This window comes from Chitinimonas sp. BJB300 (assembly GCF_002735695.1).
Taxonomy (GTDB): Bacteria; Pseudomonadota; Gammaproteobacteria; order Burkholderiales; family Chitinimonadaceae; genus Chitinimonas.
The window spans coordinates 1-51511 of sequence record NZ_PDZH01000014.1 but is presented as its reverse complement, the minus strand read 5'-3'; the positions used below and the strand labels follow the sequence as shown (position 1 = coordinate 51511).

The window sequence follows — 51511 nt, the reverse complement described above, 5'->3', positions numbered from 1 at the left end:
CTTGAATGCCTGAGCATCAAGACGCAGAAGAACCCATTCGCACTTTGCCGCAAGTTACTGATCAACGCCTCCCGCGCGGCTTATGATCAGTTACAGCTGCTTCTCGCAGCTACTGCGTAACATCAGTAACAAAGTACTACACAGCCGGTTTTCGCCGGCTGCTTCATCTGGGAAAAACACATGCTTTGGGTTAAAGCCTTTCACATCATCTTTGTCATGAGCTGGATGGCCGGTCTGCTCTACCTGCCACGTTTGTTCGTTAACCATGCCATGGCGACAGAGCCCGCTACCCAGGCCCAATTGCAATTGATGCAACGCAAGCTGCTGCGATTCACCACCATCCTGGGCAAAATAGCCATCATCTTTGGCGTGTGGCTTTGGCTGCAATGGGGCTTTGGTGGCGGTTGGCTGCATGCCAAGCTAACGCTGGTGCTGGTGCTGATCGCTTTTCATGGTTATTGCGCCAAGCTGGTGTACGACTTCGCCGCAGGACGTAATACCCGCAGCCACGTCTGGTACCGCTGGTTCAATGAAATCCCCAGTCTGTTGATGATGGCGATTGTCATTTTGGTGGTAGTAAAGCCTTTTTGAGGTAGCTAGCATGGCAAAAGAAATTGAGCGCCGCTTCAAGTTGAAGAACGATAGCTGGCGCGGTTTGGTGGAAGGTGAATGGCTCAAGCAGGGCTATCTGTCGGTTGAGCGTGAACGTACGGTGCGTGTGCGTGTGAAGGGCAGCGAAGCTTGGTTGACGCTGAAGTCCAACATCAGCAATGTTTCCCGGCATGAATTCGAGTATCCGATCCCGCTAGCCGATGCCGAAACTATCCTGGCGGCCATGTGCCCGATGTTGGTGGAGAAAAAGCGTTATCGCATCCAGCACGGCAGCCATCTTTGGGAGGTTGATGAGTTTTTCGGCCAGAATGCCGGCTTGATGTTGGCAGAGGTGGAACTGGGCGATGAGGCAGAAGCCTATGCACGGCCAGACTGGTTGGGCGACGAGGTAACAGAAGACCCGCGATACACCAATGCCCACCTGAGCAAGCATGCATGGCCAACTTGGCCGGAAAACCAGCTGGCGTAGTCACCCTTTACGTTCCCTTTTGTGCTGCGCTTACCTGTGTAGTCAGGTAATACGCTGTGCGAATCGATTGGATTGAACACTTATGAGTAAAAACGAACAGCTTTTCCAACGCGCCCAGCGCCATATCCCAGGCGGTGTGAATTCGCCCGTGCGTGCATTTGGAGCTGTTGGCGGTACCCCCCGTTTCTTTCAGCGTGGTAGTGGCGCGTATGTGTGGGATGCCGACGATAAACGCTATATCGACTATGTCGGTTCCTGGGGGCCGCTGATTCTGGGTCATGCCCACCCGGCCGTGGTCGAGGCTGTTCAGCAGGCTGCTGCACAGGGCATGAGCTTTGGCGCCCCGACAGAGCGTGAAATCGATCTGGCAGATTTGCTGTGTGAAATGCTGCCGTCCATGCAGCAGGTACGGCTGGTATCCAGCGGTACCGAAGCCACAATGAGCGCCATACGCCTAGCGCGTGGTTTTACCGGGCGTGACAAGCTGATCAAGTTTGAAGGTTGCTACCACGGCCATTCTGATAGTCTGCTGGTCAAGGCGGGGTCGGGTTTGCTGACGTTTGGCAACCCATCCAGCGCTGGTGTACCCGCCTCGGTGGCCGAACATACGGTAGTGCTGACTTATAACGACGTGGCCCAATTGGAAGCAGTCTTTGCTGCGCAGGGAGAGCAGATAGCTGCCATTATTGTCGAGCCCTTCTGCGGCAACATGAATCTGGTACGCCCTTCTGTTGAGTTTGTAGCGGCAATGCGCCGCCTGACTGAGCAACACGGCGCGCTTCTGATCTACGACGAAGTGATGACGGGTTTTCGTGTGGGCCTTGGCTGCGCCCAGGGGCTGCATGGCGTCACCCCCGATCTGACCACATTGGGTAAGGTCGTCGGTGGTGGCATGCCGCTGGCAGCTTTTGGTGGCCGTAGCGATGTGATGGCGAAGATTGCACCGCTGGGTCCGGTTTACCAGGCTGGGACACTCAGCGGCAACCCAGTGGCCGTTGCAGCCGGCATCACCACGCTGGAGTTGATACGCCAGCCAGGCTTCTTTGAGGCGTTGACGATCAAGACACGTACTCTGACAGAGGGTTTGCAGGCTGCTGGTCGCGCTGCGGGACAGACTTTTTCAGCAGATGCCGTGGGGGGCATGTTTGGCGCTTATTTCACACCGGCACCCCCTAAGTGCTATGCGGAAGTGATGGGGAGTGACAAGCCACGCTTCAATGCCTTCTTTCATGGCTTACTAGATGAAGGTATTTATATTGCACCGGCCCTGTATGAGGCGGGATTTGTTTCCGCAGCGCATACCGATGCCGATATTACCGCTACGGTGGCAGCGGCTGCACGTGCGTTTGCTCGGCTCGATTGAATCTATTCGAAGCTACTTCAAGGTCTAAAAAAATAGCCGCCTAATTAGGGTGGCTATTTTTCTGAGTGCTGCTTTCAGAAGTCATCTTGGGGATTTTGTTCCGTGGTAATCGTTGTTGCATTACGTGCTTCCAATGCTGCAACACGGGTTTCGAGGGCGGTTAAGGTCTCGCGGGTCTTGGCGAGTACGGCTTGCTGCACTTCAAACTCTTCACGCGTGACCAGATCGAGCTTGGCGAAGCTGGCGCTGAGGATGGCGCGCAGATTCTTTTCGATATCGCGGGCTGGGCCGGTAGCCATCACCTCAGCGATTTTGCCGTTTACTTCGTCGAATAGGCGTTGTGCCAGCATTGAGTTCTCCTGGAAAGGTGGTTTCAAACGCAGTCTAACAAACTGGATTGACGCTAGTCTGGTGCACCAGTACTAGGCGAGGGTGCCTTGGTGCGCACCGAAACTGTGCGATCGATATGCATTTTCTTGTGGGTAGACTATTAAACTATTGATATTCCATAAAAATATTTCTTGGCATGTCCTGTGCTAATGATGGTTTATCAATGTTACAGGCCTGTCCACTTAAAGGAGCGAAGATGAAGTTCGTTACCGCCATTATCAAGCCATTCAAGCTTGACGAAGTGCGTGAAGCTTTGTCCGCCATAGGCGTGCAGGGCGTTACTGTCACAGAGGTCAAGGGATTTGGTCGTCAAAAAGGTCACACCGAGCTATACCGTGGTGCGGAATATGTCGTGGATTTTCTGCCCAAAGTGAAACTGGAGATTGCCGTTAGGGAAGACCTGCTCGAACAGGTTATTGAGGGGATCGAGAAAGCGGCCAATACCGGCAAGATTGGCGACGGCAAGATTTTTGTCTTCGAACTTGAGCAAGTCATTCGCATCCGCACTGGCGAAACCGGCGCGGAAGCGCTGTAAGCCCTAAGGGAGGACTGAGTCATGAAAAAGCTACTTACGGCATTGGCCTTGGCGGGTGCGATGAGTTTCAGCAGCGCTTGGGCAGAAGCTCCGGCTACTGCGGCTGCCAGTGTGGTTGCACCGGCAGAGCCGGCGGCAACGGTGGTGGATGAAGCAGCCGCAGCGCCTGCGCTTGCGGTGGCAGAGCCCGCAGCCGCTGGTACACCGACTACGACCCCTGCGCCGACGGTGAACAAAGGGGACAACGCCTGGCTATTTGTGGCATCCGCGCTGGTTATCTTGATGTCTATCCCAGGTTTGGCGCTGTTCTACGGTGGCTTGGTCCGTTCCAAGAATATGCTCAGTGTCTTGATGCAGGTGTTTGTCGTATTTTCGCTGGTCTCTGTGCTGTGGGTTGTCTACGGCTATAGCGTCGCTTTCACCGAGGGTAATGCCTTCTTCGGGTCGTTCAGCAAAGTCTTCCTCAGCGGCATTACACCGGATTCCCTGGCGGCGACCTTCAGTAAAGGCGTTGCGATTTCGGAATTGATCTATGTGGTGTTCCAGGGCGCGTTTGCGGCTATCACCTGCGGATTGATCGTCGGAGCCTTTGCCGAACGCGCCAAGTTTGCAGCGGTGCTGGCGTTTGTGGTGATCTGGTTCAGTTTCAGCTACCTGCCGATGGCGCACATGGTCTGGTATTGGACAGGCCCTGATGCATACATCAATCAAGCTGCGGCCGATGCTGCAAATGCTACCGCTGGCTGGTTGTTCCAAAAGGGTGCGTTGGACTTTGCCGGTGGTACGGTGGTGCATATCAACGCTGCCGTAGCGGGTCTTTTAGGCGCCTACTTTGTGGGCAAGCGGGTTGGTTATGGCAAGGAAGCGATGTCCCCGCACAATATGACGATGACCATGATCGGTGCATCGCTGCTGTGGGTAGGTTGGTTTGGTTTCAATGCGGGCTCGGCGCTTGAAGCCAATGGCGTTGCAGCCCTGGCCTTCGTCAATACCTGGGTGGCGACCGCGGTAGCAGCCTTCGCATGGCTTTGCGTCGAGTGGCTCTGGAAGGGCAAGCCTTCGATGCTAGGGGCGGCATCTGGCGCAGTGGCGGGTTTGGTTGCCATTACGCCTGCCTGTGGGTTTGTCGGTGTGGGTGGTGCGATGGCTATCGGCTTGTTGGCAGGTGTGGTCTGCCTATGGGGTGTGCATGGCCTCAAGCGGATGCTGGGTGCGGATGATGCTTTGGATGTGTTTGGTGTCCACGGCGTGGGCGGTATCCTTGGTGCTATCTTGACCGGGGTGTTTGCCGACCCGGCTCTCGGTGGTACGGGTGTCTGGGATAACGTGGCGAACAAAGTCGCCGAGGGTTATTCCATGGGCAGCCAAGTCTGGATTCAAACCCAGGGTGTGCTGACAACGCTGGTGTGGTCTGCAGTCGTGTCCGTGATCGCCTACAAGCTAGTTGATCTGGTTATCGGCCTGCGTGTACCCGAAGATGAAGAGCGCGAAGGGCTTGATCTGACTTCGCATGGCGAGAAAGCTTATAACTTGTAAACGGGACAAGCTTGGCTTGTAGCTACGGCACTCCTATTGTTTTGTCCAAGAAACGGTCTGTCTCACGGCAGGCCGTTTTTATTGTCAATGCGACGCGCATAATGCTTTTCCTTCAACCGCTGCATGGATACGAAGCGATGATTACGCTTTTCACCTGGGCTACCCCAAACGGTAAGAAAATCTCGGTAATGCTGGAGGAGTGTGGCCTAACGTACGAGGTTAAAACCATCAATATCGGCAAGGACGAGCAGTTCGCGCCCGACTTCCTCAAGATTTTGCCGAATAACAAGATCCCCGCTTTGGTGGATAGCGATGGCCCGGATGGGCAGCCCATCAGCGTGTTTGAGTCGGGCGCCATCCTGATCTATCTGGCAGAAAAGACCGGTAAGCTGCTGCCAAAGGCACCGCGTCAACGCCTTGAAGTGTTGCAATGGTTGATGTTCCAGATGGGGGGTGTTGGGCCGATGCTGGGGCAGGCGCACCACTTCAACTATTTCGCTCCTGAGCGAATTGCTTACGCGATGAACCGTTACAGCAAAGAAGCCAATCGCCTGTATGGCGTGTTGAATAAACAATTGGCTGAGCGTGACTATGTGGCGGGTGAATATTCGATTGCCGACATCGCGCTCTATCCCTGGACTTTATCGACCGACAAGCAAGGCGTGAGCTTGGCTGACTACCCTCATGTACAGGCATGGCAAGCACGTATGGCTGTAAAACCGGGCGTACAGCGGGGCTTGGCGGTGCCGGCGATCTAATATCAAGTGCTGAAACTGGTTCGTCCGGGAAATCCCTGCTATTGGAATAACTTGCCTGCCGTCAGGCCGGTGGGGTTTTGGCAGAAATGCGAATTTCTGTAGAATCCACTTTTTGAAACAGGGGATTTTCCGATGATCCAAATCGGCCTCGTCATGGGCAGCAATTCTGACTGGGAAGTCATGCAACATGCAGCCCGTCAGCTCAAAGCCTTTGGCATTCAATTCGAGGCGCGTGTCGTCTCGGCCCACCGCACGCCCGACTTGCTCTACGAATACGCCGAAACCGCCGAAGCGCGTGGCCTCAAGGCCATTATCGCTGGCGCGGGTGGTGCTGCGCACTTGCCGGGTATGCTGGCCGCCAAGACTACCGTGCCAGTACTCGGCGTGCCAGTGCCAAGCAAATACCTACGTGGTGAAGATTCACTCTTGTCGATTGTGCAGATGCCCAAGGGTATTCCTGTTGCGACGTTTGCCATTGGTGAGGCCGGAGCCGCCAACGCTGCTTTGTTTGCCGTGGCGATGTTGGCGAACGAGATGCCTGAACTGCGCGCCAAGCTGAATCGGTTCCGTGAACAACAAAAGAGTACTGTGCTGGCTATGAGCCTGCCAGAGATCGTATAAGCATGGCTAACCAACCTATCTTACCACCTGCGATGCTTGGCATACTTGGTGGGGGTCAGCTTGGCCGCATGTTTACCGTGGCTGCCAAGACCATGGGTTATCGTGTCACAGTGCTTGACCCGGACGCCAATGCGCCCGCTGCTGACTTTGCCGATGTGCATTTGTGTGCAGCGTATAACGACCAGGCGGCGCTGAAGACACTGGCGGAAAGTTGTGCTGCCGTTACGACCGAGTTCGAAAACGTCAATGCCGACTCGATGCGTTGGCTTGCACAGCATGTACCGGTCAGTCCATCAGGCGATTGTGTGGCCGTTGCGCAAGACCGCATCCTGGAAAAAAGCTGGATTCGCAAGGCCGGCTTGGCGACTGCGCCTTATTTGGCGCTTGAAACGGTTGAAGACCTGAACCACGACCTGACGCCGTATCTGCCCGGCATCCTGAAAACCGCGCGGCTTGGTTATGACGGTAAAGGGCAGGTAAGGGTAAGCACGGCAGCGGAAGCCCGTGCAGCCTATGCCGACCTCGGCGGCCAAGCGTGCGTGTTGGAAAAGATGCTGCCATTGGTATGCGAAGTGTCGGCCATTGTTGCTCGTACCAATACACACGAAGTGGCGGTTTTCCCTTTGGCTGAAAACCGTCACGCCAAAGGTATTCTGGATATCAGTATCGTCCCCGCCCAGGTTACCCCTGCGTTAGCCGCCAAGGCGCAGCAGATGGCAGTGCAGCTTGCCGAAGCACTCGACTACGTGGGTGTGCTGACGGTGGAATTTTTTGTGCTGGATGGCGACGAACTGGTGCTGAATGAAATTGCCCCGCGTCCCCATAATTCCGGTCATTACACCATCGATGCCTGCCTCACGAGTCAATACGAGCAGCAGGTGCGCGCCATGTGTGGCCTCTACCCAGGGAAGGTCGATCTGCTGTCCCCCGTAGTTATGGTGAATTTACTCGGTGATGTGTGGAAAGACGATGGTGGTGAGCCGAACTGGAGTGTCTTGATGCAAGCGCCGAATGCGCATCTGCATCTCTATGGCAAAAGAGAAGCACGCCCAGGCCGCAAGATGGGCCATTACTGCGTGCTGGCCGATTCTGCCGAAGCAGCGTTGGCGCAAGCCGAAGCGATCAAGGATACGTTCTGATCTGATGATAGGTCGGGTGCTAGGCCCGACCTTTGTAATTTGTCGGGCGTTATGCCCGACTTTGAGGAAAACACGGCATGGATGGCTTGACCACTACCAATCTGACTAGTCTGAAGAAGATCTACTCCGGCAAGGTGCGTGATCTTTATGAGATTGACGACAAGCGCATGTTGATGATTGCGACCGACCGGTTATCGGCCTTTGATGTCATCCTGAACGAGCCTATCCCCGCCAAGGGCAAGATTCTGACGGCAATTTCCAACTTCTGGTTCGACAAGCTCAAGGACGTGGTGCCCAGCCATTTCACTGGCGAACAGCCGGAAGATGTCGTGAGCGCCGAAGACCGGCCGCAGGTAGAGGGCCGCGCCGTGGTGTGCAAGCGCCTTAAGCCTGTGCCGGTTGAAGCGGTGGTGCGTGGCTATCTGGCTGGTGGCGGATGGAAGGATTACAAGGCCGGCGGTATTGTCAGCGGCGTTGCGTTGCCTGCGGGTTTGCGCGAAGCGGACAAACTGCCAGAACCGATTTTTACACCGTCGACCAAGGCAGCCGTTGGCGACCATGACGAGCCGATTTCGTTTGACCAGACCGCCGAGCTGATTGGTCCTGAGTTGGCTGCGAAGGTGCGTGATACCGCTATCAAGCTGTACAAGACTGCCAGCGAATACGCGGCAACCCGCGGTATCATCATTGCGGACACCAAGTTCGAATTCGGTTTGGATGAGGATGGCACGCTGTGCCTGATGGATGAAGCGCTGACACCCGATTCAAGTCGCTTCTGGCCTGCCGACCAGTACCGGCCGGGCAGTAATCCCCCCAGCTACGACAAGCAGTTTGTGCGTGATTGGCTGGAGAGCACCGGTTGGAACAAGACACCGCCTGCACCCGCACTTCCGCTGGAAGTGGCGCAGCGAACCGCAGCAAAGTACCGCGAAGCGTTGGAAAAACTAACTGGCTAGCATCTACGCTTTTAACTGATTTTGGGCAGCCGAGAGGCCTGCTGTTTCTGCCTATAATGCCGCTATCCAAATCGCAGCCATATAGACAGGAAACGGTAGGCCTTTATGTTTTCAGGGCTGATCAAAAAGCTCTTTGGCGATAGCAGTGCATCTACCCCTGTTGCCAAGGCGGGTCCCAAGCCGATTATCGGTGTTGCGTTGGGTGCGGCACCCGGGCAAGCAGGCTTTGTGGCGGGCGCTCATACCGAAACCATGTTGCAGCGGGAGATCATTGTTGATCACGACCTGCAGATCATGGGCTACAACTTCCGCCTGCGCGATAGTGTGCTCAAGCGTAAATCCAAGATGGCCAACTCGGTTTTGCGGTTATACGACGAGGTATTGCTGCGCAATTTCCTGGAAGAAGAAGCCACCAAAGCCTTTGGCACGAAGCGTATCGTACTGGAAGTCTCTGTTTGGGCGCTTGATAGCCCATTGCTGGCCAAACTGCCGCATGGTCGTTTTGTGTTGATGCTGCATTACAACGAAGAATTCTTCCACGAGGCAATCGACCATTTCGCCTTGATACAGCGTTTGAAAGAGCAGGGTTTCCAGATCGGTTTCGATAGTTTTCCACTGCTGCCGGAGCTATTGAACCTGATGCCGCTGGCTGATTTCCATAAGCTCTCGGTTGCGGAGCATGATCTTACCGGGCTATCACAGGCAATTACCGCGGTTAGTCAGGTTGCGCCAGAGTCGGCAGTGTTGGTGGGTGACATTCATTTCTTTGAAGAACTCCAGGTGTGCCGGCAGATGCAGGTGCAGTATCTGCAAGGCAGTTATCTGCGCTGCAAGGAATTGTCTGATGCTGATGCTGTTGATGCCAGTTACCTGCGCTTGATAGAAGTGTTGAATCTGGTGCGCGCCGATGCTGAGTCGACGGTCATCGCCAATGCCATGAAGTACGACCCCATGCTCAGCTTCAAGGTACTGCGCTATGTAAATTCGCCCGGCGCGGGTTTGGTCACCAAGGTCGATACGCTAGACCGCGCTATGATTGTGTTGGGCAACAAACAGCTGTACCGCTGGTTGTCCCTGCTGCTGTTTGGGCATGAGCGGCAGGAAGGCGACCAGGACATCTTGCTGGAAACCGCGCTGATTCGAGCGCGCATGATGGAAACCCTGGGCGCGAAGTACTTCAAGCGCCCAGACCTTGATCTGCTCTTCACCACCGGCATGTTTTCAATGCTAGAGCCGTTGCTGCGTCACCCAATGGCGCAGATTCTTGAAAAGCTCAGCCTACCTGCTGATGTCAACCAAGCGCTGCTTGAACGCACTGGCCGCTTTGGCCCGCTTTTGAATCTGGCCCTGATGTGTGAAGACGGAAACTTGGCGGAGGACCCCGTCCTCTTCGCCGCCGCCAAAGTTACCAAGGCAGAGGTGAACCTCGCCCAGCTGGAAGCCATGCTTTGGGTGGAAGAGGTGGTTTAGGGTGAGGCTGTTCCATGAGAAAGCCCGGTTGTAACCGGTTTTTTCATGGAACATTATCAGACCTTTATGCGAGTATTTTCTTCATTCTCTCGCAAGCCTTCACCAGCCCCTGGGTAATGCCCGGCTCCCACGCAGAATGGCCGGCATCCTGCACGATTTCCAACGTCGAGCCCGGCCATGCCTGATGGAGTTCCCATGCAGAAACCGGTGGGCACGCTACATCATAGCGGCCTTGGACGGTGATCATGGGCAGGTGGTTGATCTTGCCGATTTGCGCCAGCAGATCGTTCTCAGGCAGGAAGATATGGTTGACGAAGTAATGTGCTTCAATACGCCCGACACCCAATGCAACGACGTCAGCACCATAGTTGGCCTGGACAGCGGGATCGGGGAGGAGCGTGACGCATTCACCTTCATATACGCTCCAGATCTTGGCCGCTGGCATATGCACGGCGGGGTCTGGGTTATTCAGGTAGGTATGGAAGTTGCCGAGGAGATTGTCGCGTTCATTCTCCGGTAGGTAACCCGCGAAACGTTGCCACGCCTCGGGGAAGAACTGACGCATGCCGCGCATGAACCAATCGATTTCCCACTGGCGGCATAGGAAGATACCGCGCAGTACGAAGCCAAGGCAGCGATCCGGATGAGCCTCACCGTAGGCAAGCGCTAGGGTTGATCCCCATGAACCACCGAAAATCAGCCACTTTTCCACGCTAAGCATTTCGCGTAGGTATTCGATATCGGCAATCAAGTGCTGCGTAGTGTTGTCGCGTAGCTCCCCCACAGGCGCGGAACGGCCTGCGCCACGCTGGTCAAAAATAACGATGCGGTAAAAAGCAGGATCGAAGAATTGTCTGTGCTTGGGGCTTGCACCGGCACCCGGGCCGCCGTGCAGGAAAAGTACAGGCACCCCTTTGGGATTGCCCGACTCCTCCCAGTACAGGGTGTGGACGTCATCGATGTGCAGCATGCCGCTGCGATTCGGTTCAATGGCGGGATAGAGTTCGCTGCGTTCGGTCATGGACGGTGTCCTCATAGGCTGAGCCGATATGATACGGCTGGCTTGCGGGCTCAACCAACTGTGTGGATGGGGTAAGTTTTGAGACGGGAACCACGCTTACAGTTCACCTACGGGTAAAATAACGCCAGTTTTCTTTTGCGAGCCTGCCATGAGCGCCCCTGAAGCCAATCTCACCGTCGACCTGTCCGGCCTGAACTGTCCTTTGCCTATCTTGCGCGCCAAGAAAGCGCTGGCTGACCTACCCAGCGGCACCGTGTTGCAGTTGATTTGCACCGACCCCGGCACCCCCAGCGACTTCGAGGCATTTTGTCGCCAGACAGGGCATGCGCTGAGCCACCAAGAGCAACGCGAGGGCAAGTTCCTGTTCTGGCTGACTCGCCGCTAACTGTTTCCCTGCTTTCCCTGGACTATCCGATGACGCAACTCACCTTGATTCGCCCCGACGATTGGCACCTGCACCTGCGAGATGGTGATGCGCTGAAGGCGGTATTGCCCGACACAGCCCGTCGATTTGGCCGTGCGATTGTCATGCCCAACCTCAAGCCGCCAGTACGTACGGTGGAAGAGGCCGCCGCTTACCGCACACGCATTCTGGCGGCAGTCCCAGTCGGCATGACCTTTGAACCGTTGATGACGCTTTATCTTACCGATGTGACGCCGCCAGAGGAGATAGCCAAGGTCAAGGCCAGCGGTTTTGTGAAGGCGATCAAGCTTTATCCGGCAGGGGCCACCACCAATTCCGATGCGGGCCTTACCGACATCAACAAAGCCATGCCCACCTTGGCGGCTATGGCTGAGTTGGGTGTGCCTTTGCTGGTACATGGTGAGGTCACTGACCCCACAGTGGATGTGTTCGATCGTGAAACTGCGTTCATTGACCGTGTGATGAAACCCCTGCTGGAAAAGCTGCCCAACCTGAAGGTGGTTTTCGAACATATCACCACCAAGCAGGCCGCTAATTTTGTTTGGAGCGCGGGTGAGAATGTGGCGGCGACCATTACGGCACACCATTTGTTGATGAATCGCAATGCGCTGTTTCAGGGTGGTATCCGCCCCCACCATTACTGTTTGCCGGTGCTCAAGCGCGAAACTCACCGTGAGGCGCTAATGGACATGGTGGTTAGCGGCAGTCCGAAATTCTTCCTGGGCACCGACAGTGCCCCGCATGGCAAATCGACCAAGGAAGCGGCATGTGGCTGCGCCGGCATGTATACCGCCAACAACGGCATTGAACTGTACGCAGAGGCATTCGATGCAGTGGGGGCCTTGGATAAGCTGGAAGGCTTCGCAAGCCGTTTCGGCCCACTGTTCTATGGTTTGCCAGCCAATCCTGACACGATCACCCTGGTGAAGGAGGCAACACCCGTGCCGACCGAACTGCCTTATGTGGCGGGCGACACACTGGTGCCGTTACGTGCTGGCGAGACCGTGGCTTGGCGGCTGGCTTAGAACAGGTTCTTAAACCGTTGGCAGCAACTGGACAGCCTCCTACGGAGGCTGTTTGTCATGAAGCGTTACGCGGCAGATCGCTGTAAACAGGCAAGTGGCGACAGTTAGGGAAGCAAGTAAATTCGAGGGTGCGGGAGACAGTGCGGCATGTAGTACCGCGGGTGGGGGCTACGGCCACCTCGTGAGAGGCCGTATCCGGACCAGCCGCCTTATGGAGGGCTGGTACGGAATGCAATGGTGCTGGGAGTGGTAACCCAGTGCAGTACGTCAGCACTGATTGTCAGCCTATTGATTACAGGGCCTAACAGTTAACTGGCGTAGCCGGCACGGTTTTGGGTGTCTAGCCCGGCGCAACATCGATTTGTAGTATTCCAAAGCCTGGACACTGTATCTACCCCTATTTCCATATTTTGTGTGTGATGTTGGATTTACGTTGTGCGATCACGACAAAGGGCGCTTGTTGCCCACTACTGTGGATAAGTAGGAATACTGCTCACCATGCGAAATAGCGGCTGCCGTTATGTTTCAGCCATTCGCGTTTTTGCTTCCAGTCTGGGCAGGCATTCGAGACCAAGTCCCAAAACCGTGGTGAGTGGTTCAACTCAACCAGATGGCACAGCTCGTGGATGACTACGTAGTCGAGCACGCCGAGCGGTGCTTGCATCAATCGCCAGTTCAGCCGGATTACCCCATGCGCGGTACAACTGCCCCAACGGGTTCCGGCGCTGGATAGTTTGAATGCGCTGTATTGCAAGTCCAGCCGGTCAGCCCACAGTGCCAAGCGTTCCGCCAAAAAGCTGCGTGCTTCGCGGCGCATGAGTTTTTCCAGCGCTTGAGGAATTGCCTCGTCGACGGTGGCAGTCAGATGCAATGCATCAGCTTCCACGCTGGCGCGCTTGAAGCCCAATGCCAGACTTCGCGCCTCGCCCAGCCATTCAATTTGGCTGTCGCCTGCCAAAGGAGAAGTGGGTTGGCATTCAGCAATGGCATCGAGCCGGCTGATAATCCAACTTGCTTTGCGGTGCAGGATGCCGTCCAGTTCGGTGAGTGGAAAGCGGGTAGGAACCGTAACAACCAAGCCGTTCTGGTTTATCTTCAGGCCTACGCTGCGGCGGGCCGAACGTTTCAGCTGCACGCTGACAGCGCGGCCCTCTACGGTGAACAGTCGGCGATCTTCAGCCTGCGAGCGCATTGCTATGGGAGTCTGTTAATTTACGGGCAGCTGGCCAGCAGGGGCCTACCCCGCTGATGCGCTCCATTTCGGCTTCAATCCAGGTTTCCACTTCCCGACCTACCTGATCGGTACTCTTGTTGGCTGTGGAAATGGGCGGGCCAATCGAAACGGTGATTTCACCAGGGTATTTCAAAAAGCTGTTGCGGGGCCAGAACTCCCCAGAGTTGACCGCTACCGGAATCACCGGCACACCGGCCTTGCACGCGACGCGCGCACCGCCATACTTGTAATGTCCACGCTTACCGGCTGGTACGCGGGTGCCCTCGGGGAATATGACGATCCACGCGCCTTGCGCCAGCCTTTCTTTACCCTGCCGGATAAGTTGGCGGCTGGCTTCGTGTGGTTGCGAACGGTCCAGCGCAATCGGCCGCAGGCTCCACATGCCCCAGCCAAAAAACGGAATCCAAAGCAGTTCGCGTTTCACCACCCATACGGTAAGCGGTAGCATGGTTTGCAGCGCCATGGTTTCGAAGGCAGACTGGTGTTTGCTCATCACCACTGCGGCTTTGGGCGGTAGGTTTTCCTGGCCGATTACCCGCCCCTTCAGCCCACAGGTGAAGCCCAGCCACCACACGCCAAACCAGCACCAGTAGCTGATCACACGGTAACGCACTTTATAAGGCAGGGGCAGGGCCAGCATGCAGGCAATGGCGCAAAGCACAGTATTCAACGCCCATCCGGTCATATACAGCGCAGAGCGTAGCCACAGCATTTACGATTCCTCTTGGCCGATGAGGTCGAGCACAGCTTCCATCAGGTCGTAGAACACTTTGGTATCGGGTGGCAGACCACCTTGGGCCAGGGTCTTCTCACCTTTGCCGGTGCGCACCAATATGGATTGTGCGCCCACAGCTTCGGCTGCTTCCAAGTCACGCAGGCTATCGCCCACCACAACGGCTTTTTCCAGCCGTACATCGAAACGCTGGGCAATGTCGCGGTACATGCCCGGCTTGGGCTTACGGCAGGCGCATTCCATATCTGCCGTATGCGGGCAGAAGAAGATCGCATCGACCCTTCCCCCTACACCGGCCAACAAGCGGTGCAGTTTTTCGTGCATGGCGTTGAGCTCGGCCATACCAAAAAAGCCACGCCCGATGCCGGACTGGTTGGTGGCAATCACCACCCGCCAGCCCACATGGTTGAGCAGGGCAATGGCTTCCAGACTGCCATTGATGGGCACCCACTCGGCGGGTGACTTCACAAAATCGTCGCGGTCTTGGTTGATAACGCCGTCGCGGTCGAGGATGACGATTTTCATGGCAGTGTCGGTCGTTATGATGAAGCATGCGGCGTTGGGCGGAATGCCCTAGCCCGCATGCTGCACCGGGGGTCAGTCGGCTAGCAGCGAAATGTCCGCCACTTGGTTCATCAACTCACTCAGTGTTGCCAGCAAGGCCAAGCGGTTGCCACGTACGGCAGCATCTTCGGCCATCACCATTACGCTGTCGAAGAAAGCATCTACCGGGGCGCGCAAGCCTGCCAGCTGCTTGAGGGCACTGGTGTAGTCATGCGCGGCCAGCGCAGCCTTTACCGGCGCTTGCAGCGTGGTAAGCGCACCATTCAAATCACGTTCGGCAGCTTCCACCAGCAGCGTAACGCTGATAGCAGGTAGCGGTGTACCTTCGACGACGTTCTTCTTCAGGATGTTGCGAATGCGCTTATTGGCAGCGGCTAATGCTGCGGCTTCCGGCAGTGCCTTGAACTCGGCGACGGCCGACAAGCGAAGGTTCAGTTCATCAAAGCGGCTGGGGGTATCAAACAATACGGCTTCAATATCTGCGGCTGGAAAGTCAGCCGCCAGCAGGTGCTTCAAGCGTTCGAGCATGAAGCCGAACACGCCATCCACCGTATTTGCCGCCACAACGCCTGCCGGGAATGTCGCTGCCGTTTTTGCCAGCAGGTCCTTTAAATCCAGCGGCAGGCGGGCTTCCACCAACATTCGCAATACACCGAGGGCAGCACGGCGCAGGGCAAACGGGTCTTTGTCGCCGGTCGGGATAAGGCCAATGCCCCAGATGCCTACTAGTGTTTCCAGCTTGTCGGCCAGGGAAACGGCTTGAGCTATGGCGCTTTCCGGCAGGGTGTCGCCGGCGAATCGGGGGTGGTAATGGCCTTCGATGGCAGCGGCAACGGCCGCATCTTCGTCATCCAACCGGGCGTAGTAAGTACCCATGATGCCCTGTAATTCAGGGAACTCGCCGACCATATCGGTTAATAGATCGGCTTTGGCCAGGTGGGCGGCGCGTTTGGCTAGTTCAGTATCGGCGCCCAGCAAGCCTGCGATGGTGGCAGCAATGGTTTCCAGACGTTGTACGCGCTCGAGCTGGCTGCCGATCTTGTTGTGATAGACAACATTGGCAAGGCGGGTGACACGGCTGTACAGGCGGTGCTTCTGGTCTTGCTCGTAGAAGAACTTGGCGTCCGAAAGTCGTGCACGCAGCACGCGGCCATTGCCGTTGATGATGTGGCTGGGGTCGGCGGTTTCGAGGTTCGAAACAATCAGGTAGTGATGGGTCAGCTTGCCTTGCGCATCCAGCAGCGGAAAGTACTTCTGGTTTTGCTGCATGGTCAGGATCAAGCATTCCTGCGGTATCTTGAGGAAGGCTTCATCGAAGCTGCCTTCCAAGGCGATAGGCCATTCGACCAATGCCGTCACTTCGTCGATCAGCGCGTCGCCACCGGCATAGCTGCAAGCGCGCTTCGCCGCCATTTCATCGAGCTTTTGCTTGATGGTGGCGCGGCGCACATCAAAGCTCGCCATTACCTTGCCTTTGTCGCGCAGGGTGTCGGCGTAGGCATCGGCGTTGGCGATTTCGACTGGGCCTTGCGACAGGAAGCGATGCCCACCAGTGACTCGACCGGATTGGAACCCCAACACTTCGCCGGCGACCACATCGCTGCCGTGCAGCATCACCAAGCCGTGCACTGGGCGGATGAATTGGCTATCGCGGTTGCTCCAGCGCATCAGCTTGGGAGCAGGCAGTTTCTTCAGTGCTTCGGTGACGATGCCAGCCAGGTGCGCCGCCAGTGGCTCGCCTTTCTTTTCGGCGCGATAGATGAAGACATCCTGCTTGCCGTCGCTGGCTTTTTCCAGTTTATTGAGCTGATCGGCGCCCAGGCCAACCGAGCGGGCAAAGCCCAGCAATGCGGGGCTGGGATGGCCTTCCTTGTAACCCGCAGCGACAGTGGGGCCTTTCTTTTCCACCAGGCGGTCGGGCTGTATGGCGGTGACATTGGCCACGGTGACGGCCAGCCGGCGGGGGCTGGCGTAGTTGACCACGGCAGCATCGGCTGCGGCGAAACCCAGTTTCTTCAATTCGCTGCTGATGGTTTCGGCAAATGAGGCTGCCAAGCGTGGCAAGGCCTTGGGTGGCAGTTCTTCGGTGAACAGTTCAATCAATAACGTTTGGCTCATAAAACTTCTTTTTTCACTGCAAGGCTGCCGGCGGGCGCCTTATTGGGTTGATCTAGATTCGGGCTGAGCCGTTATACGTTGCGTGGCTTGGGCTGCGCTTATCCCTTGGAATCAGCAGCGTCCTTCTGTTTGGCGAGCCCGCAGACCTGGCGCAGGAAATCAGCCTTGTAGTTGTCGGTACCGGTTGGTTCGAATACCCACTGAAACCCCGGTACGTCGCGACGACTGGTTTCGTAATCTTCCTTGTCACGCCGTTCAACAGCGATGCCTGCCATTTCGCCCTTGGCGCACTGGATTGCAAAGCGGTCGTATTCCTTGCGGTAGTCGTCCTCGTCTTTGAAATCAGATTGCTGGTCTTCCTTGAAAGTACGCAACACCCACACATATACCAGCGGTTCGTTGTAGCCATCGGCATCGTCGGTTTCGATACTGTTGAAATCGACCTTGGTTTCAACGTCAGGTAGCTGGCCATACAAGCGCCAGTCGGCTTCTTTGTCTTCGGGTGCTGGTGTCGGCGGTTCAGCGTTTTTGGTATTCATGTAACTGCCGCCACATGCGGCAAGACCGAGGGTCAGGAGCAGTGCAGCGGCAGTTTTCATGGCAACCTAGTCCTTCTTCAACATGGGGAAACCCAGTGCGGCACGGGCATCGTAATAAGCCTGAGCCACGCCGCGCGACAGGGTACGGATACGGCCAATATAGGCTGCCCGCTCGGTTACCGAGATGGCGCCGCGTGCATCGAGCAGATTGAAGGTATGGCTGGCCTTCATAATCATTTCATAGCCTGCCAGCGGCACTTGTGCTGCCAGAAGACGCATGGCTTCGCTTTCATAGTCGTTGAATTGCTTGAACAGCAACTCGACATTCGAGTGTTCGAAAGCATACTTCGATTGTTCGACCTCGTTCTGGTAGAACACATTGCCATAAGTGACAGGCGTGTCGTCGGGCAAATGCGTCCAGATCAGGTCGTAGACGTTCTCTGTATTCTGCAGGTACATCGCCAGCCGTTCCAACCCGTAGGTGATCTCACCGAGCACAGGCTTGCAGTCCAACCCGCCTACCTGCTGGAAGTAGGTGAACTGGGTGACTTCCATGCCATTGAGCCAGACTTCCCAGCCCAGGCCCCACGCGCCTAATGTTGGGCTTTCCCAGTCGTCTTCCACAAAGCGGATGTCGTGTAAGGTGGGGTCCAGCCCCAGTGCTTTCAGCGAACCGAGGTAAAGATCCTGGATATTGTCTGGGCTGGGTTTGAGCGCCACCTGAAACTGGTGGTGCTGGAACAAGCGGTTGGGGTTCTCGCCATAACGGCCATCCTTGGGGCGGCGCGAAGGCTGCACATAGGCGGCGTTCCAGGGTTCGGGCCCCAGGGCACGCAGGAAGGTGGCGGTATGGAAGGTACCCGCACCGACTTCGCAGTCGTAAGGTTGCAAGAGCACGCAACCGTAGTCGCCCCAGTATTTCTGCAGAGTAAGAATGATTTGCTGGAAGGTCAGCATCGTGACAAGCGCTCGCTAAGTAGTCGCCGATCCGGCAAGCAGATTCGCTCAGCAGGAGACGGTGACGGGACGATGTAAAACGTCGATTCTACTTGAACTTATCACTAGGTTTGCACTGCTGCTGCCCGCGAGGGTAATCGGGTAGTTTGGATCGGGGCATCTGCGCTAGCCGATGATCTGTACAAGCCAACGTGGCGGGGCAGATGTGTTGCTTTAAATCCTCATGTATTGCAATGCTTACTGGGTTTGTTGAGCAGGCTATCGCCCCGCAAGTTCTGTGTATGTGGCTTGTTACCGTGGGCATTATCACAAAACTTATCTAGGCCCACCTTGGCGGCAGGTATCATCGCCGGCATTCTTCCAAGCCTGCCCGAGCCGTGCTGCACCTCTATCAATCCAATCGCCTAGACACCTTGGCCAGCCTGTTGCAAGGCGTGTTGTCGGTGCCTCCTGCCAATGTCTATGCGCGCGAGACGATTATCGTCCAGGCCCGTGGCATGGGGCGTTGGCTGAGTTTGAAGATTGCCGAGCAGTTTGGTGTCTGCGCCAATGTGGACTTTCCATTGCCGGCCGGGTTTTTGTGGCAGTTGATTGAAACCGTTCTTGGTCCGCAACCGCGCAGCGGCCCGTTTGGCAGCGACGCGCTTTCTTGGCGTTTGCACGTGATGCTGGCTGAGCCCCCCACTGGGCTGGCGGGCTATCTGTCGGTGCATAGTCCCAAATCTTTAGTGGGTGGGGGCGCTGAAGGTCCGCAGCACGAATACCTTTCCGAGCGGCGGCGTTGGCGGTTGGCTACCCGTATTGCCGATGTATTCGACCAATATCTGGTTTATCGCCCCGATTGGCTGCAAAGCTGGGAGGCCGGCCATGCTCTGGGCCTGGGGCAGGACGAAGCATGGCAGATGGCACTTTGGCGTAAGCTGGCGCTCGACCGGAGCAGCGCCCACCGTGCTGATTTGATGCAATCGTTGATCGACCGCTTGCACGACCCAGCCCCCTTGGATTTGCCCGAGCGAATTGTGTTGTTTGGCAGCAGCAGCCTGCCGCCATTGTTGCTACAGATCTTGCAGGCACTAGCCGAACGCATTGATGTAGCCTTGTTTGCCCTCAACCCCAGCAATGCGCCTTGGGGCGATATCACCAGTCGTGCCGATGCCCAAGGTGTGGGCGAACGGTTGCTGGCCGCTTGGGGTGCACAGGGGCGGGTGTTTTTCGACGAACTCGCGGCGGTTGATGCACTGACCAACCTGTTTGACGAGACGCCACCCCCCGCCAGCCTGCTAAAACAGTTGCAATACGATGTACTTACCCTGCAGGCACGTCCCGCGTTGCTGTTGGGCAGCGACGATCAGAGCCTTGCTGTCCACGCCTGCCACAGCCCGCTGCGCCAGGTCGAGACACTCAAGGATGCGCTGTTGGCGCGCTTGCAGGCTGACCACAGCTTGCAGCCGGCCGATATTGTGGTGCTGTGTCCCGATATCGACAGCTATTCGCCTTACATCGACGCAGTATTTGGCCAGGGCGAGCCATCACTACCCTATGCGGTAGCCGATAAAGGTGGCTTGGCTGCCTCACCCTTGCTGGAAGGCTGGCTGGAGCTATTGCGCCTGCCCGATACCGATTGGGAGGCCGACCGATTGGCTGCCTTGTTGGAAATGCCGGCGTTGGCGGCCAGTTTTGGCCTGGAGGCAGAAGATTTACCGCTGTTGCACGACTGGATAGCCGCAGCAGGCATTCGGCGTGGCCGCCAGGGTGATGCCTTTAGCTGGCAGGCGGGTATTGGCCGACTGCTGCTGGGGGTGGCCATGCCTAGCGATGTGGCACCTGATGGTGCTGTACCGCAGTTACCCCTGTTTGCCGGTTTGGTGCCGGTGGCGGACCTGGATTTGCGGTTTGCAACCCAGGTGGCGGGGCTGAGTCGCTTTGTTCGCACCCTGTCGCGCTGGCAAGATGCTTTGAGCCGGCCACGCTCCTTGGTGGAATGGTCGCAATTACTAGCTGGTTGGCTCGGGCGTTGGTTTGTGGAAAGCGAAGCGGACCTGCCTGCGCTCGATACGCTGCGTGCCGCCTTGGTGGAATTGGGCGAGTTGGCTCAGCGTAGCGGGGTAGATGTCCCGGTCGGTAGGGTTGCGGTACTTGAATGGTTGAATACTGCGCTGCAAGCGGGTTCCAGCGCAGGTGGCTTCCTGACTGGTGGGGTGACTTTTGCCCAGCTGATGCCGATGCGCAATCTACCTTTCCGCGTCGTGGCCGTGCTGGGGCTGGATGATGGCCGCTTCCCGCGCGACAGCCAGCCCGATGGTTTCGACCTGATTGCCCGACACCCACGCCGGGGAGACCGGGCCCGTGCGCTGGATGAACGCTGGCTGTTTCTGGAGACCGTGCTGGCCGCCGGCGAGAGTCTGTTGCTGTTCTATACCGGCCGTGATGTACGTAGTGATGTCGCCCTGCCGCCTTCTACGGTGATTGCAGACTTGCTCGATGCGATTGATAGCGGTTGGTGTGACGCTACAGGCCAGCCTGCGGCGCGGCGGGTTGTCTATACCCATACCCTGCAACCTTTTTCCCCCCAGCAGTTTGCGGTGGATGCCGTACTGCCGGCGTTTGACCCACGTTGGGCTAGTGTCGCGCGCTTGGCTGGGCAGGGTAGTGGCCAGCCACCCAACTTGGCGAGCGCCAGTTTGCCCGCCGAGCGAATTGAAGATGTCGCCTTGGCCGATTTGCTGGCCTTTGCCTGTGATGCCAGTGGCTGGTTCCTGCGCCGGATTGGGGTGCGCTTTGCGCGGGGCGAGGCCGCGTTGGCAAGCCGAGAACCATTTGCGTTGGATGGCCCAGCCCAGCGCGCCCTGTTGCAGCTGGCGGGCGATGACGCCGATGTGGTTGTGAACCTCGCTTTGCTCGGCCATGGTGCAGCGCTGCTGCCTGAAGGACTGGCTGGCGAGATCTGGGCTGAGCGTGCTGCCCAGCAGTTTGGCCCGGCGTTGGCGTTATGGCGGCAGTTTGGCGAGCAGGAATACCCGGTCGAGCTAAAGATTGAGGGCCTGCGCTTGCATGGGCTCTTGCGTGGCCTAGACAGCACCGGCCTTGGTCTGCGCCACGCCGGCAAATTGCGCGAAGCCGACCGGATTGGCGCATGGTTGCAGCATCTTGTTTTGTGCATTTGCCAGCCTGCCGGCATCGCGCTGCAGAGCCGGCTGATTGGTCTTGTTGAACGTGCTGATTACGCCACGCCTATTGATGCACAGGGCTTGCTGGCCGACTGGTTGGCAGCTTATCGCATGACGTACCAACGCCCCTTGCCGCTATTGCCTCGCAGTGGTTTTGCCTATGCCGAGGGTTTGAATGCAAAGCGTGATGGTGGCCCAGAGCGTGCCATGAGTAATGCACGTAAGGCTTGGGAGGGTTCACCTCAGCAAACCGGCGAAGGCGACTTCGACAGTGTGCGGGCGCTATGGCGCGGGCAAGCCCCGTTTGATGACGATTTTGCCGCCATCGCCGAGCAATTGTTATCACCGTTATTGGCACACGAAACCCGGGGGAAGCTGGCATGAGCGCGGTTTTCCATGCCCTGAGCGCGCCGCTGGATGGTCTCAACCTCATCGAGGCCAGCGCCGGTACGGGCAAGACGTGGACGATAGCCGCGTTGTATGCACGGCTGGTGCTGGAGCAATCGCTTAGCCCAGAGCAGATTCTGGTGGTGACCTACACCAAAGCCGCCACGGCCGAGCTGCGGGGCCGGATTCGCGCCCGTTTGGCTCAGTTGGCCGATAGTTTCGAGCGTAACCAGCCGGTCGATGACTTTTGCGCGGCGCTGCTTGCCGCGACTGACGAGGCGGGTCGCCTTGAAGCGTCGCGTCGCCTACGTGCCGCGGTGTCGGGGTTTGATACTGCCGCAGTGTTCACCATCCACAGTTTTTGCCAACGTGCGTTGGGTGAACATGCACTGTTGGCGGGCTTGGAGCTGGAGCGTGAATTCCTGGCGGACGAAGCCGAGTTGCTACAGGCAGCCGCCGATGCCGCCTGGAAAGCGGAAATCGCCACCGCCAGCCCGGCATGGCTGAGCTGGTTGATTGCCAACAAACAGTCGCCGGAAGGTTGGTTGAAGCTATTGCGTGGCTATCTAAGCCACAGCGACCTGCGTATTGCCCTGCCAGTGGGTGTTGATGTCGATGCAAGCGAAGTACGGTTTCAACAAGCCGCCACCGCATTGCATACCACCTGGGCCAGGGATGGCGAGGCCGCCTTGCAATGGTTGGCTGCACGTTCGGAAGCGGGACAATTCAAAGGGTCGCATCGCAAGGACTGGCTTGCGGGCTCGATTGCCTTGTGGCGTCAGTGGCTGTCGGGCAATGGTTTGCCCGATGTGGTTGAAGACGAGAAATCACCGGGGCAGGCCGAGAGCAAAGTCCGCCGCCTTTATTTTCGTGAGCTCACCGAGGCGTTGAAGGTACCCGCCGAGGTTCCGGCCGTATTTCGTTTGTTCGAACCCTATATCGAGGCGGCGCTACCGTTGCAGCAAGCGTACGTCGCACGGCTGGCGGCCACCCATGCCCGGTTGATCGGCGAGCTTGCCGAGCGTTTAGCCGAGCGCAAGCTGGCGCTGGGGGTGATGAGCTTTCACGACCTGCTGGTGGAATTGGAACAGGCACTGGCTGGCCCAAACAGCGCCCAACTGACGATAGCGCTGCAAGACCGTTACCGCGCCGCGTTGATCGATGAATTCCAGGATACCGACCCGCTGCAGTTCCGGATTTTTGATCGCTTGTTCAATTCCGTACCAAGCCCGGCGCAGGCCAGCGTCTTCTTGGTGGGCGACCCCAAGCAGGCCATCTATGCCTTCCGTGGGGCCGAGCTGCATTCCTATCTGGCCGCCCGCGCCAAAGTCAGCCCGAATCGTCGTTATAGCTTGGCGACCAACCGGCGTAGCACACCGGCGTTGGTGGCGGCGGTGGGCAGCTTGTTTGCCCAGTCAGCAACGCCTTTTTTGCTTAAAGATTTGGATTACCCCCCTGTCGCAGCCGAAGACGATAAACCCGTGCTGATGGTGGGCGGCCAAATACAGCCTGCCATGGCGTGGGAATGGTTGGGCGATACAGCGCTGGGCAAGGGTGCGGCGCGCATTCAGGCGGCTGCCAAATGCGCTGACCGTATTGCGGCGTTGCTGGCCCCGGGCGTAGCCAGTTTGGGCGAGCAGCAGTTGAAGGGAGGGGACATTGCCGTATTGGCTGGCGCACACGCTGAATTGGAAGCCATGCAACTAGCCTTGAGCGAGCGTGGCGTGCCCAGTGTGCGCCTCAGCCAGCAGAGCGTTTTCGACACGGATGAAGCGCGGGATTTGCTTCAACTGCTTTCGGCCCTGATTGAGCCTTCCGAGCGTGCTGTACGCGCTGCGATGGCGACAGTCAGCATGGGTCTGGACGCAGCCGACCTGTATGCCCGTCTGCACGATGAAACCGCCTGGGAAGCGACGCTGGCCGAGTTTCGCCGCTGGCAGCAGTTGCTGCATAGCCGTGGTGCGATGGCCGCCCTGAATGCGTGGTTGATTGAAAGCGGCTGTGCCGAACGCATTGCCGCATGGCGTGATGGCGAGCGCCGGTTGACTAACCTGCTGCACCTGTTCGAGCTGATTGAACTGACCCGGCGCGAACGACCGGGCCTTGCGCCGTTGTTGACGTGGTACCGCAACGCATTGGCAGATTCGAGTGGTGAAAACGATGGTCGGTTGATGCGTTTGGAAAGTGACGCCAGCCGGGTAAGGTTGGTGACCATTCACGCATCTAAGGGCCTGGAGTACCCCGTCGTGTTCTGCCCCTTTTTGTGGGAAGGTGCGCTGTTCAAGCAGGGCGAAACTTTGGCGTTGTGCCATGAAGGTGATGGCAATGTGCTCGACTTCGGCTCGAGCCGTTTTGCCGAGCGACGCGCTGCGGCCAGGCAGGAAAAGCTGGCCGAAAAGCTGCGGCTTTTGTATGTGGCGTTAACCCGGCCAAAGAGTGCCTGTTTTATCGCGTGGGGCGAGGTGAGCGATCTATCCAGCTCGGCGCTTGGCTGGTTATTGGCCGGCGGGGTAGAGCGAGACCGCAATGCGGCTGAGTTGCAGGCAGAGGTGGATGCGCTGATTGCGCAGGTCGGAGACACCACGGTGATGGGTTGGACAACTGCGCTGCCTGAGGCCGATGCACTGCCTGTATCGCAAGCGCCGATGCCCATCGACACGCAATTGGCACGGTTGACGCGCCGGTTGAGCTGGCAGTGGCGTATGAGCAGTTTTTCCGCCCTTACCGCTGGTGTGCATGCCGAGCAGCCTGATTACGATGCCCACCCCCGTGAGCCCTGGTTGCTGGACTTGGATCAGGCCGGGCCATTCGATACTTTCCCAGCCGGGCCGCGCGCGGGTATTTGTCTGCATACCTTGTTCGAAACCTGGGATTTTTGCAGCCGCGACCGCAGCAAGCTTGAAGCCCTCGCCCGCAAGCATTTGCTGGCGCATGGTTTTGAAGCGGGTTGGGCGAGCATGGCGGCTGATCTGGTGGAGGCCACCCTGTCTGCGCCGGTGACGGAACAAGGCCGCAGCTTGTTCGGTTTACCACGCCAGCAATGTTTGATCGAACTGGAATTCACCTACCGACTGCAGCCATTTGCCTGGGCTCGACTGGCTGCGATATTGGCCGAGCCGGCGCATGGCATGCCACCCGTATTTGCCCAGGCTGCAGCCAGCCTTAGCGCAGAGGTGGGCGCGGGCTATTTGAAAGGCTTTATCGACCTCGTTTGCGAGTTGGATGGTCGCCATTATGTGCTGGACTGGAAATCGAATCGCCTCGGCGGCTATGGCCCAGCCAAGCTCGAAGCGGCGATGGCCGAGGAGCACTACTATTTGCAGGCGTTGATTTACTGCGTGGCGCTGCACCGTTATTTGCGCTGGCGCAAGCCGGGGTATGACTACGAACGTGACTTTGGTGGCGCGCTCTATTTGTTTCTACGGGGTATGCCGCAGGGGGGCGTGTGGCGTTATCGGCCTACCGTGGCGCTGATCCACGCCTTGGAAACCTTATTATGCGGTACGACGCAATGAATACCGCCACCTTGCCCCCTTTTGCTGCCGAGTTAGTTGCATGGCTGGCCGAGCATTTCCCGATGGCGGGCGAGGCTGCTTTGCTGGGTGCCGGTTTGGTTACCAGTCGCGCTGCTGAGGGCCATGTTTGCGTAGATTTGCAGGCTGAAGCGGGTCGATATTGGAATGGCGAAATATTGCCCGATTGGCCGACGTGGCGTACTGCATTGCAAAGCAGTGGTTTTGTCGCCGGCCCCGGCAGTTTTGCCCCGTTGATACTCGATGGCGGTAAGTTGTATCTGGCGAGGCTGTGGGCCGATGAGCAAGGGTTGGCCGACATGCTGCGCCAGCGTGCCGGCCCGACTGCGTTGAGCCCTGAAGTAATCCGCAAGGTGTTGACGCCTTTATTTGCCGGCGCAACGGCTGATGATGGCCAGCGTTTGGCGGCAGCCACGGCATTGTTGAACCGGATTTCCTTGATTTCAGGTGGCCCTGGCACAGGCAAGACCACCACGGTAGCCAAGGTGCTTGCCGCCTTGGTGCAATTGGAGCCAGATAGCCGCATCGTGCTGGCGGCCCCAACCGGGCGGGCAGCGGCGCGGATGGTTGAAGCGCTGGAAGGCGCGAAGCAGCAACTGGGCCTGGATTTGGTTACCCAGGCAGCGCTGCCAAACCACGCGCAGACTTTGCATCGTCTGCTGGGTTATCGGCCCGATTCGGCTACACCCCGGCATGGGCTGGACAACCCCCTGGCGCTTGATGCCCTGGTGGTGGATGAAGCCTCGATGATCGACTTGGCGCTGTTCCGTCGCTTGCTGCAGGCGCTGCCTGCGCATGCGCGGTTGATCATGCTGGGCGACCGCGACCAGCTGGCATCAGTAGAGGCTGGCAGCGCGTTTGCCGAACTGGTGCGGCTGGCGGGCCATACGCCGGAAGGAGCGGCACGTTTGGCGGCAGCCAGTGGTGCAAAGCGAACGGCGGGCTTGGTATCGACGCCGCTGAGCGATGGCATCGCTTTGCTGACCCATAGCCACCGTTTCGGGGCGGACAGCGGCATTGGCGCGTTGGCGCGCTGCGCCAACGCGGGTGACGTACAAACTGCCTTGGCAGTCCTACGCGCTGGCTATACCGATGTGGCTTGGCAAGCGGGCCGTGTAGCCGAGTGGTTGCCCGTTATGCTGGCCAAGCTGGAACCCAGCCTTGCTGACTACCGCCATGCTGTTGGCGAAGGGGATGTTGGCCGCGCATTTGCTGCATTTAATCGGTTACGGCTGCTGTGCGCCGTACGCGAAGGGCCCGCAGGCGTGGCGGCTGTCAACCGGCTGATTGAAACCCGCTTGCTGCAACAGGATATACGGCGCAAACCGTGGTATGCCGGCCGGCCGGTGATTGTGCGCGCCAACGAAACCACACTGGGTTTGGCCAATGGTGACGTCGGCATCACCCTGGCTGGGCCTGATGGATTACGGGTGGTGTTTCCCAGTGGCGAGGGGTGGCGTGCGTTGGCGCCCGCCCGCTTGCCGGCGCACGACACGGCTTTTGCGTTGACGGTGCATCAATCCCAGGGCTCTGAGTTTGCGCAGGTTTGGTTGCTGCTGCCCGATGAGGAGGCCGCGGTGTTGAATCGCAGCTTGGTCTACACGGCACTGACCCGGGCACGCGGGGCCGTCATGTTATGGGGTTCCGGCACGACGCTGGCGGCCGGGCTGGGGCGGGAAACCAAGCGGGGCAGCGGACTAGCCGAGCGATTGTCGTAAGAACCTGTCTAAAGTCTGTTGCGCGTCGGCAATATGGCATTGAAAACACCCTCGGAATGCTCATTTACCACTCGTAAACTCCACTTCCTCGGCTGTTTTCGCTTTGTCTCGCCCTAGCTCGCGAGTCTTTAGACAGGTTCTAAGCTAGGGCAGCCGTTTTTCCCATTCCTGCACCCAAATCACCAAGGCCGCGGCTGACATGGGTTTGGCGAAGTGGTAACCCTGGGCGATATCGCAGCCTTCGCCTTGCAGGAAGGCCAATTGTTCGGCGGTTTCCACCCCTTCCGCCACGACTTTCAGCCGCAGGCTTTGGCCGATGCGAATCACGGCGCTGGCTAGGGCCCGGTCGTCCTGGTCTTCGCTCAGGTCGCGCACAAAGCTTTGATCGAGTTTCAATTCACTGACGGGGAATCGCTTGAGGTAGCCCAAGCTGGAATAACCGGTGCCAAAGTCATCCACTGCCAGGGTGATGCCCATGCTATCAAGCGCGCGTAACACGTTGAGGGTGTCATCATCGCGCTGCATCATCAGGCTTTCGGTAATTTCCAGGGTCAAATGATTGGGTTTCAGGCTGTGGCGATCCAAGGTTTCGACGACCCGTTGATACACATTGTCATGGCGGAACTGGCGCACCGACAGGTTTACGGCGATGCGTGGTATCGCGATTCCTTGTTTTTGCCATTCAGCCATCTGGTGGCAGGCTTCATCCAGCACCCAGGTGCCGATTTCATCAATCATGCCGCATTCCTCGGCGACTGGAATGAACTCGGCGGGTGACACCATGCCCCATTGCGGGTGATGCCAACGGACTAGCGCTTCCAACCCATGCAGCCGGCCGCCATCGATATAGACTTGCGGTTGGTAGTGAAGCAGGAGTTCATTGCGGGCCAATGCCACGCGTAACCCGGCCTCCATCTTGAGCCGGGCCGATGCGTTCTGATTCATTTCATAGTGATAGAAGCAGTACGCGTTACGGCCGCCTTCCTTGGCCCTGTACATGGCGGTATCGGCATTCTTGAGCAGGGTGTCGTAATCCTCGCCATCGCTGGGGTAAAGGCTGATGCCGATGCTGGCCGATGGATTTAGAACGAAGCCGTCGAATTCCACACGTTCGGCGGCGGAAATAATCAGCTTTTCGGCAATGGTGGCTGCGCCGCTCATATCGCATTCGGGTAGCAACAGTACGAACTCGTCGCCGCCAAGGCGGCAGACCGTATCGGAGTCGCGCACCAGTACTGCCAGGCGTTTGGCAATGGTCCGCAGCAGTCTGTCGCCGATGGCGTGGCCCAGCGAGTCGTTGATGGTCTTAAAGCGGTCCAGATCGATAAACAGCAGCGCCAGTTGGGTAGCGTCACGCTGGGCTCGCGCCAAAGCCAATTCCACCCGGTCGGCAAACAGGGTGCGATTGGGCAGGCCAGTAAGGCTGTCGTAGAAGGCGAGGGTATGTACACGCGCTTCGGCTGCGCGGTGTTCAATTGCAATACCGGCCAGATGAGTACAGGCACTTACTACGCGGCGGTGATAGTCACTGGGACCACGCTTTTCACGAAAATAGAGGGCAAAGGTGCCCAGCACCCGGCCGTCGCTGGCATGTATCGGCGTGGACCAGCAAGCGGCAAGCCCATGCTGTAGAGCCAAGTCTTTGAAATTTTCCCACAGGGGGTCGGTGGCGATATCGCAGACTTCGATGCTGCGGTCAAAATAGGCGGCAGTGCCGCAAGAACCAATCGTTGGGCCGATGCGCAAGCCGTTGATGGCTTGGTTGTAGCTTTCGGGCAGGCTGGGAGCTGCGCCGGTGAATAATTGATCGCCTTCCAGCAGCAAAATCGAGCAGAAGGCGTCCTTGGTCAGTATCTCCATCCTTTGTGCGAGCAATTTGAGCAGATGCGAGATGTTATAACCAGCAGCCACGGCCTCCAATGCATCATGCTGCATGTTGAGCATGCCTTCGGCCTGTACCTGCTCACTGATATCGAGCGTGTAGGACACCATAAACTCTTCGCCTTCAAAGTTCAGGTAAGAGGCGTGTACTTCGATGTCGATCAAGGTGGAAGGGATACGTAGGACTTCGGACCGCTGACGTAGCGCACCGGTGGTCTTGATACTTTCCCACAAATTGGGCCAATTCAATTCGCTGATGCCCAGATTGAAGTGCCAGATCGGTTCGTTGATAAGTTGTGTATGCGGGCAATTGACTAGTTCACACGCATAGCGATTGGCGTAGTTGATTTTCCCCGCGGCATTAATCCATACCACGGCAATGCGTGCCTGCTCCACGCTGTATTGTGTTATCCGCAGCCAGTGCTCGGCAGACTTCTGCGGGGTGATGTCATGCACGATGGAATGCAACAGCGTGCGCCCTGCTTGGTCAATGGCGGAAGACTGAATTTCCACATCGCGTATCTCGCCGCTTTTCAACCGATGGCGAAACTGGAAGTAGAAGGTTTCCTCCTCTGTCGTGCGGGTCAGCTGTGTTTGGATTTCCTCGGGGCTCAGCGTGTTGATCTGGTTGATGTTGAGCTGGCTGAAGGTCTCGGCGTCATACCCGTAAAAGGCGCAGGCTGCTGCATTAGCGGCAACAATTCGGCCATCCTTCGGGTCGATAATCAACTTGATGGTGCCACTATGCTCAAATACAGCTTGGTTGGCTCGCTCACTTTCGGCAAAGCGCTGCTCGGCTTCACGTCGCCAGCTGATGTCTCTGACAAAGGCAATTTCTCCTTCGTAGCTGTCTTCCGCGTCCCAAAGGGGGGCAGTACACATCTGCGTCCATATTTCTTCCCCATCAAGCCGGCGAAAGCGGAGGTCGTAGGTTTCATGCTTGCCTTGGCGGCGGCGCTCAAGATGCCGTTGGACCACGGGGATTTCATCGTCGTAGATGAAGTCCCAGATTGGTCGATTCATGATGTCTTCGGCCTGCCCACCCAAGATTTGCGCCATCCTGGCATTCAGGTAACGGGTATGACTGGTGTTGTCGACCAGCCAAATCCCTTCCTCCGCGTCTTCAACTATACGACGGAATAATTGCTCGTCAGTGTGGTTAAGCAGAGCCGGCATGATTTCCCAGGTGACTCGATGGCGATCAGCATCACACCAATATATATAGGGCTTACACAGGTTCTTTGCAGTCGTAACGGCGAAGTGGTGATCTCTAGGTACCGTTTTGCTATGTGAATGGATGCTTGCGTAGGCTTACCTGAGGGAGTTGTGATGTTTGTCCGGTGCTGGAAAACAAACAGCGCCTGTGATCACAGGCGCTGAAAGGTTAAATAAAGAGGTGTCTTGGAATGGCGTGCCAGCGTTAGAAAGTAGCTTTCCTCAAATGCAAAAGATGAATAAGAACCGGTTTACGTCAGCATCAAGCGCTCTATAAACAGCCCAATCGCCATGATGAGTAAAGCAGCAATGCCAGCGCCAATTACCCACCTTCTGGCACGACGCCAATATGGATCTGCGGTACGGCGTACTTTCCAAAAGCAGAAAGCCCAAGCTAATACAAGGAAGACAAATAGGATACGTAGCAGCAGGAACACGGATTAGATTCTAGCCGGGGTGTATTGATGAAAAGCGCTGGGAGCTTCGTCTGGGCTGTTGAAGCTGACATACTCCCAAGCATCCCGGTCGGCTAGCAAGGCGCGTAGCAGTTTGTTGTTCATGGCGTGGCCGGATTTGAAGCCTTCGAAGCTGGCGATGAGCGGGTGGCCAAGGATATACAGGTCACCAATCGCATCCAGCACTTTGTGACGGACAAATTCATCTTCAAAGCGCAGGCCTTCCTGATTTAATACTTTGTATTCATCCAGCACGATAGCGTTTTCCATGCTGCCACCCTGGCCAAGGTTGTTGGTGCGCATGTATTCGACTTCATGCATAAAGCCAAACGTGCGAGCCCGGGCGATTTCCTTGATATACGAGGTGTCGGCGAAATCCAATTCCACCGACTGGGCGGCTTTTTGAAAAGCGGGATGCTTGAATTCGATGGTTAGCTTGACCTTGTAGCCTTCGTGCGGGGAAAGCCGAACCCATTTGTCGCCATCAACGGCCTCAACAACTTTCTTTACACGTACGAAGCGCTTCTTGGCTTTCTGATCTATCACGCCCGCTTGTTGGATCAGGTACAGGAAAGGTGCGGCACTGCCGTCCATGATGGGCATTTCTGATGCCGTCACGTCCACGAATACGTTATCGATGCCAAGCCCTGCAAAGGCAGACATCAGATGTTCGATTGTGGCTACGCGGACTCCGTCTTTGACCAGCGTGGAGGAGAGGCGGGTGTCATTGACGAGGTCCGGCCCCACCTTGAAGGCAGGCTGTTCGGGTAGATCGGCGCGTCGAAACACAATGCCGGTATCGACAGGGGCCGGCGAGAGGGTGAGTTCCACTTTTTCACCGGAGTGCAGTCCTACGCCTACAGCGTGAATCGGTGACTTCAGCGTACGTTGATTGATCATGACAGGGCGCTCAAATTAACTTACCGCGCCAGGCGCGCTGCGTGATCCCGTCTCCTCCTTTGATAAGAGGATAAGGAACAAGGGAATGCATAACGCCAGAGGCAACAAAGCCTCAAGTTTACCGTATGGCAAATTCGATGTTGATTGAACCTTACTATGGCGGCATTAGGCAGACAGCGCCAATAACCTGCTCACGGTACATCGTGAACAGACACCGTGCCACACTGCATTACCAGCCAGTTTCAATGCCTAGGCACCGTCACGCGCCCCCCGGGTCATGCTTAGAAGGCTTCGTCGCACACAATGTACGGCGAGCTTCACGAGCTGGAAACCGGGGTGCACAGTAGACGTTCTCCCATCCGGATCAATCCGCCTGTTTACGCAGGAATGCCGGAATGTCCATGTCACCACCCGAAAATGCCGGGCTGCGGTGAGATTCGACCGCCAAGCCGCCACCGTTGTTATTGCCACGCTGATTCCGGCGCATAACAGCAGGTACATCCAGCTCGTCGTAATTCGGCATGCCAGCGTCGTCGGTGCCGGTACGTTGCACGATATGCAGATTCGGCGACTTTTTCGACTCATGTCCGCCTAGCCCGGTAGCCACGAGGGTCACGCGGATCTTGTCGCCCATATTTTCGTCAAAGGCGGTGCCGAAGATGATGCGTGCATCGTCAGCGGTGTACGCTTTGATGGTGTCCATCACTTCATGCACTTCACGCATCTTCAGGCTGTAGTCGGCAGTGATGTTGACCAATACGCCACGTGCGCCATTGAGGCTGATATCTTCCAGCAAGGGGCTGGCGACGGCAGACTCTGCGGCGATACGGGCACGGTCCACGCCTTCGGCGTGTGCCGAACCCATCATGGCCATGCCCATTTCGGTCATGACAGCCTTCACGTCGGCAAAGTCCACGTTCACGAGGCCGGGTACGTTGATGATTTCTGCGATGCCTGCAACCGCACCGCGCAGTACGTCGTCGGCAGCTTTGAAGGCATCCTTGAAGGACACATCATCGCCCAGCACCTGCATCAACTTGTCGTTCGGGATGATGATCAGTGAGTCGACATACTTGTTCAGCTCTTCAATACCTGCTTGTGCCGCTTTCTGGCGTTTGCCTTCGAACGCGAATGGGCGAGTTACCACGCCCACTGTCAGGATGCCACGTTCACGGGCGATTTCCGCCACGATGGGCGCAGCGCCCGTGCCAGTGCCACCGCCCATGCCGGCGGTAATGAAGATCATGTCGGCGCCTTCGATCATGTCGGCGATGCGTTGACGATCTTCCTCTGCTGCCGCCCGGCCAACGTCCGGGTTGGCGCCTGCACCCAGGCCCTTGGTCAGGTTGCTGCCCAATTGCACCACGTTGTCGGCGCGATTGCGCTTTAACGCCTGGGCATCGGTATTGGCGCAGATGAACTCCACGCCAGTAACGCCAGAATTAATCATGTGATCGACAGCGTTACCGCCACAACCACCGATACCAATCACTTTGATTCTGGCGACTGGTGCAATATCCTGCGCTGCTTCCAGAAACGAAATAGGCATTGCTCTCTCCTCTTTGCCCGAACTAACTACTTAAAAAGTGCCAACGGTTTTGGCCGCCGACCTTCGACTCAGAAATTCCCCTGAAACCACGTCTTCATGCGTTCTAACAGGCCACCAATACTGGCTCCCTGCATTGTTTTGTAACCATTGCGCTGGGCCTGCTGCCTGCCCAGTACCAACAAACCTACAGCGGTAGAAAAACGTGGGTTTTTCACTACTTCTGCTAGTCCGCCTACGTACTTGGGCACGCCCAAACGCACTGGCAGGTGGAACACTTCTTCGCCTAACTCGACCATGCCCTGCATCTGGGCCGAACCACCGGTGATAACGATGCCGCTAGAAAGCCGCTCCTCAAAGCCGGAGCGGCGTAGTTCGGCCTGAACAAGGCTGTACAACTCTTCAACCCGTGGCTCAATGACTTCAGCCAGGGTTTGGCGATTGAGCTGGCGCGGTCCACGCTCGCCCACACCGGGTACTTCAATCATTTGCTGCGGGTCTGCCAACTGACGCAGGGCCACCCCATGGGCCCGCTTGATGTCCTCGGCTTCCTTGGTAGGCGTGCGCAAAGCCATGGCGATATCGTTGGTAACCTGATCACCCGCAATGGGAATCACCGCCGTGTGGCGGATGGCGCCATCGCAGAACACGGCGATGTCGGTTGTGCCGCCACCGATATCGATCAGGCAGACACCCAGTTCCTTCTCGTCCTCGCTCAGCACCGACATCGCGCTGGCCAAGGGTTGTAGGATCAGATCATTCATTTCCAGGCCGCATCGGCGCACGCACTTGGTGATGTTCTGCGCCGCGCTGATGGCGCCGGTGACGATATGAACCTTTACCTCCAGGCGTACGCCGCTCATGCCCAGTGGCTCCTTTACATCCTCCTGTCCGTCGATGATGAATTCCTGGGTCAGGATGTGCAGGATCTGGTGCTCGGTAGGAATATTGACGGCACGCGCTGTCTCAATTACGCGGTCAACATCGGCCTGGGTGACTTCCTTGTCCTTGATTGCGACCATGCCGTGCGAGTTGAAACTGCGGATATGGCTGCCGGCAATGCCGGTCAATACCTCGCGAATCTTGCAGTCCGCCATCAGCTCGGCTTCCTCCAGCGCGCGCTGGATGGCCCCAACGGTTGATTCGATGTTCACCACCACGCCTTTTTTCAATCCTTTGGACGGAGCCTGCCCAAGGCCGATGATTTCCATACGGCCATCGGGCAATACTTCGGCCACCAGCGCCACGATCTTCGAGGTGCCAATGTCGAGCCCGACCAGCAGGTTCTTCGTTGTGTTCGGTTTATTCACCGTCATTCTCCAAATGCACTATTCGTTACCTTCCCACATCAAGTTGTCTTGGGGGCGGGTTTGGGCTTTGGCTTAGGCAGAGGTACGCCATCAGGAAGCCGTACTGCAAACCCATTCGGGTAACGCAAATCCACATAAGAAATCGGACGACTGATTACAGCCAAGGTGCGCGGATAGGCCTCAACAAACTTGGCCAGCCGCTGCTCCGGGTTATCCCGGCCGATTTCCACCAATAATTTTTCATCGAGTTGCAGCCGCCAGGCTCGCCGAGGCGAAAGCCAGATATGGCTGGGCTTGCGTGAAATAGTCATCAACTGGTCGCGAAAGCCGACATAGCCCTGCGCCATCTCGAACTCGCTGCCTTCCGGGCCTTCCAGTACAGGTAGCGACTCGTTGCTGGCTGCGTCGAATCGCTCGCCATGGGTATTCAAGAGACCAACCGAACCCCATCGGGCCAGCGCCGTGTGTTCTTCGATCGCCACGTCCAGCCTGTCGGGCCAGCGGCGGCGCAAGTTGACCTGGCGCACCCACGGTAGTTTTTCGAAAGCTGAGCGGGTGTTGTTCAAATCCAGGGTAAAGAAGGTGCCCTTGAGCTCGTTCTTCACGATGTATTGGAGTTGCTCGCGTGTAACATGCGACAAGCTGCCTTCGACCTTGATCTGCCGAACCGGAAACAACGGTGAGTGCACAACGACCAGCAATGCGGCGTACAAGAACAGCAGCACGGCCAGCGCAATCAAGAGGTTGGAGAGCCAGTTGAGGGCTTGTGGTTTATCCCACATGGCGGGCTCCTAGCTGGATTGCCTGCTGCGTGCGCCGGGCGTAGCCCGTCGGGATTAACCGGTTTGCTAGCTCTGCCATGTGTCCGTGATCGAATCCCACTCCCTCCGCCCTCGCCCGCCGGCGAGGGGACCTCGCTTTGCTCGTCAGTGCGATGACGACGTTTCTCGAACTCGTTGGCAAGCATCGGGCGTAGCCCGTCGGGATTAACCGGTTTGCTAGCTCTGCCATGTGTCCGTGATTGACTCCCACTCCCCCTGCCCTCACCGCCGTGAGGTGGCCTCGCTGCCGCTCGTCAGCGGCACGCTCGAACGGCGTAGCAACGTCCCGCCCTGTAACAGGGAAGTACGTACTGGGTTGGAGGGAATGGCTTGCTTGCATCCTTATGCCTTTAGCGTGGTGTCGAGAATGCTCAGCACCAGGTCTTCGTAACTCATTCCGGCAGCCTTGGCGCCCATGGGAAAGAGGCTGTGGCTGGTCATGCCGGGGGCCGTGTTGACTTCCAGTAGGTAGGGGTTGCCAGCTTCATCCATCAGGAAGTCCACCCGTGCCCAACTTTCACCGCCAATTGCCCAGAAGGCTTGTTTCACCAGCTCGGCGATTTCGGCTTCCTGGGCAGGAGTGAGGCCACAGGGGCAGCGATAGACCGTATCGTCACGGAAGTACTTGGCTTGGTAGTCGTAGAACTCGGTAGCCGGTTCGATCTTGATCATCGGCAGCACGTTGTAGCCTTTGACTGCATCACCCAGCACTGGCGCGGTGTACTCACCGCCGCCAATAAATTGCTCGGCCAATACCAGCCGGTCGTATTTGCGTGCTTCTTCGAAGGCGGCCTTCAGCTCGCCCTTGGTTTTGACCTTGATCACGCCGATGCTGGAACCCTCGGTAGCGGGCTTGACGAATAAGGGCAATCCCAACTTGTCCTCTACCGCCGCGAAATCGCTGTGCTCATCCAGCAGTTCGAAAGCCGGGATAGGTAAGCCCAGTGCGCGCCAAAGCAATTTCGTGCGCAGCTTATCCATGCCGATGGCCGAAGCCATCACACCGCATCCGGTGTAGGGGATGTTGAGGCAATCGAGCGCGCCTTGGATGGTGCCGTCTTCACCGCCGGGACCATGCAAAATCAGAAAGGCACGGTTAAAGCCTTCTTCCTTCAGTACTGAGAGTGGCTTGTCTTTTGGGTCGAAAGCATGCGCGTCAACGTCGCGGCTTTGCAAAGCGTTCAGCACACCGGTGCCGCTCATGATCGACACTTCGCGCTCTGCCGAGGTGCCGCCAAAGACGACGGCGACTTTTCCGTACTTGTTCATGCTTTTGTTACCAGTTTGGCAGGGATGCCGCCGATGGAGCCGGCACCCATGGTGATAATCACATCGCCATCGCGGGCGTGTTCCAGAATGGCTGCCGACAGGTCGGCAACGTCTTCAACAAAAAGGGGCTCGACCTTACCGTGTACGCGCACGGCGCGCGTCAGCGCACGACCGTCGGCGGCGATAATGGGAGACTCTCCGGCGGCATACACCTCGGTGAGCACCAGTGCGTCGGTAGTCGACAACACGCGGGCGAAGTCTTCAAAGCAGTCGCGCGTGCGGCTATAGCGATGCGGCTGAAACGCCAGCAGCAAGCGCCGCTCGGGGTACGCGCCGCGCACGGCAGCCAGTGTGGCGGCCATCTCAACAGGGTGATGGCCGTAGTCGTCGATCACGGTGACGCTACCGCCTTGCGGCAGGCTTGTGTCGCCGTAGTGCTGGAAACGCCGGCCCACGCCGCCGAAGTCGTTCAGGGCTTTCTGGATAGCGGTTTCAGACGCGCCGACTTCCAAGCCGACGGCAATGGCCGCCAGACTGTTCAGCACGTTGTGGTGGCCGGCCGCATTCAGCGTGATTTCAATGCGGTATTCGATACCGTTCTTCCAGACAGCATCAAATCGCATGCGGCCGCCGGGCAGGGCGACGATGTTTTCAGCACGCAACGTGGCGTCGGCGCTGACCCCATAGGTCGTGACGGGTTTCGACACCATCGGCAGGATGGCGCGTACATTCGGGTCGTCGATGCACAGCGCTGCCCGGCCGTAGAACGGCAAGTGGCTGAGGAAGTCGAGGAAGGCCTGCTTCAGTTTGACGAAGTCGTGTCCATAGGTGTCCATATGGTCGGCATCGATATTGGTAACGACAGCCAACACCGGTTTGAGCATCAGGAAGGACGCATCGGACTCATCGGCTTCCACAACGATAAAGTCGCCGCTGCCCAGTTTGGCATTGCTGCCGGCTGCGGTGAGCTTGCCGCCGATGACGTAGGTTGGATCCAGGCCCGCTTCGGCCAGGATCGAAGCAATCAGGCTGGTAGTGGTAGTCTTGCCATGTGTACCTGCCACGGCAATGCCCTGACGGAAGCGCAGCAGTTCGGCCAGCATCATGGCACGTGGGATCACCGGTACTTGGCGCGCGCGTGCCGCCAACACTTCCGGATTGTCGGCTTTGACGGCTGTGGAGGTGACGACTACGTCGGCATGCTGCTGGTAACCGGCATCGTGGCCAAAGAAGACCATGGCGCCAGCCTCGCGCAGGCGCGATGTAACGGCACTCTCGCCAAGGTCCGAGCCCGATACGTCAAAGCCCAGATTCAGCAGGACCTCCGCAATACCACACATGCCGGCACCACCGATGCCGACGAAGTGTATGCGTTTGACCTTGTGTTTCATGCGGTTACTTCCTCAATGATGTCTGCTACCACCTGTGTGGCGGCGGGCAAGGCTTTGTTTCTGGCTGCCTCGGCCATATTCACGAGGTGCTCGCGTGTTAGTTCAGTCAGTTGCGCCGCAAGCCATTTAGGCGTGAGGTCGCTCTGCTGGACGAGGATGCCGGCACCGGCATCGCTCAGATATTTCGCATTGCCAGTCTGGTGGTCATCCACGGCATGGGGATAGGGCACTAGGATGGATGCCACGCCTGCAGCAGCTAGTTCGGCTACGGTCAGCGCCCCGGCCCGGCAGATCACCAGATCGGCGTCGCCGTAGGCTAGGGCCATGTCGTCGATGAATGCCACGCAGTCGCCGCTTACGCCGGCGTCCACGTAGTTGTTACGCAATGCTTCAAGCTGCTTGTGGCCTGCTTGGTGTATGACTTGTGGTCGCTGCTCGGCAGGGATGCAGGCCAGCGCTTGTGGTACAACGGTATTCAATGCGGTTGCGCCCAGGCTGCCCCCCACCACCAGAATGCGTAGCGGTCCGCTGCGGCTGGCGAAGCGCTCGGCCGGTGCTGGCAGCGCTGCAATTTCTGGTCGTACCGGGTTGCCCACCAGGGTGCCGCGTGCAGCAAAGGCGTTTGGAAACGCGGTAAGCACGTAGTCGGCAAGGTGGGACAAGACCTTGTTGGTCAGACCGGCCACCGAGTTTTGCTCATGGATGAGCAATGGTTTCCACAACAACGTGGCGGCCAACCCACCCGCGAAGCCGGTAAAGCCGCCAAAGCCGATCACGGCATCGGGCCGGTGGCGGAAGATGACGGCGACCGACTTCCATAGCGCGACGGCTTGCTCGAACGGTTGCACCAGCTTGCGTACCATTCCTTGCCCACGTACGCCGCCAATAGCGAGGAGTTCGATAGGAATGCCGTGGCGAGGCACCAATTCGGCTTCCATCCTGCCCTTTGCCCCCAGCCATACCACGGTCCAGCCGCGCGACTGCATTTCCTTGGCGACAGCGAGCGCCGGGAAGATATGGCCGCCGGTGCCCCCTGCCATGACCATCAAGGTCCGGGCGCGGCTTGTGGTCTGGGGCGCACTTGTAGTTGAAAGAACAGCTGCCTTGTAATCAGCAGATTGCTCGGACTGCTGGGCGGGTGAAAGCGTATGCTCAGCACCATCGCTGTTTTTGGCTTCATGCTGTAGGTCCCGTACCTCGTTCATACCGTGTACCCCCCCATCAGCTGGCGGTTTTCCCAATCCACGCGCAGCAGTACAGCCAGTGCAATCAGGTTGGCCAGAATGCCTGAGCCACCAAAGGACAACAGCGGCAGGGTAAGACCCTTGGTAGGCAGCAAGCCCATGTTCACACCGATATTGATGACTGACTGCACACCCAGCCAGATGCCGACGCCCTGGGCGACCAGCGCTGAGTAGTAGCGTTCCAATTTCGCGGCCTGGATGCCGATGGCGAAGGCGCGGAACACAACCCAGCTGAATAACATCACGACAATGGTGATGCCGACGAAGCCGAATTCTTCTGCGATGATGGCCATCAGGAAGTCGGTATGGGCTTCGGGCAGGTAACTGAGTTTCTCAACTGAGCCGCCCAGTCCCACACCCACCCATTCGCCTCGTCCAAAGGCAATCAGCGAGTGGGAAAGCTGGTATCCCTTGCCGTAGGGGTCTTTCCAGGGGTCCATGAAGCCCACGACGCGTGCCATGCGGTAGGGTTCAACCACGACGAAGAGCACGAAGCCGATCATCAGCGCCACCATCAGCCCGCCGAACAAACGCCAATCGAAGCCGCCCAGGAACAGAATCCCCATGGCAATGGCGGTAATGACGGCAAGTGCGCCGAAATCGGGCTCGGCCAGCAACAACACACCAGTGACCAGCATCACCACGAACATCGGCACAAAGCCCTTCACTAAGCTGTGCATGTAGGCGGCCTTACGCACCGTGTAATCGGCGGCGTAGAGCACCACGAAGAACTTCATCAGTTCAGACGGCTGCAGGTTGATGACGAACAGCGACAACCAGCGTTTGGAGCCGTTGACCTCCCTGCCGATCCCTGGAATCAGGACCATGATCAACAGCCCTGCGCCAAACAAGAAGATATAGGGCGAATACTGTTGCCACATCCTGGTCGGGATCTGGAACGCCACGAAAGCCGCCACAAGACTCACACACAGAAAGATACTGTGGCGGATAAGGAAATAGCTGGAACGGAAACCGGTATCGTGGTCGACTTCCGCGGCAGCAATCGAGGCTGAATAGACCATGATCAGGCCAATGGCGAGCAGCAGCAGCACCGACCAGACCAAGGAAAGGTCGTAGCCGTGCATGCTGGGGCGGCGCGTGAGAGCCTGATAAAACTGCTTCACTAAATTTGCTCCTGTCCGTGTGGGTTGGTCTGCTTAGTCATTGCCGAGCGTCCGGACCGCAGAGATAAACATCTCGGCGCGGTGCGCGTAGTTCTTGAACATGTCGAAGCTGGCGCAGGCGGGGGACATCAGCACAGCATCGCCGGCCTGGGCTTCTTGGGCAGCCACCTGCACGGCTTCATCCATGGTGCCGGCGTCGATCAGCTTGACTGACGTATTCGCCAGCGCCGCGCGAATCTGCGGGCCATCCCGGCCGATGAGGATGGCGCTGCGTACCTTGCCTTTGCAGGCGGTCGCAAGCGGGCTGAAGTCCTGGCCCTTGCCATCGCCACCGGCGATCAGCACAACGGGCTGGTTCATGCCTTTCAGCGCGGCTTCGGTCGCGCCGACATTGGTGCCCTTGGAGTCGTCGTAGTAACGCACGCCTTTTACTTCGGCGACGAATTCCACCCGGTGTGGCAAGCCCTTGAAGCGTTTGAGGGCCGACACCAGCGGCAGGGTAGGCAGGCCGATAGAACGGGTCAGCGCCAATGCCGACAATGCGTTGGCTGCGTTATGCAGGCCCGCCAGGGGTAATTCGCTGGCCAGCATCAGCACAAAGTCGCCGCATACCAGTTCGTAATCATTCCCCGCCTTATGCAGGCCGTATTCTGTGGGTGTGCGGGGTGTATCGAGGCCAAACCAGAACACCTGACGACCAGGGCGCGCCATACCGCGGCAGTAGCCATCCTCGCGGTTCAGCACCATGGCGCCGAGGCCTTCGAATACGCGGGCCTTGGCTTGCGAGTAATGCAATATCGAGTCGTAGCGGTCCAGATGGTCTTCGCTTACGTTCAGTACTGCTGCCGCATCGGGTGCAAGGCTGACGGTCGTTTCCAACTGGAAGCTCGACAATTCCAGCACCCAGACATCCGGCTTGGGGCGCACTTCGGTTTCAATTTCGGTGAGCACGTCCAGTACTGGGGTGCCGATATTGCCGGCGACGATGGTGTTAAGGCCGGCAGTTTCACACATTGCCCCCACCATGCTAGTTACCGTTGACTTACCGTTCGAGCCGGTGATGGCGATGACCTTTGATTTTGGGTCGATTACCTCTCGAGCGCGGGCGAACAATTCAATATCACCCATGACTTCGACGCCGCGTTCGATGGCATCAGCAATGTATGGGTTGGAAAGCGGTACGCCAGGACTTACAACCAGCAACTCGGCATCGGTAAAGGTTGAATCGGAAAACGCGCCCAGCTTGGTCGGTATCTGCGGCAACAGCGCGCGCAGGTCGGCAAGCGCCGGTGGTGTATCACGGCTGTCCGCCACACTGACTACAGCGCCATGCCGGCTAAGCCATTTGGCAGCCGATAACCCGGTGATACCCAAACCCACAACAGTGATGTGCTTGCCTGCTAGGTGCATAGCGCTTCGTCCTTAACGCAGTTTCAGGGTGGCAAGGCCGGCGAGAACCAGCAACATGGTGATGATCCAAAAACGCACCACGACCTGGGTCTCTTTCCAGCCTTTTAATTCGTAGTGATGGTGCAGGGGAGCCATGCGGAATACCCGTCTCCCGGTAAGCTTGAAGCTGGCGACCTGGATCATCACGCTGAGCGCCTCGACCACAAACACTCCCCCCATGATGGCCAGCACGATCTCCTGCCGTACGATCACGGCGACCGTGCCCAGCGCTGCACCTAATGCCAATGCGCCCACATCGCCCATAAATACTTCGGCGGGGTAGGCGTTGAACCACAGAAACCCCAGGCCCGCACCCGCCATGGCGGCGCAGAAGACCGTTAATTCACCCGCACCGGGAATGTGCGGCAACAGAAGGTAGGAGGCGAACCGGGCATTACCGGCTACATAGGCAAAGATCGCCAAGCCCATCGCCACCATGACGGTAGGCAGGGTGGCTAGGCCATCAAGGCCATCAGTCAGGTTGACGGCATTGGATGTGCCGACGATGACGAGATAGGTCAGTACCAGAAAACCCGCGGTACCGAACGGGTAGGCAATGTGCTTGAAGAACGGCACGATCAGCTCGGTATTGGCTGGCAGCGTAGCGGTATTGGCGAGGTAGTAACCTGCACTGATAGCAATCAGCGACTGCCAGAACAATTTCTGTAGGCTGGTCAAACCTTTGGGGTTCTTCAGTGCCACTTTCTTGTAGTCGTCGATAAAACCGATGATGCCGTTACTCAGCGTGACCAGAAGCACCACCCAGACATATTTGTTGTCCAGGTCTGCCCACAGCAGGGTGGTGAGTCCGATCGACAGCAGGATCAAGGTACCGCCCATGGTGGGCGTACCGGCCTTGACCAAGTGAGTCTGTGGGCCATCATTGCGTACAGATTGGCCTACCTTCATCGCCGTGAGCTTGCGAATCACCCAGGGGCCGAGCATGAAGCTGATGAACAGCGCAGTCATGGTGGACAGCACGGCGCGTAGGGTGATGTAGTTAAAGACATTGAAGGCGCGAACCGAGTCACCGAGCCAGTTGGCGAGAAGCAGCAACATATTATTTTTCTCCCATGCCGGCAGCCGGCTGGGTCAATGCATTTACCACGCGCTCCATTTGCATGAAGCGCGACCCCTTCACCACTACCGTTGTGCTGGGCGTAAGTTCTGTGCGGAGGGCAACGAGTAGGGCGGTGTGGTTGGCAAACCAATTGGCGCCATCGCCAAAACCGGCGACGGCTTGTTGCATTTGCTCGCCAACGGCGAACAAACGCTCAATACCCTGTTGGCGTGCATAGACACCGATTTCGCGATGTCGTTCTGCGATATCGACACCGATTTCCCCCATATCGCCCAATACCAACAGGCGTTTACCGGGCTGGACCGCCAGCACATCCACGGCGGCGTGCATGGAATTGGGGTTGGCGTTGTAGCTATCGTCGATAACCAACGCGCCATTGCTGGCCCGCTTTTGCTGCAAGCGCCCCTTGGTGCCAACATAGGTATTGAGCCCGGTCGCGATTTCGTCGGGCATCAGCCCCATTGCAACGGCAACCGATGCGGCAGCCAGGGCGTTGCGGACGTTATGTTCACCTGGTACTTGCAGCTTTACTGCTGCCGTACCAGCCGGTAGCACTATCTGGAAATGACTTTCGAGCGGCTTGAGCTGCACGTCGGCAGCATGCACGTTGCCACTATGCAGGCCGAAGTCCAGTACGGTTCGGTGGTTGGCAAGTTCGCGCCATAAAGGCGCGTAGATATCGTCGCCATTGAGGATAGCGACGCCATCGCTTGCCAAGCCTTCGAAGATCTCACCTTTGGCCCGTGCCACGCCCTCAATGGAACCAAGGAACTCTAGGTGTGCCGAGCCTGCATTATTGAGCAACGCCACATCGGGTTTGGCGATCTTGGTGAGATAGCTGATCTCGCCAAAATGGTTCATTCCCAGCTCCAGCACGGCATATTGATGCTCGGCCGTAAGGCGCATGAGCATCAGCGGCAAGCCGATGTGGTTGTTCATATTCCCGGCTGTGGCCAGCACAGCCTGTTCGCCTACCTTGTTGCGCAAGATAGTCGCCAGCATTTCCTTGACCGAGGTCTTGCCGTTTGAGCCTGTGATACCGATTACCGGGATGTTGAACTGCTGACGCCAGTAGGCGGCCAAATGACCTAATGCCGCTAGTGTGTCGTCTACCTCGATACGATTGCCGGTGAGTTCAGGCAGGCGACCATTTTCGACTAGGACACATGCAGCGCCTTGCGCTAATGCCTGTACAGCGTAATCGTGGCCGTCGAAGCGGTCGCCACGTAAGGCGACAAACAGGTCACCGGTTTGAATGTCACGACTATCCGTGCTGACGCGGGTGAAACTGGCCGCAGCTTCACCCTGCAGCTGGCCGTTGACGGCGCTGGCGGTGACAGACAGGGTCAGTATGGGCTTGCTCATGTTCTACAGCGCTTTCCAAACCGCAAGTGCGGCTTCTGCTTCATTTACATCGCTGAATGGCGTTTTTACGCCATTCGCGTCCTGGTACTCCTCGTGTCCCTTACCAGCAATCAGCACGATATCGCCAGGTTCAGCCAACTCGATGGCCGAACGGATGGCGGCGGCCCGATTGCTCAAAATGCTGTAGTCGCCTCGGTTGATGTGCTTGGCTGCGACACCATCCACGCCAGCCAGGATGTCGCGGATGATGGCCTTGGGGTCTTCCTTGCGTGGGTTGTCGTTGGTGATGATCACAGTGTCGGCCAAATGGCAGGCAATGCGGCCCATCTGGGGCCGTTTACCTTTGTCACGGTCGCCGCCACAGCCAAAGACACAGAACAGTCGACGGCTTGCTGGAAGGACTTCACGCAAAGTGCTCAAGGCATTTTCAAGCGCATCGGGCGTATGGGCATAATCGACCACCAGCAGTGGCTTCTTTCCCCCGCCCAGCCGTTGCATACGTCCCTTGGCTGACTCAACTTGCTCTAGCACGGCAACCGCATCGGCAAGTGATACATCGCTTTTCAGCAGCACACCCAAACACGCCAACAGGTTATAGGCGTTGAAACTTCCTAATAGTGGGCTCTTGAGTTCGGCTGGGCCCCAAGGTGAGCTGATGTGCATGTGGATGCCGTCCAGATTGCACGCCAATTTGGTGGCGCGTAGGTCGCCATCATTTAGGCCGTAGCTCAGCGTCAACGTTTTGGGGATCTGCTCCAGCAATTCGACGCCAAATGCGTCGTCCGAATTGATGATGGCTGTTTGCAATCCTTCCCACTCAAAAAGCTTACGCTTGGCTGCGCCATAGGCCGCCATGCTGCCGTGGTAGTCGAGGTGGTCGCGCGTCAAATTTGTGAAGACCGCCACGTCAAACTCGACGCCATGGACGCGGGCTTGTTCGATGCCATGCGAGCTGACTTCCATGGCTAAATGGGTTGCACCCGTCTCACGAAACTCGGCCAGCAGGTTATGTAGGCGCAAAGCATCGGGTGTGGTGTGACTGGCTTCGGTTAAGGCGTCCAGCGCGCCGTAGCCCAGGGTGCCGAGCAATACGGGTCGCTTGCCCAATAAGGTAAAGGCTTGTGCTAGCCAATGTGCACAGCTGGTTTTTCCATTGGTTCCGGTGATGCCGATGGTCCAGAGCGACTGGCTTGGATTGCCAAGTAAATGGCTGGCGATGATGCCGGCCTGCGCCCGAAGTTGCGGGATAGCAAGGTTTGGCGTTTGCCAATCAACCGGCCAGCTGAAATTCTCTGCTTCCCACAGCACGCAGCCGGCGCCTGCCGCAATGGCATTGGCGATATGACTGCGACCATCGCTGTACTCGCCTTGGAACGCCAAAAAGGCATCGCCGGGTTTTACCCGGCGGCTGTCGGCAACGAGGTGACGACCGGCTGCAATGGCATCAATCGCAGTCCAATCCAGAGAAGGCAGGGCCCAGCTGGCTGGCTTCATGTTTCCTCCTTTACCTCAGGCTCTGCTGGGTCGGGCAGCAGAATATTGTTTAGTGGTGCATCGGGCGGTACGCCCAGCATGCGTAAGCTGCCGGCAACCACGCTGCTGAAGGTAGGGGCAGCTACGGTACCGCCATAGATGGATGCACCACCTGGCTCGTCGATCATCACCGCCACGACCAGGCGCGGATTGGAGATCGGTGCGATACCGACGAAGGAACCCACATAGGCTTTTGTGCCAACGTAGCTGCCGCCAGCCAATTTCTTGGAGGTACCCGTTTTACCGCCCACCCGGTACCCTACGACTTGGGCACGTAAGGCTGTGCCGCCCGGTTGGGTGACGGTTTCGAGCATGTTTCTTACTTCTTCAGCGGTTTGGGCGCTCATGACGCGTTTGCCGGGCAGAGGGGCAACCAGTTTCTGGAAGGTCACTGGGCGAATTTCGCCATCGGTGGCGAATGCCTGATAAGCCTTGGCCATTTGCAGAAGGCTGACCGACAAGCCATAGCCGTAGGACATCGTGGCTTGCTCAATGGGCCGCCAGGTTTTCCATGGACGCAGGCGGCCAGAGGCTTCGCCAGGGAAGCCGCTACGCGGCGCTTCGCCGACGCCGACGGAGTCGTAGAAATTCCACAGATATTCCCGTGACAATTCCAGCGCAACCTTGGCAGTGCCGACGTTGCTGGATTTCTTGATGATGTTGGCCAAACTGAGTGGCCCGTAGGAATGAACGTCGCGAATAGTGGCAGGGCCTATAGTCAAGGTGCCGTTATTGGTGGACATGACGGTTTCAGGTTTGAATTTCCCGCTCTCCAATGCTGCGGAAATACTCAGCGGCTTCATGGTTGAGCCCGGTTCATACAAGTCGGTAATCGCGCGGTTGCGGCGGGCTGCGGGGTCGTAATTGACCCGGTTGTTTGGGTTGTAACTAGGGTAGTTGGCCAGCGCCAGCACTTCGCCGGTCTGGGCATCCAGCACGACAATACCGCCGCCTTTGGCCTGATTGACCTCCACGGCGTTTTTCAACTCGCGGAATGCCAGGTATTGGATCTTGCGGTCGATGGATAGCGTCAGTGTCTGGCCGTCGCGCGGTTTTTCGATACTGGTCACGTCCTCGACGATGTAACCGCGGCGATCGCGAATCACCTGGCGACTTCCGGCCTTGCCTGCCAGCATACTTTCGCGCGTCAGCTCGAAGCCTTCCTGGCCTTTGTTGTCGATATCGGTGAAGCCGATGATATGGGCCATCACCTCGCCAGCCGGGTAATAGCGGCGATATTCGTTTTGTTTGGATACGCCGGGTATGGCCAAGCCGATGACCCGGGCCGCGGCCTCGGGGCTCATCTGCCGTTTCAGAAAGACAAAGTCACGCTTCTTGTTGGCCAGCTTTGCTTTGATATCTTCAGGGCTCATGCCCAGGGCTTTGGACAGCGCGATCAGCTGCTGATGGCTCATCGGCGGCATGCCAGACGGGCTGGCCCAGATCGACTGCACCGGGGTTGAAATCGCCAATGGCTCGCCATTGCGGTCGGTAATCATGCCGCGATTGGCTTCCAGCGTCAGTTTGCGGAAATAGCGCGCTTCGCCTTGTTCCCGTAGGAATTCTTCCTTGAAGGTCATCAAATAGGTGGCGCGGCCAATCAATACACTGAATAGAATGAGCAAGCCGGCCAATACGAGCCAGGCACGCCACATCTGCAGCTTGAGCACTGGGTTTGGGGAAGTACGGTAAGTGGTCATTGGTCGAGACCCTTGCCTACGGGGACGATCTGGGTGTGGTTACTGTCAGGCACACGCATATTGAGGCGACTGGCGGCTTCGGTTTCGATGCGCGAATGCATAGCCCAGGTACTTTGCTCCAGCTGAAGTTGGCCCCATTCGACTTCCAGCCGCGACGATGCGGTCTGGGCCTTTTGCAAGTCCATATAGGCCCGCCGCGCCTTATGCTGCGAGGTGACAACCCCCAGCGCACAGGCGATCAGGGCAAAGAGCAGGAGCAGGTTCAAGCGCGTCACTTGATTTACTTCTGCACCGGAATGGGCGCGTGACTGCGCTCGGCGACGCGTAGGATGGCACTGCGCGCCCGTGGGTTTTCATCGATCTCCGCTTTGCTGGCGCGGGCGGCTTTACCTACCAGCTTCAGTGGCGCTTCACCAATGTCGGCCGCGCGTACGGGCAGGCGGCTTGGCAGCTTGTCGGCCGTGGCGGCATCAACCATGAAGCGTTTGACGATACGATCCTCCAGCGAATGGAAGGCGATGACCGACAGCCGGCCACCAGTGCACAGGCGTTGGAATGCCTGCGGGAGGGTTAACGACAATTCCTCAAGCTCACGATTGATGTAAATCCGTACAGCCTGGAAGGTGCGCGTCGCCGGATCCTGGCCCGGCTCCCGGGTGCGGACGGCCGTTGCCACGATCTTGGCAAGTTGTCCTGTTGTGTCGATAGGTTCGAGCGCCCGAGCCGTAACAATCGCGCTTGCAACCTGTTTAGCAAACCGTTCTTCGCCATAGTCTCTAATCACCTCCGCGATATCGGCTTGTTCAGCCGTCGCCAACCATTCCGCAGCCGTCTGACCGCGGGTCGTATCCATGCGCATATCCAACGGTGCATCAAAACGAAAGCTGAAACCGCGTGCGGCTTCGTCAATCTGCGGTGATGACACACCAAGGTCCATCAGCACGCCGTCCACCTTGTCGATCCCGAGTGCATCCAATGCGCTGTCAAGGCGGGAAAAGCCTTCATGCACTATGTGGAAACGCGGGTCGTCGATGGTTTTGGCATTTGCCACGGCCGCTGGGTCGCGGTCGAACGCAATCAGCCGGCCTTTGGGGCCCAACTGGGAAAGGATCAAACGGGAATGGCCACCACGGCCATATGTACAGTCGACGTACACACCATCGGGCTGTACGTTCAATCCCACCACCGCTTCAGTCAGCAACACTGTGCGGTGGGTAAAAACAGCGGCACTCACAGCACAAAACCTTCCAATTGCGTGGCGATGTCTTCGGGTGACATCGCCAGGGCGGCAGCCGTCTGGGCCTGCCATTTTATTTCATCCCACAGTTCGAACTTGGAACCGAGGCCGACTAGCGCAACAGCGCGGTCGAGCCCGGCAAAGGCGCGCAGGGCGGGGGAGACAAGGATACGGCCGGCCGAGTCGAGTTCAACTTCTTCTGCATGACCAAGAATCAGGCGCTGCAGGGCGCGGGCATGTGGATTGAATGCGGGGAGGTTGTTCAGTTTGTCTCGTACCGGCTCCCAGGCTGGCTGGGGGTAGATCAGCAGACACTGGCTCGGGTCAACCGTCACAGTGAGGCGTCCGCCGCAACTTTGCAGCAGGGCGTCGCGATGCTTGGCCGGAATGGCCAGGCGCCCTTTGCTGTCGAGGTTGAGAGTGGCTACGCCGCCGAACATATATACCGCCGTTTTCCCCTGTTTAGGGAGTGAAACCAGGCCGGGCTACCGAGCGGGGTAGCGAACCCGACTTACTACGAATTTGAGGCAAATAAAACACTTTTCACCACTTTGTCCCACTGCGTCCCACTATAGGGCAACATTTCGACATGGGTCAAGGGTGGAAAGTGGAAATTTTGTTTTTGCTACAATCACTTAGCGCTTATTTGTAAACCTCAAACGAAATGTAATAATCCTTTGCAAATAAGGGTTTATAAAAAACCATGAATCCATAACTTTAACTTTGGGTGCAAAACTTCATGTCTTATCGGGTTTGTTTGATGGTCATGACACTGCTGATGACCCTAATAGGCTGTTCACAACTGAAGCAAACCGGGCAGACTTTGTCGGATAGCCATGGTGTGCTGCAGGACAGCAGCGAGCGTTATCTGGGTAATCATCGGTACCGCTTGCGGGTGATGGGTTCCACCATTGTCTTCAATGGTCAGGCAGAACAGTTGTTCCAACGCCGAGCCGAGCAATACACTGAGTCGCTGGGCTGCCGGGGGTGGAAACTGCATGAATACAAGTCGGGAACGGAGAACACGCTGCTGGGGGCCCGCCAGTATGCGGAAGGGGTTGTGGAGTGTTTGTGATGGTTGGGAATTGACTGATGCTGGCTAAGTTGGTCCGCCTGGCATTGTTTGCGCTGGCGGCGCTGTTGATATGGAATGCATTGCTCAAGCCCGATACGCGCCGGCGTTTTCGCAGCTATGTCGAAACCCTGGCGTTTGCCCTAGTGGCTTCATCGGTGTTGATGGTGGGCTGGCATTGGTGGCAGCATGGATTTTAAGAACCTGCCTAAAGTCTGCTGCGCGTTGGCAATATGGCATTGAAAACGTCCTTGGAATGCTCATTTACCGCTTGTAAACGCTGCTTCCTCGGCTGTTTCGCCTTATCTTGCCTTAGCTCGCGAGACTTCAGATAGGTTCTAAGCAGCTGCGTTTCGAAGAGATACGTGTGTCAGAAAGCCCAAGCAGGCTCGACCAAGTAGGGTCAAAGCAGCCAATGTGGCAGGAGTAGCGCTATGTCCGTCTATCGTCCCCCTGAAATCGCGCCGAGCGAGATCACCCCAGAGCATGTCTATCTGAATCGCCGTGAATGGATGCAGGGCGCGGCGGTTGTCGCTGCTGCCAGCATGCTGCCGGCAATGGCGGCACCTACGCCTGCACCGCAAAAATCTGCGCTACCAACCTTTTACAAGAGCCGCTATAGCACCACCGAGCAGAAAAACAGCCAGGCGGAGATCACGAGCTACAACAATTTTTATGAGTTCGGTACCGATAAGGGAGACCCAGCCCAGAACGCGCACACCTTGAAGACCCAGCCCTGGATAGTTCAGGTGGAAGGCGAAGTAGCCAAGCCGCGTAGTTTTGACATCGACAGCCTGCTCAAGCTCGTGCCATTGGAGGAGCGTATTTATCGCCTGCGCTGTGTGGAGGGCTGGTCGATGGTGATTCCCTGGGTTGGCTTGCCGTTGAGTGCATTGCTCAAGTTGGTGGAGCCCACCAGCAAGGGCAAGTTTGTCGAGTTCACGACCCTGCAAGCGCCTGACCAGATGCCAGGCCAGCGCACTGGCTCGTTGGACTGGCCATATGTGGAAGGCCTGCGTATTGATGAGGCCATGCATCCCCTGGCTATTCTCTCTGTCGGCCTATATGGCAGGCCCTTGCCCAAGCAAAATGGTGCGCCGATAAGGCTGGTTGTGCCTTGGAAATATGGTTTCAAGAGCATCAAGTCGATTGTGAAGATCCGGCTTGTGGAAAAGCAGCCAATTAGCAGTTGGACCCGTGCCAATGCAAGCGAATATGGTTTCTACTCGAATGTAAACCCAGAGGTGGACCACCCACGTTGGAGCCAAGCCAATGAGCGGCGTATTGGCGAGTTCTTCAAGCGCAAGACCTTGATGTTCAATGGCTATGCAGAAGAGGTGGCCGGCTTGTACAAAGGGATGGATTTACGCGCTAATTTCTAAGAACCTGTCTACGATCTTACTGCGCAGCCGTGATCAGGGTTCATTTGCTGCTCGAAATCCTCATGTACAACAGTACATTCGGTTTCTGCGCTGCGCTTCACCCTGCTGACAGCTGCTCGCGACAGATCGTAAACAGGTTCATAACTGATGTTACGCAGTAGCTGCGAGAAGCAGCTGTAACTGATCATAAGCCGCGCGGGAGGCGTTGATCAGTAACTTGCGGCAAAGTGCGAATGGGTTCTTCTGCGTCTTGATGCTCAGGCATTC

The 51511-nt window shown here is 57.5% G+C and carries 43 protein-coding genes; 18 read left to right on the top strand and 25 right to left on the bottom strand.

The features are described from left to right. Positions 1-180 precede the first annotated feature (180 nt). The 3 genes from CSQ89_RS04045 (at position 181) to hemL (ending at position 2444) form a co-directional block, all read left to right on the top strand. The gene (locus CSQ89_RS04045) at positions 181-591 is read left to right on the top strand and encodes a CopD family protein (RefSeq protein ID WP_099404907.1); all 411 of its coding nucleotides are present in this window, start codon (positions 181-183) and stop codon (positions 589-591) included. Positions 592-601: 10 nt separating this feature from the next. Next, the gene (locus CSQ89_RS04040; protein WP_099404906.1) at positions 602-1081 is read left to right on the top strand and encodes a CYTH domain-containing protein; all 480 of its coding nucleotides are present in this window, start codon (positions 602-604) and stop codon (positions 1079-1081) included. Between the two features lie 82 nt (positions 1082-1163). Next, positions 1164-2444, top strand: coding sequence for a glutamate-1-semialdehyde 2,1-aminomutase (gene hemL / locus CSQ89_RS04035; RefSeq protein WP_099404905.1), 1281 nt, complete (start codon positions 1164-1166; stop codon positions 2442-2444). Positions 2445-2518: 74 nt separating this feature from the next. Here the strand turns inward: hemL and CSQ89_RS04030 are convergent, their stop codons facing one another. Further along, positions 2519-2794 carry an accessory factor UbiK family protein gene (locus CSQ89_RS04030; RefSeq protein WP_099404904.1) on the bottom strand — a complete coding sequence of 92 codons (276 nt, stop codon included), beginning with the start codon at positions 2792-2794 and terminating at the stop codon, positions 2519-2521. Positions 2795-3030: 236 nt separating this feature from the next. Between CSQ89_RS04030 and glnK the strand changes: the two genes are divergently transcribed. The 7 genes from glnK to CSQ89_RS03995 all read left to right on the top strand — a co-directional run bounded on the left by glnK (position 3031) and on the right by CSQ89_RS03995 (position 9849). Further along, positions 3031-3369, top strand: a complete 339-nt coding sequence (gene glnK / locus CSQ89_RS04025; protein WP_099404903.1) for a P-II family nitrogen regulator — start codon at positions 3031-3033, stop codon at positions 3367-3369. Positions 3370-3390: 21 nt separating this feature from the next. Beyond that, entirely contained in the window at positions 3391-4905 is a 1515-nt protein-coding gene (gene amt, locus CSQ89_RS04020; RefSeq protein ID WP_099404902.1) for an ammonium transporter, read from the top strand. A 137-nt stretch (positions 4906-5042) separates the two neighbouring features. Next, positions 5043-5663, top strand: a complete 621-nt coding sequence (locus tag CSQ89_RS04015) for a glutathione binding-like protein (protein ID WP_099404901.1) — start codon at positions 5043-5045, stop codon at positions 5661-5663. A gap of 132 nt (positions 5664-5795) precedes the next feature. Beyond that, positions 5796-6284 (top strand): 5-(carboxyamino)imidazole ribonucleotide mutase, encoded by a 489-nt coding sequence (gene purE / locus CSQ89_RS04010; RefSeq protein ID WP_099404900.1) that lies wholly within the window; start codon positions 5796-5798, stop codon positions 6282-6284. 2 nt (positions 6285-6286) lie between these two features. Then, the gene (locus CSQ89_RS04005; RefSeq protein WP_099404899.1) at positions 6287-7423 is read left to right on the top strand and encodes a 5-(carboxyamino)imidazole ribonucleotide synthase; all 1137 of its coding nucleotides are present in this window, start codon (positions 6287-6289) and stop codon (positions 7421-7423) included. Between the two features lie 77 nt (positions 7424-7500). Next, a complete protein-coding gene (locus CSQ89_RS04000; RefSeq protein WP_099404898.1) occupies positions 7501-8379 on the top strand; it encodes a phosphoribosylaminoimidazolesuccinocarboxamide synthase in 879 nt (292 codons plus the stop codon). Positions 8380-8484: 105 nt separating this feature from the next. Further along, positions 8485-9849, top strand: coding sequence for an EAL and HDOD domain-containing protein (locus CSQ89_RS03995; RefSeq protein WP_099404897.1), 1365 nt, complete (start codon positions 8485-8487; stop codon positions 9847-9849). Between the two features lie 64 nt (positions 9850-9913). Here the strand turns inward: CSQ89_RS03995 and pip are convergent, their stop codons facing one another. Next, entirely contained in the window at positions 9914-10870 is a 957-nt protein-coding gene (gene pip, locus CSQ89_RS03990; RefSeq protein ID WP_099404896.1) for a prolyl aminopeptidase, read from the bottom strand. 148 nt (positions 10871-11018) lie between these two features. Here pip and CSQ89_RS03985 point away from each other — a divergent pair, with 148 nt between their 5' ends. Next, positions 11019-11255: a sulfurtransferase TusA family protein gene (locus CSQ89_RS03985; RefSeq protein WP_099404895.1), complete on the top strand. Its 237-nt coding sequence runs from the start codon at positions 11019-11021 to the stop codon at positions 11253-11255. A 29-nt stretch (positions 11256-11284) separates the two neighbouring features. Then, a complete protein-coding gene (gene pyrC, locus CSQ89_RS03980; protein ID WP_099404894.1) occupies positions 11285-12319 on the top strand; it encodes a dihydroorotase in 1035 nt (344 codons plus the stop codon). A 493-nt stretch (positions 12320-12812) separates the two neighbouring features. Here pyrC and CSQ89_RS03975 read toward each other — a convergent pair whose 3' ends face one another. From CSQ89_RS03975 to glyQ, 6 genes are all read right to left on the bottom strand, one after another. Then, complete coding sequence (locus CSQ89_RS03975) at positions 12813-13511, bottom strand: M48 family metallopeptidase (protein ID WP_099404893.1); 699 nt, start codon at positions 13509-13511, stop codon at positions 12813-12815. After that, positions 13495-14265, bottom strand: a complete 771-nt coding sequence (locus tag CSQ89_RS03970) for a lysophospholipid acyltransferase family protein (protein ID WP_099404892.1) — start codon at positions 14263-14265, stop codon at positions 13495-13497. Before CSQ89_RS03970 ends, CSQ89_RS03975 begins: the two co-directional genes overlap by 17 nt. Beyond that, entirely contained in the window at positions 14266-14811 is a 546-nt protein-coding gene (gene gmhB / locus CSQ89_RS03965; RefSeq protein WP_099404891.1) for a D-glycero-beta-D-manno-heptose 1,7-bisphosphate 7-phosphatase, read from the bottom strand. Between the two features lie 72 nt (positions 14812-14883). Next, positions 14884-16968 carry a glycine--tRNA ligase subunit beta gene (glyS, locus tag CSQ89_RS03960; protein WP_099404890.1) on the bottom strand — a complete coding sequence of 695 codons (2085 nt, stop codon included), beginning with the start codon at positions 16966-16968 and terminating at the stop codon, positions 14884-14886. A 98-nt stretch (positions 16969-17066) separates the two neighbouring features. Next, entirely contained in the window at positions 17067-17567 is a 501-nt protein-coding gene (locus CSQ89_RS03955) for a hypothetical protein (RefSeq protein WP_099404889.1), read from the bottom strand. Between the two features lie 6 nt (positions 17568-17573). Next, on the bottom strand, positions 17574-18464 hold the full coding sequence (glyQ, locus tag CSQ89_RS03950) for a glycine--tRNA ligase subunit alpha (protein WP_099404888.1): 891 nt from the start codon (positions 18462-18464) through the stop codon (positions 17574-17576). A gap of 377 nt (positions 18465-18841) precedes the next feature. Here glyQ and recC point away from each other — a divergent pair, with 377 nt between their 5' ends. Genes recC through recD form a run of 3 tightly spaced genes read left to right on the top strand, consistent with a single transcriptional unit; the run spans position 18842 to position 27269 of the window. Beyond that, on the top strand, positions 18842-22015 hold the full coding sequence (gene recC / locus CSQ89_RS03945) for an exodeoxyribonuclease V subunit gamma (protein ID WP_099404887.1): 3174 nt from the start codon (positions 18842-18844) through the stop codon (positions 22013-22015). Then, the gene (gene recB / locus CSQ89_RS03940; protein WP_099404886.1) at positions 22012-25533 is read left to right on the top strand and encodes an exodeoxyribonuclease V subunit beta; all 3522 of its coding nucleotides are present in this window, start codon (positions 22012-22014) and stop codon (positions 25531-25533) included. The genes recC and recB overlap by 4 nt, the downstream gene beginning before the upstream one ends. Continuing rightward, entirely contained in the window at positions 25515-27269 is a 1755-nt protein-coding gene (gene recD, locus CSQ89_RS03935) for an exodeoxyribonuclease V subunit alpha (protein WP_099404885.1), read from the top strand. The genes recB and recD overlap by 19 nt, the downstream gene beginning before the upstream one ends. Positions 27270-27413: 144 nt before the next feature. Here the strand turns inward: recD and CSQ89_RS03930 are convergent, their stop codons facing one another. The 17 genes from CSQ89_RS03930 to mraZ form a co-directional block, all read right to left on the bottom strand. Next, entirely contained in the window at positions 27414-30326 is a 2913-nt protein-coding gene (locus CSQ89_RS03930) for a sensor domain-containing protein (RefSeq protein ID WP_099404884.1), read from the bottom strand. Between the two features lie 479 nt (positions 30327-30805). Continuing rightward, complete coding sequence (gene lpxC / locus CSQ89_RS03925; RefSeq protein ID WP_374701303.1) at positions 30806-31717, bottom strand: UDP-3-O-acyl-N-acetylglucosamine deacetylase; 912 nt, start codon at positions 31715-31717, stop codon at positions 30806-30808. A gap of 367 nt (positions 31718-32084) precedes the next feature. Continuing rightward, positions 32085-33269 (bottom strand): cell division protein FtsZ, encoded by a 1185-nt coding sequence (ftsZ, locus tag CSQ89_RS03920; RefSeq protein ID WP_099404882.1) that lies wholly within the window; start codon positions 33267-33269, stop codon positions 32085-32087. Between the two features lie 68 nt (positions 33270-33337). After that, complete coding sequence (ftsA, locus tag CSQ89_RS03915) at positions 33338-34576, bottom strand: cell division protein FtsA (RefSeq protein ID WP_233202957.1); 1239 nt, start codon at positions 34574-34576, stop codon at positions 33338-33340. A gap of 38 nt (positions 34577-34614) precedes the next feature. Next, positions 34615-35358 (bottom strand): cell division protein FtsQ/DivIB, encoded by a 744-nt coding sequence (locus tag CSQ89_RS03910; RefSeq protein WP_099404880.1) that lies wholly within the window; start codon positions 35356-35358, stop codon positions 34615-34617. Positions 35359-35739: 381 nt separating this feature from the next. After that, positions 35740-36666, bottom strand: a complete 927-nt coding sequence (locus CSQ89_RS03900; RefSeq protein ID WP_099404878.1) for a D-alanine--D-alanine ligase — start codon at positions 36664-36666, stop codon at positions 35740-35742. Further along, positions 36663-38057 (bottom strand): UDP-N-acetylmuramate--L-alanine ligase, encoded by a 1395-nt coding sequence (gene murC, locus CSQ89_RS03895; RefSeq protein WP_099404877.1) that lies wholly within the window; start codon positions 38055-38057, stop codon positions 36663-36665. Before murC ends, CSQ89_RS03900 begins: the two co-directional genes overlap by 4 nt. Further along, entirely contained in the window at positions 38054-39103 is a 1050-nt protein-coding gene (gene murG, locus CSQ89_RS03890) for an undecaprenyldiphospho-muramoylpentapeptide beta-N-acetylglucosaminyltransferase (protein WP_099404909.1), read from the bottom strand. Before murG ends, murC begins: the two co-directional genes overlap by 4 nt. A 155-nt stretch (positions 39104-39258) precedes the next feature. Beyond that, on the bottom strand, positions 39259-40386 hold the full coding sequence (ftsW, locus tag CSQ89_RS03885) for a putative lipid II flippase FtsW (RefSeq protein ID WP_099404908.1): 1128 nt from the start codon (positions 40384-40386) through the stop codon (positions 39259-39261). Positions 40387-40458: 72 nt separating this feature from the next. After that, positions 40459-41835 carry a UDP-N-acetylmuramoyl-L-alanine--D-glutamate ligase gene (murD, locus tag CSQ89_RS03880; protein ID WP_099404876.1) on the bottom strand — a complete coding sequence of 459 codons (1377 nt, stop codon included), beginning with the start codon at positions 41833-41835 and terminating at the stop codon, positions 40459-40461. Between the two features lie 12 nt (positions 41836-41847). Further along, entirely contained in the window at positions 41848-42933 is a 1086-nt protein-coding gene (mraY, locus tag CSQ89_RS03875) for a phospho-N-acetylmuramoyl-pentapeptide-transferase (protein WP_099404875.1), read from the bottom strand. 1 nt (position 42934) lies between these two features. Beyond that, positions 42935-44320, bottom strand: coding sequence for a UDP-N-acetylmuramoyl-tripeptide--D-alanyl-D-alanine ligase (locus tag CSQ89_RS03870; protein ID WP_099404874.1), 1386 nt, complete (start codon positions 44318-44320; stop codon positions 42935-42937). A 3-nt stretch (positions 44321-44323) separates the two neighbouring features. After that, complete coding sequence (locus CSQ89_RS03865) at positions 44324-45814, bottom strand: UDP-N-acetylmuramoyl-L-alanyl-D-glutamate--2,6-diaminopimelate ligase (RefSeq protein ID WP_099404873.1); 1491 nt, start codon at positions 45812-45814, stop codon at positions 44324-44326. Further along, positions 45811-47553, bottom strand: coding sequence for a peptidoglycan D,D-transpeptidase FtsI family protein (locus tag CSQ89_RS03860; protein ID WP_099404872.1), 1743 nt, complete (start codon positions 47551-47553; stop codon positions 45811-45813). Before CSQ89_RS03860 ends, CSQ89_RS03865 begins: the two co-directional genes overlap by 4 nt. Further along, complete coding sequence (gene ftsL / locus CSQ89_RS03855; protein ID WP_099404871.1) at positions 47550-47828, bottom strand: cell division protein FtsL; 279 nt, start codon at positions 47826-47828, stop codon at positions 47550-47552. Before ftsL ends, CSQ89_RS03860 begins: the two co-directional genes overlap by 4 nt. Positions 47829-47833: 5 nt before the next feature. Beyond that, positions 47834-48787, bottom strand: coding sequence for a 16S rRNA (cytosine(1402)-N(4))-methyltransferase RsmH (gene rsmH / locus CSQ89_RS03850; protein ID WP_099404870.1), 954 nt, complete (start codon positions 48785-48787; stop codon positions 47834-47836). After that, positions 48784-49230 carry a division/cell wall cluster transcriptional repressor MraZ gene (mraZ, locus tag CSQ89_RS03845; protein ID WP_099404869.1) on the bottom strand — a complete coding sequence of 149 codons (447 nt, stop codon included), beginning with the start codon at positions 49228-49230 and terminating at the stop codon, positions 48784-48786. Before mraZ ends, rsmH begins: the two co-directional genes overlap by 4 nt. A gap of 299 nt (positions 49231-49529) precedes the next feature. Between mraZ and CSQ89_RS03840 the strand changes: the two genes are divergently transcribed. The 3 genes from CSQ89_RS03840 to msrP all read left to right on the top strand — a co-directional run bounded on the left by CSQ89_RS03840 (position 49530) and on the right by msrP (position 51244). Beyond that, positions 49530-49865 (top strand): hypothetical protein, encoded by a 336-nt coding sequence (locus CSQ89_RS03840; protein ID WP_099404868.1) that lies wholly within the window; start codon positions 49530-49532, stop codon positions 49863-49865. A 17-nt stretch (positions 49866-49882) separates the two neighbouring features. Then, positions 49883-50062, top strand: coding sequence for a protein MIGRI (locus tag CSQ89_RS03835; protein ID WP_099404867.1), 180 nt, complete (start codon positions 49883-49885; stop codon positions 50060-50062). Between the two features lie 234 nt (positions 50063-50296). Further along, positions 50297-51244 carry a protein-methionine-sulfoxide reductase catalytic subunit MsrP gene (gene msrP, locus CSQ89_RS03830; RefSeq protein ID WP_099404866.1) on the top strand — a complete coding sequence of 316 codons (948 nt, stop codon included), beginning with the start codon at positions 50297-50299 and terminating at the stop codon, positions 51242-51244. Positions 51245-51511: the final 267 nt, after the last annotated feature.

Bases quoted from the DNA above. Each gene is read 5' to 3' on its own strand.
- CSQ89_RS04045 (WP_099404907.1), top strand. From the start codon at position 181: ATGCTTTGGGTTAAAGCCTTTCACATCATCTTTGTCATGAGCTGGATG.
- CSQ89_RS04040 (WP_099404906.1), top strand. From the start codon at position 602: ATGGCAAAAGAAATTGAGCGCCGCTTCAAGTTGAAGAACGATAGCTGG.
- hemL (WP_099404905.1), top strand. From the start codon at position 1,164: ATGAGTAAAAACGAACAGCTTTTCCAACGCGCCCAGCGCCATATCCCA.
- CSQ89_RS04030 (WP_099404904.1), bottom strand. From the start codon at position 2,794: ATGCTGGCACAACGCCTATTCGACGAAGTAAACGGCAAAATCGCTGAG.
- glnK (WP_099404903.1), top strand. From the start codon at position 3,031: ATGAAGTTCGTTACCGCCATTATCAAGCCATTCAAGCTTGACGAAGTG.
- amt (WP_099404902.1), top strand. From the start codon at position 3,391: ATGAAAAAGCTACTTACGGCATTGGCCTTGGCGGGTGCGATGAGTTTC.
- CSQ89_RS04015 (WP_099404901.1), top strand. From the start codon at position 5,043: ATGATTACGCTTTTCACCTGGGCTACCCCAAACGGTAAGAAAATCTCG.
- purE (WP_099404900.1), top strand. From the start codon at position 5,796: ATGATCCAAATCGGCCTCGTCATGGGCAGCAATTCTGACTGGGAAGTC.
- CSQ89_RS04005 (WP_099404899.1), top strand. From the start codon at position 6,287: ATGGCTAACCAACCTATCTTACCACCTGCGATGCTTGGCATACTTGGT.
- CSQ89_RS04000 (WP_099404898.1), top strand. From the start codon at position 7,501: ATGGATGGCTTGACCACTACCAATCTGACTAGTCTGAAGAAGATCTAC.
- CSQ89_RS03995 (WP_099404897.1), top strand. From the start codon at position 8,485: ATGTTTTCAGGGCTGATCAAAAAGCTCTTTGGCGATAGCAGTGCATCT.
- pip (WP_099404896.1), bottom strand. From the start codon at position 10,870: ATGACCGAACGCAGCGAACTCTATCCCGCCATTGAACCGAATCGCAGC.
- CSQ89_RS03985 (WP_099404895.1), top strand. From the start codon at position 11,019: ATGAGCGCCCCTGAAGCCAATCTCACCGTCGACCTGTCCGGCCTGAAC.
- pyrC (WP_099404894.1), top strand. From the start codon at position 11,285: ATGACGCAACTCACCTTGATTCGCCCCGACGATTGGCACCTGCACCTG.
- CSQ89_RS03975 (WP_099404893.1), bottom strand. From the start codon at position 13,511: ATGCGCTCGCAGGCTGAAGATCGCCGACTGTTCACCGTAGAGGGCCGC.
- CSQ89_RS03970 (WP_099404892.1), bottom strand. From the start codon at position 14,265: ATGCTGTGGCTACGCTCTGCGCTGTATATGACCGGATGGGCGTTGAAT.
- gmhB (WP_099404891.1), bottom strand. From the start codon at position 14,811: ATGAAAATCGTCATCCTCGACCGCGACGGCGTTATCAACCAAGACCGC.
- glyS (WP_099404890.1), bottom strand. From the start codon at position 16,968: ATGAGCCAAACGTTATTGATTGAACTGTTCACCGAAGAACTGCCACCC.
- CSQ89_RS03955 (WP_099404889.1), bottom strand. From the start codon at position 17,567: ATGAAAACTGCCGCTGCACTGCTCCTGACCCTCGGTCTTGCCGCATGT.
- glyQ (WP_099404888.1), bottom strand. From the start codon at position 18,464: ATGCTGACCTTCCAGCAAATCATTCTTACTCTGCAGAAATACTGGGGC.
- recB (WP_099404886.1), top strand. From the start codon at position 22,012: ATGAGCGCGGTTTTCCATGCCCTGAGCGCGCCGCTGGATGGTCTCAAC.
- recD (WP_099404885.1), top strand. From the start codon at position 25,515: ATGCGGTACGACGCAATGAATACCGCCACCTTGCCCCCTTTTGCTGCC.
- CSQ89_RS03930 (WP_099404884.1), bottom strand. From the start codon at position 30,326: ATGCCGGCTCTGCTTAACCACACTGACGAGCAATTATTCCGTCGTATA.
- ftsZ (WP_099404882.1), bottom strand. From the start codon at position 33,269: ATGCCTATTTCGTTTCTGGAAGCAGCGCAGGATATTGCACCAGTCGCC.
- CSQ89_RS03910 (WP_099404880.1), bottom strand. From the start codon at position 35,358: ATGTGGGATAAACCACAAGCCCTCAACTGGCTCTCCAACCTCTTGATT.
- CSQ89_RS03900 (WP_099404878.1), bottom strand. From the start codon at position 36,666: ATGAACAAGTACGGAAAAGTCGCCGTCGTCTTTGGCGGCACCTCGGCA.
- murC (WP_099404877.1), bottom strand. From the start codon at position 38,057: ATGAAACACAAGGTCAAACGCATACACTTCGTCGGCATCGGTGGTGCC.
- murG (WP_099404909.1), bottom strand. From the start codon at position 39,103: ATGGTCATGGCAGGGGGCACCGGCGGCCATATCTTCCCGGCGCTCGCT.
- ftsW (WP_099404908.1), bottom strand. From the start codon at position 40,386: ATGCACGGCTACGACCTTTCCTTGGTCTGGTCGGTGCTGCTGCTGCTC.
- murD (WP_099404876.1), bottom strand. From the start codon at position 41,835: ATGCACCTAGCAGGCAAGCACATCACTGTTGTGGGTTTGGGTATCACC.
- mraY (WP_099404875.1), bottom strand. From the start codon at position 42,933: ATGTTGCTGCTTCTCGCCAACTGGCTCGGTGACTCGGTTCGCGCCTTC.
- CSQ89_RS03870 (WP_099404874.1), bottom strand. From the start codon at position 44,320: ATGAGCAAGCCCATACTGACCCTGTCTGTCACCGCCAGCGCCGTCAAC.
- CSQ89_RS03865 (WP_099404873.1), bottom strand. From the start codon at position 45,814: ATGAAGCCAGCCAGCTGGGCCCTGCCTTCTCTGGATTGGACTGCGATT.
- CSQ89_RS03860 (WP_099404872.1), bottom strand. From the start codon at position 47,553: ATGACCACTTACCGTACTTCCCCAAACCCAGTGCTCAAGCTGCAGATG.
- mraZ (WP_099404869.1), bottom strand. From the start codon at position 49,230: ATGTTCGGCGGCGTAGCCACTCTCAACCTCGACAGCAAAGGGCGCCTG.
- CSQ89_RS03840 (WP_099404868.1), top strand. From the start codon at position 49,530: ATGTCTTATCGGGTTTGTTTGATGGTCATGACACTGCTGATGACCCTA.
- CSQ89_RS03835 (WP_099404867.1), top strand. From the start codon at position 49,883: ATGCTGGCTAAGTTGGTCCGCCTGGCATTGTTTGCGCTGGCGGCGCTG.
- msrP (WP_099404866.1), top strand. From the start codon at position 50,297: ATGTCCGTCTATCGTCCCCCTGAAATCGCGCCGAGCGAGATCACCCCA.